Genomic DNA, 56,070 nt, shown 5'->3' on the forward strand with positions numbered 1-56,070 from the left:
GGCAACCGGGGGATGCGGCTCGGGGTCAGCCCGTGAGTGGTGCTGGGCTCGCGCCGGTGGGGTGGACGGCGGGGCAGTAGCGCCGCCACGGGTCGAGGAACTTGCTGCGGGTGTAGCCCTTGCGCTGCGTTCCGTCGGCGATCCGGACGTTGCCCGAGGCCACCCCGTACTCCCGCAGCAGCGACCCCAGGTCGCGGGCGGTCAGACCGGCCCTCCCCCACTCGCCCCAGGGTGCTTCGGGGTCGGAGCGGAGCTCGGCAAGCAGGTCGGTCGTGGTGAGGCTGTCCGGTTCCCGGCGGGCGAAGAAGATCCGGCGCACGTCGGCGAGGATTCGCGCACCACCTGGGCTGTCCTCCTCCGCCTGGAGCTCGGCGGCGACCATGAACTGGCACGCTTCGCGGGCCAGGACGGGCCAGGGACCGTCGGCTAGGTCCGCGACGATGACCAGGGGCTCCCAGGTGTCGGCTGCACGGTCTTCCACCGGAAGGTCGGGCTCCAGGTCGGCCGCCGCGTCCACCAGCGGGCCGGTCCAGGCGGCGATGCGGTCGCGCAAGGCGTGCAGGGCCGGGGTGTCGCGCTTGGAGCGGAAGGGGTGGACGCGCTCGCCCTCGGCGCGGCGGCGCATGCGAATCACCACCGACCGGTCCATGATCGTGTCGGGCAGGTCGCCGATCCCCGCCAGCGCGGCCATGGCGAAGGTGGCGAAGCGGCGCGGTGTGTGGTCGTTGCCGACCACGCGGGTGACGTAGCGGTTGCGCTGGTGACCGGCGTTGAGCAGGCCGCGCAGTTCCTCGTTCTTCTCCGCCACCTTCGGGCTGCCGAAGATGGTGTCCGCCTCGTCGACCAGCAGCGTGGGGGGCTGGTCAGTGATGGACCGGAAGACCGCCGCCGGGGTCGTGTTGACCGTCAGCATCGGCTCGTGGACGGTCTCGGTGAGCACGTCCAGCAGTCGTGACTTCCCGCACCGCTTGGCCGGACCGACTACGGCCAGGCGTGGGGCGTGCTGCCATGCGGGCTGCAGGTGGGTGGCAGCCACCCACAGCGTGGCGGCGTTCAGCGCGTGCTCGGAGGGCAGAATCACGAACCGGGCGATCTGCCCCCGCAGCTCCCCCAGCAGCCGGGAGCCGTCGCCGGTGCCCCAGTTCAGAGGCCGGGCAGGGCGGGCGGGGGACGGTGTGACCGCAGCGCTGTCGCTGTCCCCGCTCGTGGCTGCGGTGCGGGGCGTGTGGGCGCCTGGCTGGCCCGGTATGGCGACCGGTGGCCAGGCCGCCTTCGGGGGTGCGCCATCGGGCGTTGGGGGCGTAACATTCACGATGAACTCCTCCCGGTGAGGCCCTGGGCTGGCAGGCCCGCCTTCACCGTTGTGAATCGATAGGTCGGTTGGTGGGGTGTTCACGAGGCCCTCGGTGTTGGTAGCACCGGGGGTCGTTTCGTTCCTTGCGGCTTCGCGCATCAGGCCCCCAGGGTCCAGTCGTCGCGGCTCGGGCCCTGCTCGGCGAGCTTCTGCTCGAACCGGGCGATTTCGGTCTCGCTGTACAGCACGCGGCGGCCAACCTTCACCCCCTTGGGCCCGTATCCGACGTGCCGCCAGTACCGCACGGTGCTCTCCGCCGTGCGGTAGCGCTCGGCCACCTCGCGGGTGGTCAGGTAGCGATCCATCTCTCCCCTTTGACTAGGTCATTTCTCGTTCCGGAAAATGGTCTCACGGAAAGCGTGATTACGCAAACCGGGAAGTCCATGTTTCAATTGGGAGAGAGCTGGGGGAGTTGGAGGAAGGACGGAGATGGCCGAACGAGCAACCGGCAGCGAGGTGCCGCTGCTGTACAGCGAGGGCAACGCGGCAGCCCGAGTCGCCCTCGAACGCGAGGTCAGAGGGTGGAGCACGACCGAACTGGCCGCCCGGATGACCAAGTCCGGCGTCCCGATGAACCAGACCGCGGTCTGGCGCATCGAGAACGGCAAGCCCCGCCGCAAGATCACCCTGGACGAGGCGCTCGGGTTCTCCCGCGTCTTCGAACTGCCTCTCGAAGAGCTCATGTCGCCGCCGTTGGAAGGCATCGATCTGGAGGGCAGACGCATCGTCCAGGAAGCCGTTGAAGCCTTCTATGAGGCCCGCGACGCCCAGGACCGCCTGCATGAAGCAGTCCTCGCCATCACCGTCTATCTGCAGGCCCACCCGGACGGATTCCACGGGATCCACGAACAGTGCCTCCGCCTCATGGGCGAAGAACGCGACGCCCGCGCCCTCACCGAGTACATCGAAGCGGGCGGCTACTACCACTAACCACAGGAGGAACACCCAGTTGGCGAACATCCAGAAGCGCCCCAACGGCAAATGGCGCGCCCGCTACCGGGACCAAGACGGCAAGGAGCACGCCCGCCACTTCGATCGCAAGGTCGACGCCCAGCGCTGGATCGACGAGGTCACCACCAGCGTCATCACCGGCCAGTACGTCGATCCCCGGTCGGCCAAGAAGCCGTTCAAGGAGTACGCGGAGGAGTGGCGGGCCAGCCAGCCCCACCGCCCCTCCACCGCGAAAGCCGTCGAACAGCACCTGCGCTGCTACGTCTATCCCGTCTGGGAGAAGCGGGCGTTGGGGGCGATCAAGCCCGGTGACGTACAGAGCTGGGTGACGAGCCTGGCGACCACGCACAAACTCGCAGCCAGCACCTCACGGACCGTCTTCAACACCGTGAACGCGATCTTCCGCGCGGCGGTCCGCGACCGCCTGATCCCCGACAACCCATGCAGCGGCACGAAGCTGCCGTCCGTCCCCCGCAAGCGCGTCGTGCCACTGGCGGTCGAGCAGATACGCGACCTCGCCGAGGAGATACCCGCCCGCTACAAGGGTCTGGTGCTGCTGGGCGCCGCCACCGGGCTCCGGCCCGGCGAACTTTTCGGACTCCAGCTCCGGCACATCGATTTGCTCCACGCGACCGTCGCGGTCGAGCAGCAGATCCAGCAGACGGCTAAGCACGGCGTGTACGTCTGCCCGCCCAAGACTGCCCGCTCGCACCGCACCGTCCCGCTGCCGAAGATGGCAGTCGACGCACTGAAGGCACACCTGCGGGACTTCCCCATCGATGGCGCCGAGGGCTGGGTCTTCACCGCACCGCAGGGAGGACCCATCGTCTACACCCACTTCATGGATCACGCCTGGCGGCCCGCCTGCGCCAAGGCCGGCATCCCGAAGGGCACCGGCCCCCACGCCCTGCGTCACCACTACGCCAGCCTGCTCATCAAGCACGGCGAGTCCGTGAAGACCGTCTCCGAGCGCCTCGGCCACACCAACGCGGCCATGACGCTGAACATCTACACCCACCTGTGGCCCGACTCCGAGGAGCGGACCCGGGCCGCCGTCGACAAGGCGTACACGGACAGCCCCGACGAGGGCGACACAACGACGGAGAAGGCGGCGTAGCCACTCCCCCGCGCTGACGACGCGTCAGTGCGCTTGCGGACTCGGTGCGGACCGCTGAGCCCGCCCAACAGCTCCGCCGCAGGTCAGACGGCCTCCCACCCGATCAACTACACGTTGAAGCGGAACTCCACCACGTCCCCGTCCTGCATCACGTAGTCCTTGCCCTCCATGCGGGCCTTGCCCTTGGCGCGGGCTTCGGGGACGGAGCCGGTGGTGACGAGGTCGTCGAAGGAGATGACCTCGGCCTTGATGAAGCCCTTCTGGAAGTCGGTGTGGATGACACCGGCCGCCTCGGGGGCGGTGGCGCCGCGCTTGATGGTCCAGGCGCGGGTTTCCTTGGGGCCGGCGGTGAGGTAGGTCTGCAGGCCCAGGGTTTCGAAGCCGACGCGGGCGAGGGTGGCGAGGCCGGGTTCCTGCTGGCCGACCGACTGGAGGAGTTCAAGGGCTTCGTCGTCGTCCAGCTCGGCGAGGTCCGCTTCGAGTTTGGCGTTGAGGAAGATCGCCTCGGCCGGCGCGACCAGGGCGCGCTGCTCGTTCTTGAAGTCCTCGTCGGTCAGCTCGTCCTCGTCCACGTTGAAGACGTAGAGGAAGGGCTTGGTGGTGAGGAGGTGCAGCTCGTGGAGGAGAACGCCCTGCTCGGTGCCCTTGGTGATGCCGTGGGAGAAGAGGGTGTCGCCGGCCGCGAGGATGGTCTGCGCGGCCTCGGCCGCGGCGAGCACCGCGGCCTTCTCCTTCTGGAGGCGGGCTTCCTTGGTGAGGCGCGGGAGGGCCTTCTCCACCGACTGGAGGTCGGCGAGGATCAGCTCGGTGTTGATGGTCTCGATGTCGTCCTTGGGCGACACCTTGCCGTCGACGTGGACCACGTTCTCGTCCTTGAAGGCCCGGATGACCTGGCAGATCGCGTCGGACTCGCGGATGTTCGCCAGGAACTTGTTGCCCAGGCCCTCGCCCTCCGAGGCCCCCCGGACGATGCCGGCGATGTCCACGAAGTCCACGGTCGCGGGCAGCAGCCGGGCCGAGCCGAAGATGCCGGCCAGCACGGCGAGCCGGGGGTCGGGGACGCCCACCACACCGACGTTGGGCTCGATGGTGGCGAACGGGTAGTTGGCCGCCAGCACGTCGTTCTTGGTCAGGGCGTTGAAGAGCGTCGACTTGCCGACGTTCGGCAGGCCGACGATTCCGATGGTGAGCGACACGTGGCGACTTCCCGTAAACGTGATCAGAAAAAAGGGGGTACGCGGACGGCCCCAGTCTACGGGGCCCCACCTGGCCGACCGACCCCCTCGAACTCAGGACCAAAGGGATGGAAAGGGTGTGTCCTGCCCGCGCGCACCCGGCCTGCCGCGCCTACGTTGGGTAGGTGGACCAACACAGTGCGCGTTCGAGCTCCGGGTCCGGCGGCTTGCCCGCACCGGGCCCCGCCGGGCAGGCGTCCGCCGGGGTCTACCGCGCCCCGCACCCGATGGCCCCGCCCGCCCGCCGGGACGCGGCCGCTGTCGTACGCCGGCTGCGTAGCGCCCGGCGTCCCCGGCCGCGGCTGACCGGGCTCGGCACCGGGCTGCTCACCACCGTGGTGACCGTGCTCGGCGGGGCCGTCGACGCGCTGTTGTTCGACGGCCCCGGGACGTTCTTCGGGGTGGTGTTCGTGGCCGTGAGCATCGCGGGCGCGGTGTCCGTACGCCCGTACGATCTGGTGGCCGCGCCGGTGGCCGCGCCGATCGCGTTCGCCGTGGCGATCACGCTGACCGCGGACAGCGGCAGCGGCGGGCTGGCCGGGCACCTGCTCGGCGTCCTCACCGGGCTGGCGCTGATGACCGGGTGGCTCTACACGGGTACGGTGCTGGCCGCGGCGATCGTGGCGGTCAGAGCGTTGCCGCTCGCATTGCGGCGCCGACGATCCCGGCGTTGTTCTGCAGCTCCGCGGGGACGATCTCCGCGCTGATCCCGTGGATCAGCGGCAGGAACTTCTCCGGCTTGCGGCTGATCCCCCCGCCTATCACGAACAGCTCGGGCGAGAAGAGCATCTCCACGTGCGCCAGATATTTCTGCGGCCGGTGCGCCCAGTGCTCCCAGCTCAGGTCCTCGTCCTCACGCGCCTTGACCGAGGCGCGCTTCTCCGCGTCGTGGCCGCGCAGCTCCAGGTGGCCGAGCTCGGTGTTGGGTATGAGGTGGCCGTCGGTGAACAGCGCGCTGCCGATGCCGGTGCCGAGGGTCAGCACGATGGTCGTACCGCCTCTGCCCCGCCCGGCCCCGAAGGCCATCTCGGCGATCCCGGCGGCGTCCGCGTCGTTGAGGACGACCACCGGCATACCCAGGCGTTCACTGATCAGCTTGCGCGCGTCGAGTCCGATCCAGCCCTTGTCGACGTTGGCGGCGGTGCGGGTGACACCGTCCACCACGACGCCGGGGAAGGTCACTCCGAGCGGGCCGTCCCAGCCGAAGTGCGAGACGACCTCGTGGACGCCGTCGATCACCGCCTGCGGCGTGGCCGGGTGCGGCGTCAGGACCTTGAACCGCTCCTGGGTCAGGGCGCCGCGGTCGAGGTCGACCGGAGCGCCTTTGATGCCCGTACCACCAATATCCACACCGAACACGTTCATGGCCTCCACCGTAGAGGGGTGCGCCGGAGCCCACCCGCCAAAGCCCGCCTCACAGACCCACCGAAGCCGGCCTCACACAGTGAGTCTGCCCCGATCCCGCCGGACACAGCCCATCCGATCATCCGCCCGGAACCCGCCTGACCGAGCTCACCGGGCGACGCTCACCCTCCTGCGGCTTCCGCGGCGGCGAGCTCCGCACGCAGGTCCCTGCGCAGCTCCTTCGGCAGCGAGAACTGGATGGACTCCTGCGCCGACGTCACGACCTCGACGTCCGCGAAGCCGCGCGCGGCCAGCCACTCGAGAACACCCTCGACCAGGATCTCCGGGACGGAGGCGCCGGAGGTGACACCGACCGTACGCACGCCCTCCAGCCAGGCGTCCTGGCACTCCTCGGCGAAGTCGACCAGGTAGGAGGCGCCGGCCCCGGACTGGAGGGCGACCTCCACCAGCCGGATGGAGTTGGAGGAGTTGCGGGAGCCGACGACGATCAGCAGGTCGGCCTCGGCGGCGATCTGCTTGACGGCGACCTGGCGGTTCTGCGTCGCGTAGCAGATGTCGTCGCTGGGCGGGCTGAGGAGCTGCGGGAAACGCTGCTTGAGCGCGTCCACCGTCTCCATCGTCTCGTCGACCGAGAGTGTGGTCTGGGAGAGCCAGACGACCTTGGACTCGTCGCGGACCTGGATGCGGGCGGCGTCCTCCGGGCCGTCGACCAGGTGCATCCGCTCGGGGGCCTCGCCCATCGTGCCGACCACCTCCTCGTGGCCCTCGTGGCCGATGAGCAGGATGTCGTAGTCGTCGTCGGCGAACCGGACGGCTTCCTTGTGCACCTTGGTGACCAGCGGGCACGTCGCGTCGATCGACGCGAGACCGCGCTGGGCGGCCTCCTCGTGGACGACGGGGGCCACGCCGTGGGCGGAGAAGATCACGATGGCGTTCTCGGGCACCTCCTCCGTCTCGTCGACGAAGATCGCGCCCTTCCTCTCCAGGGTCTGGACGACGTACTTGTTGTGGACGATCTCCTTGCGCACGTAGACCGGCGCGCCGTACTGCTCCAGCGCCTTCTCGACGGTGATCACGGCACGGTCCACGCCCGCGCAGTACCCGCGGGGGGCGGCGAGGAGGACGCGACGGGTGGCTTCGGTGGTCATGGCGTCCATCGTACGGGGGCGGTCGGACACCCGGACCTTGACGGTGGGGCGCACTAAGGTGCGGGTATGGCTCTCAACACCTCGGCGGACGCGCCGATCCCGGTCGGCGAGGTGTCGCGCCTGATCGGAGGGTGGATCGACCGGCTCGGGGCGGTGTGGGTGGAGGGACAGATCACCCAGATCTCGCGGCGGCCGGGCGCCGGGGTGGTGTTCCTGACGCTGCGCGACCCCTCGCGCGACGTCTCGCTCACGGTGACCTGTTTCCGCGGCGTGTTCGAGCAGGTGGCGGAGGTGGTCGGCGAGGGCGCGCGGGTCGTGGTGCACGCGAAGCCGGAGTGGTACGCGGCCCGGGGCCAGTTGTCGCTGCGGGCGGCCGAGATCCGGCCGGTGGGGGTGGGCGAACTGCTCGCCCGCCTGGAGCAGTTGAAGAAGACGCTGGCCGCCGAGGGCCTGTTCGCGCTGGACCGCAAGCGCCCGCTGCCGTTCCTGCCGCAGCTCATCGGCCTGGTGACGGGCCGCGCCTCGGCGGCCGAGCGGGACGTACGGGAGAACGCGCGGCTGCGCTGGCCGGCCGTGCGGTTCGAGGTCCGCAACGTCCCCGTGCAGGGCGCCGCCGCCGTCCCCCGGGTGATCGACGCGGTACGGGACCTGGACGGCCACCGCGACGTGGACGTGATCATCGTGGCGCGCGGCGGCGGCAGCGTGGAGGACCTGCTGCCGTTCTCCGACGAGCGGCTGATCCGCGCGGTCGCCGCCTGCACCACTCCGCTGGTCTCGGCGATCGGCCACGAACCGGACTCCCCGCTGCTCGACCTCGTCGCGGACCTGCGCGCCTCCACTCCGACGGACGCCGCGAAACGCGTGGTCCCCGACGTCCGCGAGGAGCTGGCCCGCGTCCAGCTCGTACGGGACCGGGCGCTGCGGGTGATCCGCGGGCTGCTGGACCGGGAGGAGCACGGGCTCCGGGCGGCGCTCAGCCGGCCGTCGATGGCGGCCCCGTACCGCATGATCGACGAACGCGCGGCGGAGATCGAGGACCGGGTGGACCGGGCGCGGCGCTGCCTGAAGCACGCGCTGGACCGGGCGGACGCCGACCTCGCCCACACGCTGGCCCGGGTGGTGGCCCTCTCCCCCGCGGCGACCCTGCGCCGCGGCTACGCGGTCCTCCAGCGGGAGGACGGCTCGGTGGTCCGTGAGCCGGCGCGGGTGCGGGCGGCGGAGCGGCTGCGGGCGCGGGTGGCGGAGGGGGAGTTCGCGGTACGGGTGGAAAGGGGCGGCGCGGACAGGGGCGCGGCGGACGGGGCTGTCCCACCTCCCGCCTAGGCTTGGCCGCATGGCAGCAGCAGACCAGAACACCACGGTGGGTGCCGAGTCGGGCTCCGAGACCCTGGGCGGTTCCGAGGCCCTGGGCTACGAGCAGGCCCGCGACGAACTGATCGACGTCGTCCGCCGCCTGGAGGCCGGGGGCGCGACGCTCGAGGAGTCCCTTGCCCTGTGGGAGCGGGGCGAGGAGCTGGCCAGGGTCTGCCGCCGCTGGCTGGAGGGCGCGCGGGCCCGGCTGGACGCGGCGCTGGCCGCGGAGGACGAACCGCAGGCGACACCGGGGGACGACGAGGAGGGCTGAGCGGCTTTCTACGGGAGTTCGGGGCAGCGGGTCCACCGGCGGGTCCCGGGGTGATCGGTCACGGACGGGGTGATGGCCGGCCGAGGGTGTAGCGACCGGCCGGGGGCCGCCGTCCCGCCTGCGGTCTGCGGTCTGCGGTCTGCGGTGGGCTGCTACCGGCTCGGGGTCGCCGCCAGGCCGCCCGTGGTGACCGCCAGGCCGCCCGTGGTGACCGCCACCTGCCCGGGGTCGCCGCCACGCCGCCTATGGTCCGCAGCCTGCGGCCTGCGGTCTGCGGTGGGCTGCTACCGTCCCGTGGTGGCCGCCGTCCCGCCCGGGGTAGCCGCCGTCCCGCCCGGCGCGGCCGCCACCGGCTCGCATGGGGCGCCACCCCGCCTGCGGTCCGCGGTCCGCGGTGGCCGCTACCGGCCCGTCCCGCCGCGCTCCCGCAGCGCCGCGGCCATGCGCCGGAGCTGCTCGTCCGGGGCGGTGCCGAGGACCACCGTCGTGACGCCCTGCTCCTTGCGGACCAGCGCGGTGTACCGGCCGCCCGCGTACCGCTCCCACACCCGGCCGCCTGCCTCGACCTCGACGTCGCCGTCCCGGTGCGAGTCGAGGGTGACCCGGGTGATGAACGGCTCGGCGGGGCCGTTGCTCTGCTCGACCGCCACGTACTCCTGCTGGGGGTCGACGAAGCCCACGTGCCAGGTGACGTTCTGGGGGTCGGCCGAGCTGTACGCGACAGAGGTGGACCGCCAGTCCGCGCCGAGCCCCTCGGGCCCGGCCACCGGGTACGGCGCGTCGCGCCGCGCCTGGCCCAGCTCCACGGAGTAGGGCACCACCTTCACCGGGTCGGCGTGCGAGTCGTGCGGGATGAACAGATAGATCACGAAGACGACGAAGCCGAGGACCGTCAGCGACAGCGCCAGGTCCCGCACCGTCTTGTTGCCACGTTTGTCTGCTGCCACGCCGTCCATGGTCCCCCATCCCCCGAACCGCCCCGACCCCCGGGGGGCGAAGCGGCGCCGCGCGGGATCGCATGTTCCTTCGTACGGTGAAGTCGTACGGGCACCCGTATGTCCGCCATGTCCGCCGCGGACGCCCCCGCGTGCGCTCATGTGACATGCACCCTGCTCATATTCGCGGGGACCGGATAGGGTCGCATTACCCGCAGCACCCCCTATGTCCCGCCGTCCTCGTACAGAAAGGTGCGCTGCGATGACCGAACAGCACTTGCCTCCCGACCTCGAAGTGAGTCCGGAGGCCCCCGACCGCAACCTCGCCCTGGAGCTGGTCCGGGTCACCGAGGCCGCCGCGATGGCCGCCGGGCGGTGGGTCGGCCGTGGCGACAAGAACGGCGCCGACGGTGCCGCTGTCAAGGCGATGCGAACCCTGGTGCACACCGTTTCCATGAACGGCATCGTCGTCATCGGCGAAGGCGAGAAGGACGAGGCGCCGATGCTCTTCAACGGGGAGCGGGTCGGCGACGGTACGGGGGCGGAGTGCGACGTCGCCGTGGACCCGGTGGACGGTACGACGCTGACCGCGAAGGGCATGCCGAACGCCGTCTCGGTCCTGGCGGTCGCCGACCGCGGCACGATGTACGACCCGTCGGCCGTCTTCTACATGGACAAGCTGGTGGTGGGCCCGGAGGCGGCGGAGTACGTGGACATCACCGCGCCGCCCTCGGTCAACATCCGCCGGGTGGCGAAGGCGAAGGGCAGCGCGCCCGAGGACGTCACGGTGGTCCTCCTCGACCGGCCGCGCCACGACGAACTGGCGCGCGAGATCCGCGAGTGCGGCGCCCGTATCAAGTTCATATCCGACGGCGACGTGGCCGGCGCGATCATGGCGGCCCGGGAGGGAACCGGCGTCGACCTGCTCATGGGCATCGGCGGCACCCCGGAGGGGATCATCGCGGCCTGCGCGATGACCTGCCTGGGCGGCACGATCCAGGGGCGGCTGTGGCCCAAGGACGACGAGGAACGCCGGCGTGCGCTGGACGCGGGGCACGACCTGGACCGCGTCCTCCACACGAACGACCTCGTCAGCGGCGAGAACGTGTTCTTCGTCGCCACGGGTATCACGGACGGCGAACTCCTCCGCGGCGTCCGCTACCGCGCCGAGACGGCCACCACCTCCTCCCTCGTCATGCGCTCCAAATCCGGCACCATCCGCCAGATCGACTCCGTCCACCGCCTGTCGAAACTCCGCGCCTACAGTTCGATCGACTTCGACCGGGCCCGCTGAGCGCTGCGGGCCCACCGCGGGCAGCAGCGTTGCCCGGCTCACCGCGGGCGGGTCGCGGCTCAGGCCGCGGTCGGACCCCGACGCCGAACCCGGATGCGGCTCAACGCACGGTCAGGCGGGGACGCCCCGAGGGGCGAAAGCCGCGGGGACGCTGGGCGGCGCCGCTCAGGGCGCAGGGGGAACACCCGCCCGCGGACCACGGCCTGGGGCCCCGTAATCCCCAGGGTGCGGTCGGCGGGCGGGTAGCAGGCCGTACGTGCGGTCAGCCCGCGGCGGCTATCTGTGCGGCGGGCCGCTGGAGTTCGACCTCGCGGCGGCGCCTGCGGGCCAGCACGACCCGGCGTTCGGCCGCGGTCATACCGCCCCACACTCCGTAGGGCTCCGGCTGGAGCAGAGCGTGCTCGCGGCATTCGAGCATGACCGGGCAACGGGCGCAGACACGTTTGGCCGCTTCCTCCCGGGACAGGCGTGCCGCAGTGGGCTCCTTGGAAGGTGCGAAGAACAGCCCTGCTTCATCGCTGCGGCAGGCGGCCTCCGAGTGCCATGGGCCGCCCAGATCCCGCGGATGGCCGGGCGGGAGGGCGGGGTCCGTGACGGGCTCGATCGGTTGAAGCACGGGAAACTCCTGACGACGGCTCGGCGATTGCCACAATTGCCACGATTTACCCGCCGCCGACCGGCCCCGGGCATGGAGATGCCTGAGCGCCGTGCGGCGGCGTGCTCGAACCCCTACCCGCTGTGCGCGACTTCATGCGCACCGTGTTCACCGCCGGACAGTCCCGCATACCCGCTCCGACCTGCGGATGGCGTGAACACGCAACAACAGTGGCGCACACACGCACCATGTGATCTTCACTGGCCCGCGTTCAGCGGTCCGACGCCGGGCCGCTGACGGGCGTTCAGCGGACGGCGGTTTCCCCGTCACCCGGCGGCCTGGCGGCGCGTCGCCCGGCGGCCCCGGTCGGCCTGGCGGCCGGCCGACACCCGCCGACGCCCACCGCTCCGGCTCCCGTTCACGGCCCGGTACGCACGCTCACCCGTCGAGCGGCTTCTTCGTCCAGTCCTTGACCTTCTTACCGCGCTTGGCCTTCGCCTCCACGCCGCCCCAGAACGCGAATCCCTCGATCCGGACCACCGGCGCGCCGGGCTCCGGCGCCTCGAACGCCTTGATGTCCGAGCCGCCCATGATGCCGACCACCCCGCCACCGCGCAGCGTGACGTTCTCCGGCAGCCGGATGCTCACGCCGCCCATGATCGCGGTGCAGTGGATGACCAGCTCCGGTGCGGTGAAGGTCGCTTCGGACAGGTCGATCTCGACGCCGCCCATGATCGCGACCGCGGTGATCCGGCTGCCCACCCGCCAGCGGCCCTTGCGTTCGGCGCCGCCGAGGATGCCGATCAGGTTGGGGTTCTCGCCGGTGGGGTCGACGGCGTAGCCGCGTGCGGCGGCGGGTCCGGGCGCCGGGCCGGCCGTACGGCCCGCCGGCAGGTCCCGGACCAGTGGCTCCAGTTCGCCGAGCGTCTTGGCGGCGTAGACCTTGTCGATCCGCTCGGAGTGCTCGTCCGTGTCCAGCCGGCCCTCGGCGAGCGCGTCGCGCAGGATGTCGGCGATCCGGTCCCGGTCCGCGTCCGAGGCGCGCAGCTCCGCGTCCGGCACGACGGGCGCCGCCGGGCTCGCCGGAGCGGGCGGGCTCACCGGGGCGGGCTGCTGTGCCGGCTGCTGCGCGCGCTTCTGGAGCTGCGATTCGTCCACGCCGCCCACCGTACACAAACGCGATAGATCGCGACTACCCCGAGAGGCTCCGAAAGCCCCCTAGGGGGGCGCGCGGGCAGCGCCGATGCCGCGCCCCGGAAGCCGATGTTGCCCGTCGAGCTGTCCGGCGTGTTGGAGCTGCGCGCACCGACGCGGTACCGGTTGCAGTACGACTCGTGGCACATGTGTGAACCGCCGCGCACCACCCGGGCCGCACCGGGCGGCCCGGCCGGGACCTGCCGCGGCCCGTCGCGGTGGAAGCCCGCGCTGAACCAGTCCGCGCACCACTCCCACACGTTCCCGACAGTGTTGAACAGGCCGAAGCCATTCGGGGCGTACGACGTGACCGGCGCCGTGCCGCGGTACCGGCCGGTGTTCACGGAAGACCCCCTGCCAGATGTTGAGCATCTCCCGCCCGCCCGGCGCGAGTTCGTCACCCCACGGGTAGCGCCGCTGTTCCAGGCCGCCCCGGGCGGCGTACTCCCACTCCGCCTCGGTCGGCAGCCGGGTACCGGACCAGGCGCAGTAGGCCTGCGCGTCGTTCCAGGAGACGTGCACCACCGGGTGGTTCAGGAAGTGCCCGCCGGGCAGGTCGACCAGGTCCCGGACGGACCGCCGCCCGGCCGCCGAGACCGGCGGCCGGGCGAGGACCGGCGGGCCGAGTTCGAAGGGTTCACGACCGGGAGTGCGGCAGGAGGGCATGGGGTGTCCTGGGGGTTCGGGCGGGGCGCGGCGGCTGCGGGCGCGGCGGCTGCCAGGCCCGCGACGGCCGGGACGGCGGCCGACGCCGCGACCGCAGCGGCGCCGGCGAGAAAGCCCCGCCGTCCGACGTGTGGCTGATCGTTCTCACTCACTGAATTCCCTTTCATGGCCGGATGGGCACGGATGCGGCGCAGCACGAAAAAGCGCAGGCCGATTTCCGGGCCGGGGAGTGGGAAAAACCCGTGAATATGCCGGCGCGCACACCACGGCGTCGACGCCGAGCACAAGGGCCGACGACCGGGCGCACGGGCTTCGGCCGCCGCACACGAGAGCGCCTGCGGCCGGGCCGGCGCGCGGCCGGCTCAGGCGGGAAACGGCGCCCGGCGGACCGCTGCCTTACGGCAGTCGCCTGGTCACGGGCCCGTTGATGAAGTGGCGGACACCCTCGGACCACCGTTCCCGGAGCCGGAAACGGTGGGGGCGGTCACGCCTGTTCGGCCCTGCAGAGCGCGCTCTGCAGTCGCCCGAAGTCGACATGCAGGCGCGCAGCGAGTATCTCTCCTGCCGCCATGACAGCGAAGACATGGGCCACGGACGAGCAGACGCAATGCCGCCGGGGGTATTCGGCGCAGGTATTTCACATCGCCGTCGCAATTCACCGCTCGGCGGCCGAGGTCCCCTCCGTGAAAACGTACGGCCGGGGGGGCGGTCACTCGCCGGGCACCGCCGCGCCGGCAGCGCCCCGAGCGCGGAACCTGGGGCCCGCGGGCCGCAGGTTCCACCCCCAGGTGAGCCCTACCTCACACGTCCCGGGCGGGACGGGACGCTCTACGCTGGATGAGCTTCAGCGTCGACGCTGCCGAGTGAGGATTGCCTGCCATGCCCGACTTTGCCTATACGGATCTGCTGCCTCTCGGTGAGGACCCGACCCCCTACCGTCTGGTCACGTCGGAAGGGGTGAGCACGTTCGAGGCCGACGGGCGCACCTTCCTGACGGTGGAGCCGGAGGCGCTGCGGCGGCTCGCGGCGGAGGCGATGCACGACATCTCGCACTACCTGCGGCCCGCCCATCTGGCACAGTTGCGGCGCATCCTGGACGACCCGCAGGCCAGCCCCAACGACCGGTTCGTCGCGCTGGACCTGCTGAAGAACGCCAACATCGCCGCGGCCGGCGTACTGCCGATGTGCCAGGACACCGGCACGGCCATCGTCATGGGCAAGCGCGGCCAGCACGTGCTGACCCGGGGCGGTGACGAGGAGGCGCTGTCGCGCGGCATCTACGACGCGTACACCCAACTCAACCTCCGCTACTCCCAGATGGCCCCGCTGACCATGTGGGAGGAGAGGAACACCGGCTCCAACCTGCCCGCGCAGGTGGAGCTGTACGCGACGGACGGGGGCGCGTACAAGTTCCTGTTCATGGCCAAGGGCGGCGGCAGCGCCAACAAGTCCTTCCTCTACCAGGAGACCAAGGCCGTACTGAACGAAGCGTCCATGATGCGGTTCCTGGAGGAGAAGATCCGCTCGCTCGGTACGGCCGCCTGCCCGCCGTACCACCTCGCGATCGTCGTCGGCGGCACCAGCGCGGAGTTCGCGCTCAAGACCGCGAAGTACGCCTCGGCGCACTACCTGGACGCGCTGCCGGGCGAGGGATCGCCCACCGGGCACGGGTTCCGGGACAGGGATCTGGAGCAGAAGGTCTTCGAGCTGACCCAGCGGATCGGCATCGGCGCGCAGTTCGGCGGCAAGTACTTCTGCCACGACGTGCGCGTGGTGCGGCTCCCCCGGCACGGCGCGTCCTGCCCGGTCGCGATCGCGGTGTCCTGCTCGGCCGACCGCCAGGCGCTTGCGAAGATCACCGCCGAGGGCGTGTTCCTGGAGCAGTTGGAGACCGACCCGGCGCGGTTCCTGCCGGAGACCACCGACGCCGTACTCAACGGCGGCTCCGCCGCGGGCCTCGACGACGACGTGGTACGGATCGACCTCAACCAGCCGATGGAACGGATCCGCGCGGAGCTGACCAAGTACCCCGTGAAGACCCGGCTCTCGCTGTCCGGCCCGCTGGTCGTGGCCCGCGACATCGCGCACGCCAAGATCAAGGAGCGGCTGGACGCGGGCGAGGAGATGCCGCGCTACCTACGGGACCACGCCGTCTACTACGCGGGCCCGGCGAAGACCCCCGAGGGCTACGCCTCCGGCTCCTTCGGCCCCACCACGGCCGGCCGCATGGACGCCTACGTCGAGCAGTTCCAGGCGGCGGGCGGCTCCTTCGTCATGCTCGCCAAGGGCAACCGCAGCAAGCAGGTCACCGACGCGTGCGCCGCCCACGGCGGCTTCTACCTCGGCTCCATCGGCGGCCCCGCCGCCCGCCTCGCCCAGGACTGCATCAAGAAGGTCGACGTCCTGGAGTACGCGGAGCTGGGCATGGAAGCGGTGTGGAAGATCGAGGTCGAGGACTTCCCGGCGTTCGTCGTCGTCGACGACAAGGGCAACGACTTCTTCACCGACCCCGCGCCCTCCCCCACCTTCACCACCATCCCGGTCCGCCCGGGAGCCTGACCGCACCGGCCCGCGGGGAGCCCCGGGCGAGTCGCCAGGGGCTTCCGGCGGGCTGCCACCGAGCTCGGAGCGCGAGTCCGGTCTTCGGGGTCCGCTCTCCAGTGAAGGCCCAGGTCAGGGACGTGATCCCCAACCTGGGCCCGATGCGCTGTCCAGGCGGCCCCACACGCCCGGCGCCGGATCCGGGCCGGAGCACCGCCGCGCCGCTTCCCGGTGGTCTGCCGACGTGGCGGCACCCGGGCGTCGACGCGGCGGCGGCATCCGTGCCCGGTCCGCGGTCAGGCGGCCGTGCAGCCGCTGGTCGGCAGGCTGGTCAGGCTCGGAGGCTGCAGACCGTCGTAGATCGCCAGCAAATAGCTCTGCGGGCACCTGGCGAGGCCGTCACTGGTCCTGATCTCGATGTGCAGGTGCGGGGCACCGGAGTTGCCGGTGTCGCCCGTCGTGCCCAGCCGGGTGCCGGCCGGCACCTGGGCACCGTTGGCCGTCGAACGGGCCGACAGGTGGCAGTAGACGAACCGTGAGCCGTCCGGTTGGAGCAGCCGGACGCCGGTGCCGCACGACGTGCTGCTGTAGTGCTGTGCCACGCCGCTCTTGACGGCGTACGCGGGGAGGTAGCTCACGATGAGATCGACGGCCGGGGTGGAGTTCCAGTGGGGGGCCGCGTAGGCGGAGCGAGGCACGGCGGAGCGGTCGAGCGGCAGCGCGTGGCCGGACGGGCTGCCGCCCCCGCTGCTACCGAGCAGGCTCTGCCACGTCTGCGGGCCGACCAAGCCGTCGACCGCGAGGCCGTGCGAGCTCTGGAAGGAGCGCACGGCGCTGTTGGTCACCGAGCCGAAGTTGCCGTCCACCCCCAAGCCGAAGCCGTACTTGTTGAGTTGTGTCTGAGCCGCTCTGACCGCCTCCCCACTCGACCCTTGCTGTACCGGGACGATCAGGTACGGCCAGGTCTGCGGGCCGACCACACCGTCGGCGACCAGCCCCCGGCTGCTCTGGAAGCTGACCACGGCCGAGGTGGTGACGGGCCCGAACTGGCCGTCCGCCGGGATGCCGTGCCCGTGCTGGCGCAACAAGTACTGCACGGTGGTGGTATCCGCGCCGCCGGCCCCCTGGCTGATCGACGGCCAGGCCGGGAGGGCGTGTGCCGGGGCCTGGGTGGTGAGGACGCACAACAGCATGGTGATGATCAAGGTCACGCTGGCGGCACCGAACGAGCTGAGCCGACCGAGGCGCATGGAAGCTCCTTCCTTTTGGCATGCACGCGACTATTCAAGGTCCAGGTTAGAGACCGCTCCCGGAACAATCCACAGGGCGTGGGAGCCGGTGTGCCGACCGACTCCCGCGCCAGTGAAACCGCACGCACACGGGGCGTCGTCGCGTCGTCACCGTCCGGGCAGCGGTTGGCCCCCGCGGAACGCCGCCTCCCGGCGGTTTTCCGCGGGGGAACAATCGGCACGGGGCGGGCACTGTCATAGGTATGGGCGAGACCACGAACGACGGGGCGTACCGCATCGAGCACGACTCCATGGGCGAGGTGCGGGTGCCCGCGCACGCCAAGTGGCGGGCGCAGACGCAGCGTGCCGTGGAGAACTTCCCCGTCTCCGGGCAGCGGCTGGAGCGGGCGCACATCGAGGCGCTGGCGCGGATCAAGGCGGCGGCGGCCAAAGTGAACGCGGAGCTCGGGGTGCTCGGCAACGACGTGGCCGAGGCCGTTCAGGAGGCCGCGGCGGAGGTGGCGGCCGGGCAGTGGGACGACCACTTCCCGGTGGACGTGTTCCAGACCGGCTCCGGCACCTCGTCGAACATGAACATGAACGAGGTGATCGCGACCCTGGCCGCCGAACGGCTCGGCCGCGACGTGCACCCCAACGACCACGTCAACGCCTCGCAGTCGTCCAATGACGTCTTCCCGTCCTCGCTCCACATCGCGGCCACCGCCGCGGTGACCCGCGACCTGATCCCGGCGCTCACCCGTCTGGCCGAATCCCTGGAGGCGAAGGCGGCGGAGTTCGCCTCGGTGGTGAAGTCGGGCCGCACGCATCTGATGGACGCCACACCGGTGACGCTCGGACAGGAGTTCGGTGGGTACGCGGCGCAGGTACGGTACGGCGTCGAGCGGCTGCGCGCGTCGCTGCCCCGGCTGGCGGAACTGCCGCTGGGCGGGACCGCGGTCGGCACCGGCATCAACACGCCGCCGGGGTTCCCGGCCGCGGTGATCGCCGAGGTCGCCAGGGCCACCGGGCTGCCGCTGACCGAGGCCCGCAACCACTTCGAGGCCCAGGGCGCCCGGGACGGCGTCGTGGAGCTCTCCGGCCAGCTCCGTACGATCGCGGTCGGCCTCACCAAGATCGCCAACGACCTGCGGTGGATGGCCTCGGGCCCCCGTACCGGTCTCGCCGAGATCCGCCTCCCCGACCTCCAGCCCGGCTCGTCGATCATGCCCGGCAAGGTCAACCCGGTGGTCCCCGAAGCCGTCCTGATGGTCGCCGCCCAGGTCATGGGAAACGACACCACCGTCGCCGTGGCGGGCGCGTCGGGCAATTTCGAGCTCAACGTGATGCTGCCGGTGATCGCCCGCAACGTCCTGGAGTCCGTACGCCTGCTCGCCAACGTCACCCGCCTGCTCGCCGACCGCACGATCGACGGCGTCACGGCCGACGCCGACCGCGCCCGTGAGTACGCCGAGTCCTCCCCCTCCGTCGTCACCCCCCTCAACCGCTATCTCGGCTACGAGGAGGCCGCCAAGGTGGCCAAGAAGTCCCTCGCCGAACGGAAGACCATCCGACAGACCGTCATGGAGGGCGGCTACGTCGAGCGCGGCCTGCTGACGGAAAAGCAACTCGACGACGCACTCGACGTGTTGCGGATGACCCGCCCGTAACACACGATCCTTAAGCTCTGTTCATGACAGCCGACGTCGACACCTCGATTCCGGGCGGGCGGAACAACGGGCATTTCCCGCAGCACAGGCAGGGCGAGCCGGAGCAGGGGTTCTGGGCGCCCGGGGACCAGGTGCTGTGGCGGTATCGCGGGAACGGGACGGACCAGGTGCACATCTGCCGGCCGGTGACCGTGGTGCGGGACGACGCGGAGCTGCTGGCGGTGTGGATGGCCCCGGGGACGCCGTGTGTGCGGCCGGTGCTGGCGGACGGTACGCCGGTCCACCGCGAGCCGCTGGCCAGCAGGTACGTGAAGCCCCGGGTGCGGAGTGTGGAGGAGTGGTGGGGTACCGGGGTGCTGAAGCTGGCGCGGCCGGGCGAGCCGTGGTCGGTGTGGCTGTTCTGGGATCAGGGGTGGCGGTTCCGTAGCTGGTACGTGAACCTGGAGGAGCCGCTGAGCCGCTGGTCGGGCGGGGTGGACTCGGAGGACCACTTCCTGGACATCTCGGTGCACCCGGACCGCAGCTGGTACTGGCGGGACGAGGACGAGTTCGCGCAGGCGCAGACCGACGGCCTGATGCCGGCGGCGCTCGCGGCCCGGGTCAGGCAGGCGGGGCAACGGGCGGTGGAGGTGATCCAGTCCTGGGGACCGCCGTTCCGCGACCACTGGCAGGACTGGCGGCCCGATCCGTCCTGGCCGGTACCGGCGCTCCCGGCCGACTGGGACCGGCCGGCCGGCTGACCGAGTACGGCCGGCCGGCTGAGCAGCGGTGACCGGCGCGGGCATCCGATCGGACCGCGCCCGCCCGACCGTACGAGCAGCCCGCGGCCGTAGAAGCAGCCTGCGGCCGTACGAGCAGACCACGGCCTTCCGAGCAGACCACGACCGGCCGCGCCAGCCGACCGCCAGCCGACCCGCCGCCCCCTCGTACCGCCTGATACGACCGAGCCCCTTGTTGCGTCCCGGACCCCCAACCGTAGGATCGTCCCCCGGAACACTGCGCGATTGCCCAACGCAGCCTAGAGTTTGACGCCACGTCATGGCCTGTACGACCGGCGCGGTCCGACGTGTGCTCCAGCGGCGGGACCGGTGGCAACCCGGCCGGCCGCTCCGGCTCGGACCAGTGCGAAGAGCCGGCACGGATCAGTCGGGGCGCACCGGACAGGGCCGGGGCGGTCCGGAGCATGACAGCCCGCCACGTTACAGGCGACGCCCTCCGACGGCGTCCCGATCCGAAGCACTCAGGGAGGCCGTGAACAGTGGGAACCGGCGGTGACGAGCGCGTAGGAGCTCCCCGTACCAAGGGGTGGCGAGGGGACCGTACCGGGCAGGCGGAGGCGTTCGACGCCATCGGCGACCGGTACGACGAGGCGTTCCCGCACAAGGAGGGCCAGCTCGCGGCCGGCACCTGGCTGACGGCTTCGCTGGCCCCGGGTTCGCGGGTGCTGGACCTCGGCTGCGGTACGGGAACGCCGACCGCCCGTCAGCTCACCGACGCGGGGTTGCGGGTGACCGGCGTGGACCTGTCCTCGGGGATGCTGGCCAGGGCGCGGGAGAACGTGCCGGAGGCGGAGTTCCTGCGGGCGGACATCGCGGACCTGGCCGACGGCGGGCCACTGGCGGCGGGCGGCTTCGACGCGGCCGCGGCCTTCTTCTCGCTGCTGATGCTGCCGAAGGCGGAGATCCCGTTCGCGCTGGGGTCCATCCGGGACCTGCTGCGGCCCGGCGGGCTGCTGGCGCTGTCGATGGTCGAGGCGGATCTTGACGACACGCCGATTCCGTTCCTCGGTAACACGATCCGGGTATCCGGTTATCTACGGGACGAACTGCGCCATGTGGTGACGGACGCCGGCTTCGAGGTGACCGAGGAGGAGTCGTACGCCTACGCGCCGGCGAGCACCGCTGTGCCGCCGGAGGAACAGATCTTCCTCTACTGCCGACGCGCCTGACCTGACCAGGCCCGAGCCGTGCCGTGCCGCTGGCCGCGGCGGAGCACAGACGGATGGAACGACTCGCGTGACCACGGACCCGCCCCGACCGCCCGCGCCGCCGGACCCGCGCGGCGGCTTCACCCTGGCCACCAACCCCCCGGACGCGCGTCCGGGGCGGCTGGCGTGCCCGGCCCGCCCGCACACCGGCGACGGGCCCGCGGGCGCGCCCTGTTCCCACGGGCACGTCGAGGAGCCGGACCCCGCGGTGCCGGCCGCACCCGGTGATCCGCGGACGGGGGCGCCCGGCGGGCCGCGCCCGCACGACGAGTTCGGCGACGACCCCACGGCCGGCGGACCCGTGGCCATGGCCGAGTCAGGTGACCCGGACGGCGGCACCACCGTGCCCCGGGGCACACCGTATGGTGACCCCATGGCCGGGCAGGGAGCAGGGAATCCGTCGGACCCCGCCCGGCCTTGTCCCGGGCCGGAGGCAGAACCGCCGCCCGCGCCGTCCGGAGAGTCGTACAGTGGTGCGCCGGCAGACACGGGGCCGTTGCCGCCGACTCCGGCGCAGGGGAGTGGGTTGGTGCCCCGATTGGGGGACGGGAGTGAGGCGTTGGGGGCGTTTGTGAGTACGCCGCCGCGCGGGACACCGCGGGCGGCGGCCGGGTATCCGGCGGACGAGGATTCAGTGGGAATGCGGATTCCGATGCCCGTGCAGACCGGGCCGGAGGCCGACCGGCTGCGGTATGTGGGAGCCGCGACCCGGCGGATCGCCCGCGGGCTCGATCTCGACGAGATCCTGCTGGGCCTGTGCCGCTCCGCCGTGCCCGCGTTCGCCGACGCGATCCTGGTGTATCTGCGCGATCCGCTGCCGGTGGGCGACGAGCGGCCGTCCGGGCCGCTGCGGCTGCGGCTGCGCCGGGCGGACGGCGAACTGGACGGCCCGGCCGACCAGCCCCACGACGCGCCGGTGGGCGCCGCCGCCCCGCTGCTGCCCGCGCTGGACGCGCCGTACGGCTCGGAGACCATCTCGGTGCTGCTGGACGGGCCGCTGGCGGAGGTGCTGCGCGGGGTACGGCCGGTCTTCGCCGAGTCGCCGCGGGCCGCCGACGCGCTGGCGGAACTGCTGGGTTACCCGGAGAGCCCGCTGCCGACCGGCCGCCGCGCGCTGCTGGCGCCGCTTCGGGGCCGGCGGCGGGTGATCGGCGCCGCGGTGCTGCTGCGCCGCACGGAGCGGTCGCCGTTCGAGGCCGACGACCTGCTGGTGGCCGCACAGCTCGCCACGCACACCGCGCTCGGCGTGGACAAGGCCGTGCTGTACGGGCGCGAGGCGTACATCGCCGACGCGCTCCAGCGCGAGATGCTGCCCGACTCCCTGCCGCAGCCGACCGGTGTACAGCTCGCCAGCCGTTATCTGCCGGCCGCCGAGTCCGCCCGGGTCGGCGGCGACTGGTACGACGCGATCCCGCTGCCCGGCAGCCGGGTGGCGCTGGTGGTCGGGGACGTGATGGGCCACTCCATGACGTCCGCGGCGATCATGGGCCAGCTCCGTACCACCGTGCAGACCCTCGCCGGACTCGACCTGGCGCCGCAGGAGGTGCTGTACCACCTGGACGAGCAGGCCCAGCGGCTCGGCCAGGACCGGATGGCGACCTGCGTCTACGCGGTCTACGACCCGATCGCGCACCGCCTGGTGGTGGCCAACGCCGGCCATCCGCCGCCAGTACTGCTGCACGCGGACGGACTGGCCGAGGTGCTGCGGGTGCCGCCGGGCGCGCCGATCGGCGTGGGCGGGGTGCCGTTCGAGGCGGTGGAGCTGCCCGCCCCGGCCGGGGCGACGCTGCTGCTCTACACCGACGGCCTGGTGGAGTCCCGCAGCCGAGACGTGTGGGGCGGCATCGAGCTGCTGCGCGAGCGTCTGCACGACGCGGCGGCGGTGGTCTCCCCGCCGCCGCTGGAGCCGCTCTGCGACGAGGTGCTGGAGATCCTGGGCCCCGGCGACCGGGACGACGACATCGCGCTGCTGGCCGCCCGGTTCGACGGGATCGCGCCGAGCGACGTCGCGTACTGGTTCCTGGAGCCGCAGGCGCAGACCGCGGGCCGGGCCCGCCGCCTGGTCCGCCAGGCGCTGCGCCGCTGGGACCTGGAGGAGCAGCTGGACGCGGCCGAGCTGCTGGTCAGCGAGATCGTCACCAACGCGGTGCGGTACGCGGAACGGCCGATCACCCTGCGGCTGCTCCGTACCGACGTGCTGCGCTGCGAGGTCGGCGACGACGCGCCGCTGCTCCCCCGTATGCGGCACGCCGCCCCCGAGGAGGAGGGCGGCCGGGGGCTCTACCTGGTCAACCGGATGGCGCAGCGATGGGGCGCGACCCGGCTGGGCGCGGGCAAGGTGGTCTGGTTCGAGCTGCCCATCGGCTGATTTTCTGCCGCCCTCGCGCCTCCGGGCACTTGAATCCGGTGTCGACAGCCGACCGTGCTCGCTCGCTCGTGCCTCGCTCACTGCGCGCGCTCCTTCTCGACACCGGCGCGCGCTCCTTCGACACCGGCGCGCTCCGCGGCCGGAGGCCGCTGCAGGACACCACGGCTCGATGGCCGCACGGCGAACCCGGCGGCGGATCGGCGGGCGAGCGGCGAACCCCGCCCGGAGGCAAAAGAGTGACAGAGGGGGCAGTCCGGGTGCCGACTCGTGGGTTCGGTGGGAACGTGGGTAACAGCTACTGCGACGTGACGCGACACCCGATACCCGGCGCCCTCCGGCCGCCGGACGGGAGGACACCAGATGAGCACGCCGAACCTCCAGCACACGACCACCAGCGCGGACATCCCGGTGGAGAGCGACGGGCACTCGCTGACCGTGGGCCCGGCCGGCGCGATCCTGCCGCAGGACCACTGCCTGACCGAGAGGATGGCCCGGTTCAACCGGGAGCGGGTGCCTGAGCGGGTGGCGCACGCCAAGGCGAGCGGGGCGTACGGGCGGTTCGAGGTGGCCAACGACGTCAGCCGGTTCACCGAGGCCGGCCTCTTCCAGCCCGGCCGCAGCACGCGGATACCGGTCCGCTTCTCGACCGTGGCCGGCGAACAGGGCAGCCCGGGCAGCGGGCGCGGCCCGCGCGGCTTGGCCGCGCCGAACTCCTACGGCGGTCCGGCGGCCTTCCCGCAGGCGTACGGGGACATCCCCGGCCGGCAGGCGGCGGGCGAGACGGTGCGCGGGGCGTACACCCCGCAGCGCGAGGACGACGGCTTCGGGCCGCCCGGCACGATGGTCCGCGAGGTCCTGGACGACGCGGCCCGCGGCCGGCCGGTCTCCAACGTCGCCGGCCATCGCAAGGACGGGTGAGCGCCCCGGCGCTGGAGCGCGCCTTCGACTGCTGGCGGCGGATCGACGCGCAGCCCGGTGAACGGATCGCCGAGGCGGTCACGGCGGGCTGAGCCGAAGGACGCAGTCCCGGGACACGTGAGATTTCCGTGCCCCGGGGCTGCATGTCGCCCCTGCGAAGAGCCTTCTGAGGGGGCGCGGGGAACTGCACAGCCACGGCGTGTGGCGGCCCCGGCGGCGCGCCGGAGCCCGCCGGGCTCGGTTCCGGTCGTTCCCGGGATGCGGGACGGTGGGGGCCGGTCGCGCCGTTCCCCGCGCCCCGGGCGGGGGGCGGGGCACTACGCGGGGGCCGGGTCGGAGACCGCAGCGGGATCCTGGGCCGCTACCGGGGCCGGGTCCGAGCCGGACGCGAGGGAGCCCGGCACATTCTCGTAGATCGCGGATTCGCGGGCGTAGGACCGGAGATAGCTGACAACCGTGTTGCTGACCGCGACGAGGGGTACGGCGACGACCGCGCCGCCGATGCCGGCCACCATCGAGCCGGCCGCCACCGAGAGGACGACGGCGAGCGGGTGGACCTGCACCGCGCGGCCGAGGATGAACGGCTGGAGGATGTGGCCCTCGATCTGCTGCACCGCGAGCACCACGGCCAGCACCATCAGCGCCGTGAACGGCCCCTCGGTGACCAGACCGACCACCACCGCGATGACGCCGGAGGCGACCGCGCCGACCAGGGGCACGAACGAGCTGAGGAAGATGACGACGGCCAGCGGCACCGCCATCGGCACCCCGAGGAAGTAGATGCCGACGCCGATGAAGATGGCGTCGATGAGGGCGACGATCACCGTGCCCCGCACGTAGAGGGTGAGGGTGCGCCAGGCGCGCGGGCCGGCTCCGGCGAGCGCGCCCCTCGCGCCCTCGGGGAAGAGCCGCAGCGCCCAGTTCCATATGTTCGCCCCGTCGTAGAGCAGGAACAGCGTGCTGAACATCGCCAGCAGCAGTCCGGTCAGCAACTCCACGATGTAGGTGACGCCTTGCAGCCCGGCGTCCGTCAACGCCTTGGTGTTGGAGCCGAGCGCGTCGCTGAGGTTGTTGGCGACCTGGTTGATCTGGTTGTCGGTGACATGGAAGGGGCTGTCGAGCAGCCACTGCTTGCCCTCGGTGATGCCGTCCTGGAGGCTGTTGGACAGGTTGTCGACGTTGTCCATCACCTGCCACACCACGAACCAGCCGACCAGGCCGATGACGACGAAGCCGCCGCCGCAGACCAGCACGGTGGCCAGCCCCCTCGGCACCCCGAGCCGCTTGAGGCGGGCCACGAACGGTTGCAGCAGCGCGGTGATGAGCAGTGCGGCGACGAACGCCAGCACCACCAGCCGGACCGCCCCGATCACCCGCATCAGTACCCACACCGTGCCGGCCAGGACCAGCAGCCGCCACCCGATCTCCGCGGCGACCCGCATGCTCCACGGCACGGCGGCGACCGGTTCGATGACGGGGACGCGCTGAGCCGGTACGGAGCGGCGGGGTGCGGCCGGTCCGCGAGCCTCGGGTGCGGAGACACGAGCGTCGGCCGCCGGATCCGCGGCTGCGGGTTCGGCGGCCGACGGTCGCTCCGCAGACGGTCGCCCGGCCTGCGATCGCTCCGCAGACGGCTGCACGGCGTCGCGGGCGGTGACCTTGGCGTGCCGCTCGTCGATCTGCCCGGCCAGTCCGGCCAGGCGGTCGGCGAGGGCAGCGCTCCAGTGGCGCTTCTCCGGCATTGCTGCTTCCCCTGACCCCTTCGGCCCTCTGTGGCACCGCCGTCTGTGGCACCGCTGTGTGAGACGACGTTACCCGGGATCGGGGTTGTCCAAGAGGCGCTGGCGAGTGTCGGCCCGCCGGTCGCCGGGGCCGGCCTGGTGCCGCGTCGGTCAGAAGTTTGCCCGTCAGGGAGCGGCGTCCGGTGCGGTGCGTCGCAGGGCGCCGGACCGGCCCCGTCGCGGGCCTGCCCGGTCGGTGCGGCAACGCCGCGAGGTGCCGTGCCGGGGGTCGCGACGGGGCACACCCCGACAATGTGGCCGACGCGGCCGACGCGCCGACGCGGCACCAAGGCCTGTCTGACAAAGAGCCCCGTCCGCCCGCAGCGCGGGGCTCGCGGTGTCCGGTGCGTGCGACCGCACGGCGGAGGGCCGTCCTCGTCGTAGGGTAACGGGCCTACTGGGCAGACCTACTGGGCCCGACTGGGCTTACTGGGACGGTCCCGACAACGCGGCGAGCGTGCGTGCCAGGCGCCGCGGCGCAGGCGGGATGTGTCAGACAGGCCCTAGTACCAGTGGTTGACCTGCCAGAACTGCCAGGCGCCGCACGGGCTGCCATAGCGGCTGTTCATGTAGTTCAGGCCCCACTTTATCTGCGTGGCCGGATTGGTCTGCCAGTCGGCGCCGGCCGAGGCCATCTTGGAGCCGGGCAGCGCCTGGACCAGACCGTAGGCACCGGAGGAGGCATTGGTGGCGGTGTACCGCCAACCGCTCTCGTGCTCCACGATGTTGGAGAAGCAGAAGTACTGGCCGCTGCCCACGATCTGCTTGGCCATCGCCTGGACCTCGGCGATCGAGTACGAGGCCTGGACCGGGAAACTGGCGCGCGCGTCGCCGCGGCTGGCGGCCTCTTCCCTCGCCTTGGCCGCGGCTTCGTCCGCTGCCTTCTTCTTGGCGGCTGCGTCCTTGGCGGCCTGCACACGGGCGGCCTGCTCGGCGGACTGCCGCGCCGTCGTGTCAGCGGCGTCGGACTGAGCGAGTACCTGCTCGGTCAGCGATGCCTGCTGAACCTGCTGCCCCTCGGGGATGTCCGCGAGGAGGGTCGTCGTGCCGGCGGGTTCGACGGCCTCGGTGCTGCCGCCCTGTTCCGCTCCCGACGCGACGCCGACGACGGCGCCCACAGTGGTGACGGCGGTGGCGGATGCCACCGCGAGTCCCCGGACCGAGATCCGGCTCACACGGTTTCCTTCCGGAAGCGTCCGTCCGGGGACCGGACGGACGCAATCGCGCCCCTGGCGCTGTCCCCCTGACCGGTCCGCTGTTCGGGCCGGTCGGTCACGGGGGCACTGGCCCGGCGCGAAGTCCCTTGCGGGGTCCGCGTGATGCTCGGGCGGCTTATGGCGGCCGTTGTGGATTTGTGGGGGTGGTGCTGTTCCCTTGCCCTGGGGCGCGGGAGTGCCATAAGCGGGGCCTGACAGCCTCACACCCTGCCGTACCGGGACGCCGCGCGGCAATTTCCGGTTGAGTGGCAAAGTTCACACGCCGCGGACGGCGGTAAATTTCAGCGGCCGGGCCCGGGAAACGCTAAGCTGCTGCGCCCCTCCTGCGGGGCGCAGCAGCCTCAACTCATGCTATTCGTATTCAAATCGGGACATCACGCGGAAGTCCCGGCTTCAGGTCAGGCCACCCCGTCCTCCAGCATCTCCGTCACGAGGGCTGCGATGGGGGACCGTTCGGAACGGTTCAGCGTCACGTGGGCGAAGAGCGGATGGCCTTTCAGCTTCTCCACCACCGCCACCACGCCGTCGTACCGCCCCACCCGGAGGTTGTCGCGCTGGGCGACGTCGTGGGTGAGCACCACCCGCGATCCGGCGCCGACCCGCGACAGCACGGTCAGCAGCACGTTGCGCTCCAGCGACTGGGCCTCGTCCACGATCACGAAGGCGTCGTGCAGCGAGCGGCCCCTGATGTGGGTGAGCGGCAGCACCTCCAGCATGCCGCGGGCCACCACCTCCTCGATGACCTCCTTGGACGTCACCGCGGAGAGCGTGTCGAAGACCGCCTGAGCCCACGGGCTCATCTTCTCGGCCTCGCTGCCCGGCAGGTAGCCGAGTTCCTGGCCGCCGACCGCGTACAGCGGCCGGAAGACCATCACCTTGCGGTGCTGACGGCGCTCCAGGACCGCCTCAAGGCCGGCGCACAGCGCCAGCGCCGACTTTCCGGTGCCGGCGCGCCCGCCCATCGACACGATGCCGACCTCCGGGTCCAGCAGGAGGTCCAGGGCGATGCGCTGTTCGGCGCTGCGGCCGTGGATGCCGAACGCCTCGCGGTCCCCGCGCACCAGCTTGACCCGGCCGTCCGCGGTGACCCGGCCGAGCGCCTTGCCGCGCTCGGACTGGAGCACCAGGCCGGTGTGCACCGGCAGGTCCGCGGCCTCGGGCAGTTCGATCGTGTCCTGCGCGAAGAGCGCGTCGACGTCCTCCGCACCGACCAGCAGTTCCTCCATTCCCGTCCAGCCGGAGGTGATCGCGAGCTCGGCCCGGTACTCCTCGGCCAGCAGGCCGACCGAGGACGCCTTCACCCGCAGCGGCAGGTCCTTGGAGACGACTGTGACGTCGTACCCCTCGGCCTGGAGATTGCGGGCGACCGCCAGGATGCGCGAGTCGTTGTCACCGAGCCGGAAACCCGCGGGCAGTACCCCGGGGTCGGAGTGGTTGAGTTCGACGCGGAGCGTGCCGCCGATCTCGCCGATCGGGATCGGCGAGTCGAGCCTGCCGTAGCGGATCCGGAACTCGTCGAGCTGCCGCAACGCCTGGCGGGCGAAGTAGCCGAGTTCCGGATGGTGGCGCTTGGCCTCCAACTCCGTCACCACGACGACCGGAAGCACTACCTCGTGCTCGTCGAACCTGGCGAAAGCGTTGGGGTCGGCGAGCAGCACGCTGGTGTCGAGTACGTACGTGCGCCGGTCGTGATCACGGCGATTCTTGCTGGTCACCACGTGTGGACGAACCCCCTCGGGAGAGGTGAGTCTGCAAAGCCGGCAACCGTGGGCCGGATGCCGGTCTGCCAGTGATATGCCCGGCTAAGCCTATGCCCATGCGAATGCATATGACAGTCGTCCGATGGTCATGGAACGATCACCCAGCGCTCACCCCCCGTTCGGCGGCGGACGGGCGTCACGGAGAAGCCGCTGGCGGCGGCCGGGGATCCCCCCGCCGAAGGCAAGGGGAGGGCATCACGCGCCGTAGCGGCGGTGCCGGGCGGCGTAGTCCCGCAGCGCACGCAGGAAGTCCACCTTGCGGAACGCGGGCCAGAAGACCTCGCAGAAGTAATACTCCGAATGGGCGCTCTGCCACAGCATGAATCCGGACAACCGCTGTTCGCCCGAGGTGCGGATCACCAGGTCCGGATCGGGCTGGCCGCGGGTGTAGAGGTGCTCGGCGATGTGCTCCACGTCCAGGATCTCGGCCAGGTCCTCGATGGACGTGCCGCGCCCGGCGTGCTCGTGCAGCAGCGACCGTACGGCGTCGGCGATCTCCTGCCGGCCGCCGTAGCCGACCGCCACGTTCACCAGGATGCCGGTGACGCCGTGGGTGGCCTGCTCGGCCTCCTTCAGCACGGACTGGGTGTGCGCGGGCAGCAGGTCCATGGTGCCCACGTGGTTCACCTGCCAGCGGCCGGTCGCGGCGAGCTCGGTCACCGCGTCCTCGATGATGCCCAGCAGCGGGACCAGTTCCTCGGCGGGCCGGTCCAGGTTGTCGGTGGACAGCAGCCACAGCGTGACCACCTCGACACCGGTCTCCTCGCACCAGCCCAGCATCTCGGCGATCTTGTCCGCGCCGGCCCGGTGGCCCTGCTCGGTGGTGCCGCCGGCCGCCTTGGCCCAGCGCCGGTTGCCGTCCAGGATCACGCCGATGTGCTTGGGGGCCTGGGACACGTCGAGGCGGCGTTCCACCCTGCGGGAGTACAGCCCGTACACCAGGTCGCGCAGATTCATCGCGTACCAGCCCCTCCTGCGCTCGACGCCCGGCGGCCACACTACTGCGGAGACGGCCGCATACACGAACCGGGTACGGGGGGGCGGACGCACGGCGGGTACGGGGGCGGGGCGGGCGCGGGCGGGGCGGGTGCGCTCCGGCTGCCGGGCGCGCACGGCGGCAGCTCGCCGCAACCGGTTCGGGCACACGTGATAAGCAGGGCCGGTGAACATAAGAAACCTCTACCGCGCCGCCGACGAGCGCTACGACTCCATGGAGTACCGCCGCACCGGCCGCAGCGGCCTCAAGCTCCCGGCCGTCTCGCTCGGCCTGTGGCACAACTTCGGTGACGACCGCACCCTCGACTCCCAGCGGGCGATCCTGCGCCGCGCCTTCGACCTCGGCGTCACCCACTTCGACCTGGCCAACAACTACGGCCCGCCGTACGGCGCCGCCGAGGCCAACTTCGGCACCATCTTCGCCCAGGACTTCCGCCCGTACCGCGACGAACTCGTCATCTCCACCAAGGCCGGCTACGACATGTGGCCGGGACCGTACGGCGAGTGGGGCTCCCGCAAGTACCTGCTGGCCTCGCTCGACCAGTCGCTCACCCGAATGGGTCTTGACTACGTCGACATCTTCTACTCCCACCGGTTCGACCCGGAGACCCCCCTCGAGGAGACGATGGGCGCGCTGGCCTCCGCGGTCCGGCAGGGCAAGGCGCTCTACGTCGGCATCTCCTCCTACGGCCCCGACCGTACGAGGGAGGCGGCGCGGATCCTGCGGGAGCTGGGGGTGCCGGCGCTGATCCACCAGCCCTCGTACTCCATGATCAACCGCTGGATCGAGACGGAAGGGCTGCTCGACGTCCTGGCGGAGGAGGGCATGGGCTGCATCGGCTTCGTGCCTCTCGCGCAGGGCCTGCTCACCGACCGCTACCTCGGCGGCATCCCGCAGGACTCCCGCGCCGCCCAGGGCAAGTCCCTCAACCCCGCGCTGGTCAACCCCGAGACGATCACCCGGCTGCGCGCGCTCAACGACATCGCCGCGGCCCGCGGCCAGTCCCTCGCGCAGCTCGCCCTCAGCTGGGCGCTGCGGGACCCTCGCGTCACGTCGGCCCTCATCGGGGCCTCCTCCGTGGCCCAACTGGAGGCGAACGTCGCCGCCGTCGGGGCGGCGCCCCTCACTGCGGAAGAACTGGCCGAGATCGACCGGTACGCGGTGGAGCCGGAGGGCGTCAATCTCTGGGCGATCAGCAGCGAGCAGTAGGTCGACCCAAAAGTCCCCGCCTGCCTCGCGGCGCCCGCCCGCCCTCAACCACCGTGCGGCCTCGCTTCCGCCTCGGGGCACGCCCCCTGCCCTCGGTCACCGTGCCGGCGTGCTCCTGACTCGGGCACGCCCGCTCGCCTGCCCTGGGACACCGGGCGGCCTGGGTCCGGCGCGACCCGTGCCCGGGGGTGCGAACGTGACCGCCCGGTCAGCCGATGAGCAGCGCGCCGAGGGCACCGATCAGCATGAAGGGCCCGAAGGGGATGGCCGTCTTGCGGGTCGCCCTGCGGCCGGCGATGAGGAGGAGGCCCGCCAGGGCGCCGAGGGCGAGCCCGGCGAACGTGCCGGTGACGACGGACGGCCAGCCGTACCAGCCGAGGGACAGGCCGAGGGTGGGGGCGAGTTTGACGTCGCCGAAGCCCATGCCCGCCGGGTTGACGAGGAACATCACGAGATAGATCGCGCCGACCGCGACCGCGGCGAGCAGGGCGCGGGTCCAGGAGCCGTCGTGGGCGGGGAGGAGGGCCGCGAGGCCGAGCAGCGCGGCGGTGACGGGCAGCGCGGGGAGGGTGAGGACGTCGGGGAGGCGGAAGACGAGGAGGTCCACCCGGGCCAGGACCAGGCCGACGGGGACGAGCAGCAGCCAGACGACGAGTTCGGGGTGCGCCCCCAGGGTGAGCGCGAGCGCCCCGCAGGCGAGGGCGCCGGCCGCCGCGGCACCGTAACCGAGGCCGTACGGGGGCGTGGCGCACGCGGGGCAGCGGGCCGGGCCGAGCCAGCCGCGGATCGCGTGCCCGGCAGGGCAGACCGCGGCCCAGGGCTCGCCCGCGGGGACGGCCAGCCGGTAGGCGGCGCGCGGCACCAGCAGCCCGCCGGCCAATCCCCAGACGGCGGCGCCCGCGATCAGATAGACATGCACCGGGCCGACCGTACACGCCAACCCGGCCCCGGGGAGGGGCCATGCGCCGACAACGCCTGCGAGACGGCGACGGGACCCTGCGCACACCCGGGACCGCGGTACCCCTGCGGATCGCCGCCTCCTACCGCGCCCGCACCCGCGGTCTGCTCGGCCACGACGGCATCGAGGGCGCCCTGCTGCTCACCCCGGCCTCCAGCGTCCACACCCTGCGCATGCGGTTCACCATCGACGTCGCGTACCTCGACCGCCACCTGCGCGTCCTCGCCACCCGCACCATGCCCCCGGGCCGCCTCGGCCGCCCCCGCTTCCGCGCCCGCCACGTCCTGGAGGCGGAGGCGGGCGCGCTGGCGGAGTGGGGGGTGGTGAGGGGGGCGCGGGTGGAGGTGACCGCGGGGGGTTCGTAAGGCTCCCCGGGCGCGTGTACGGGCTCTACGGGGGGGGCCGGTCGGCTGCCGCGCAGGGCGGCGGCAGAGCCGCAGGGACGGGAACCGGACCACGGTACGGCGGCGCGGTTGCCGGTGGACACGTGCTGACGGGCCAGCGGCGTGCCCGGGAGCGCCCCCGCACACGCCGGCCGCCTCATGGCGTTCCACTGGGTCCCGCGAGATGCGACGTACCGGCGTCGGCACCCCGCCCGGGACAGAAAACGGGCCGGTTCGCAGGGGGGGGAGAGCGAACCGGCCCGAGGGGGGGAGTTACACCGTACCGCGTTTGAGCGGTCGGCCAGGCCCTTATGCGGCAGGTGGCGTAAAGGTGATTTCGACTCGACGGTTCTGGCGGCGGCCGCTTTCCGTGGAATTGTCCGCAATTGGGTAGTCCTCGCCGTACCCGCGGACTTGGAAGGTGTGGGATGCGTCACCCAGCGCGCCCAGCGCCGTTGCCAGGACTGTGTAGACCGCGTCGGCCCGCGCCTTGGACAGCACATCCCCATGGTCGCTGCTGCCCAGGTTGTCGGTGAAGCCGAATACACGAATGGGTGACGTGACGTGTCGCGCCTTGATGTCGCCCGCGATCGCCCGGATCCGCGAGGCCGCGGCCGGCGAGAGCCTCGCGCTGTCGATGGCGAACAGCACCTCCGACTGGAGCGCGTACGTGACCTGCGAGTTGGACTGCTCCTGCCGCTGCTCCGGCTGGCTGGCCGCCACGGTGCTCTGGTCCGTGACGGACACGATGTCCAGCACCTTGGGCGGTGCCAGCTTCGCCCCCTCCGGCAGCCGGAGGTTCGGCGAGGCCGGATCGACCTTCACCGGGGCGCCGGGGATGGCGTCGCCGGCGTTCGGCGGCGGATTGTCATCGGCGATGGCCGCACCGCCGCCCACCGCGGTACCGGTGACCAGCACGGCGATCAGGATGGCTGCGGTGGTGGCCGCGGAAGCCTTCGGTTTCACCTGCGCCTCACCCCTCCGAGATGGTGATCTTGGCGGGCGGCATGGTCGGCAGCGAGAAATCCACCTGCGTGGTGGCGGCGGGCGGGGCGGGGAACTGGGCGAAGAAGGGGCGGGTTTCCTGGGGTTGGATGCTCAGCAGCTTCATCGTGCACAGGCACTTGCCATCGGTGTCCCGCAGCACGTAGTACCGCTTCTTGCCCGCCTCGTCGACGAGGACGGCGCCCGCGACGGAGGCGCCGGAGGGCGCGAGCTCGGTCTCGTTGCCGACCCAGTCGTCGGCGTTGAAGATCCTGGTCCCGTTGTTGGTGAGCATGCCTTGAACCGTGACGAAACCGCCGGAATCCCGTACGGCCGAGTTGATGGTGACCTCGATGTCCTTCTCGCCCTTGATCTGGGCCAGGATCTGGGTCGGCGTGGCGGACGGTGCGGCGCTGCTGCCCGCACCGCTCGTGGTGGCGGGCGCACCGGCCGCCGCCGACGGCTTGCTGTCCGCCTTCTCGTCGCCCCCGCCACCACCGCAGCCCGCCACCGTGATCGCCGCCACGGCTCCGAGTGCCACCGCGGTCGTCGCCCTGCGCCGGTATCCCATCGTTCCCCGTTCCCTCGTTTTTCGGCCGGTCGTCACTTGCTCAGATGGACGGAGTAGAAGGCGGACAGATCGAGCGTGAAGCCGTCCGCTGTCGGATCGATCGTCAGGTCGCCGTCGCGGCAGGCGAACCGGATCGTGTGGCCGTCCTTGTCGCCGAACGTGCACCGCGGTTCCACCACAGCGGTGGCGGTGGCCTCAGCGTGCTTGTCCTCGGTGCCGTCGATCACCGAACTGCCCACCGTGCCCAGGGTCCTGACCGTAACGGTGTAACCGGGTGGGCCGGATACCGGGTCGCACCCACGAAGTTCGGCCTGGTTGTCATCGGCATACGTACCGGCCGCAGCGCAGGCGGACCCGTCGTCGGTACCGGCGTTCGCCAGCAGACGTGCCAGCGCGTCGAGATCGTCGCCGGTCAGGGCGCGCAGGAAGTCGACCTTCACCTCGTCGCGAAGCTCCCGGGCAGCCGCGAGCGCCGCCGCGTCCGCGGCCGTCTGCGCGCTGTTCCGCGTGACCGCGGCCTGGCCGACCGCGAAGTACGCGAAGGCCAGGAAGAAGAGCGCGCTCATGGCGACGATGTAGATGCCGATCGTCTGACCGCGGTCATCGCCGAGCCGGCTTACTTGCCGCTTCCACTGGTGATCTTGTTGATCATGCTGGTGATCGAGTCCTTGATCTTCGTGCCGATGTCCGTCGTTCCCGCCAGCACCCCGATGATCACCGCGATCACCACCGCGATCCCCAGGTACTCGAAGGACGTCTGGCCCCGGTCCGCGGCCCGCGTGGCCACTCGGTCCGCCAGGCGTTCCGTCCGCGCGCGGAGCCATAGCTCGGCGGTGGTGTAGCGCTGAAGTACCCATCTGTTCATGGTTGTTCGTCCCATTCTTTGTCACCTGGCTAGTGCGTGCGGCGGCCGCGTGCGGCCTGTCAGGGAAGGTGTCCACGGCGCACCGCCTCTCGCTGGTTCGGTCGGATTCGCAGCGGGTCGAGCTGGATTGCAGGTGCAAATATGGTTGCGAATGCAAAGGTACACCCGAGTCCCGGGCATCCGCAGCCAGTTGAGCCGGTGCCGGCCGACGCACGACCGGCGCCGTCGCCCGTCACGCCAGCATGCAACGTGATGACGCTCCGTCGCAGTAGGTTCACGGGATTTGCCGGGTTCCCCGGATGTGCCGGAGACATCACGTTCACCCGCCCTCACCCGCCCCCGAAGACGTCGCCGAACTGAATCCGCGACCCGATGATCGTCCCCGTGATCAGCAGAATCATCGTCGCCGGCACCAACAGCGTGGTGATGACGCCGGTCGCGCGGGGGACCATCCGGGCCGCGCGGCGGCGGGCGTTCTGGGCCTCGGTGCGGCGCATGTCGGTGGCGATCTGGAGGAGGGTGCGGGCGATGGGGGCGCCGAGTTCCTCGCCCTGCTGGAGGGCGGTGACGAACTGGCTCACCTGGTCACTGCGGTTGCGCTTGCGGAGCTGGTCGAAGGCGTCGCGGCGGCTGACCCCGATGTCCATCTGGCGCAGGGCGACCCGGATCTCGTCCGACCAGGGGCCCTGGTAGACGGAGTTGACGCGCTCCAGCGCCTGGCGGAAGCCGAGGCCGGCGCTGACGACGACGGCGAGGACGTCGAGGAAGTCGGGCAGGGTGCGTTCGATGTCGTCGCGGCGGCGGCGGACGGCCAGCCAGATGCCGAGGTCGGCCCAGTACCAGCCGTACGCGATCAGCAGCAGCGCGAGGACCCAGCGGCCCTGGATGAGCAGGACCAGCCCGCCGAAGCCGCCGAGACCGCCGTAGACCGCACGGCGCGCCGCGTACCGTTCGACCGTGAGGCCGTGCGGGTGCCCCGCGTGGTCGATGCGCGCCCGCGTCCGGGCTATCCGGGCGGGTCCCATCATGCGCAGCACGGCCGGCACCCAGCGGATGCCGATCCGGTCGATGGCGTTGCCGGTCCGGGTGGTACGGGTGCGGCCGACCTCGAGGGCGAGCGCGAGGTCGTCGGGGAGTTTGACGTCCGCGCGGATCAGCCCGATCGCGTACACCGCGCCGACCGCGCACGCGGCGAGCGCCAGCCCCAAGGCCAGTCCCAGCAGAGTCATCGCACGCCCCTCACACGTGTCATCGCGCGCCCCTCACACGTCGATCCGGGACATGCGGCGGATCAGCGCGAACCCGACGACGTACAGGCCGAGCGAGATCAGTACCGCGATCCGCCCGGCGTTGGAGCCGGTCATCGCGCTGAGCGAGCCCGGCATGATGCGGTCCATCAGCAGCAGGGAGCCGAGGCCGATGACCGGGACGGCGTAGGCGGTGACGGTGACCTGGGACATCTGGGTACGGATCTCCCGGCGGGTCTCCTTGCGCTCCTCCAGGGTGACGGTGAGGTTGCGCAGGGACTCCACCACGGAGCCGCCGGCCCGGCTGGACAGCACCAGCGTGGAGACCAGGACGATCAACTCCCGGCTGGGCAGGCGCTGTTGCAGCTCGCCTAGGGCGTCCTCGACCGAGTGGCCGAGCGCCATGGCGTCGGCGACCTGCTTCAGTTCCTCCCCCGCGGGCGCCTCCAGTTCCTCCGCGGCCATGGAGACGGCGGTGCGCAGCGCGAGGCCGGCCTGGGTCGCGTTGGCCAGCACCCGGGCCAGTTCGGGCAGTTGGGCGATGAAGCGCTCGTTGCGGACGCGCCGCCGCCACTCCAGGAAGGAGGAGCCCGCCCACGCGGCGAGCAGGGCGGCGATCGGCCCGAAGAAGGGGGCGAGGACCACCGCGGCGGCGATCCATGCCCCGACGACGAAACCGGCGACGGACGCGGTGAACTGGCCGGGCGTCAGGTCGGTGCCGGTGGCCGCGAGCCGGCCGGCCAGCCGCTGGCCCCACGCGTACCGCCGCACCCGCCGGTCGAGTCCGGCGAACGGGGCCTGCCGGTTCGTTGACCCCGTCGCCCCCGCGAGCCGTTCGACCAGCGCGGCCCGGTCCGCCCGGCCGCCCCACCACGCGGTCAGCCCCCACACGCCGAGCACCAGCGCCACCGTGCTGACGCCGAGCACGAGCAGCGGGTACGGCCCGGACGCGAAAGCGGCGGCGAGCGGGACGGAGCGGGGCGGCGCCCCGGAGTCGGTCGCGCCGGCGACCGTGACGACTGCCGTCATTTCGCCTCCCGGCTGTCGAGTTCCAGTTCGGTGGCGCCGATCCCGAACGCGGCCGGTATGTGCTCGCCGGCCAGGTACAGGCGTTCGCCGATCTCGCGGGGCACCGGCCGGTGTTCGTACCAGCCACGGACGATGCGGTCCACGCCGAGCGGTTCGGCGCGGAAGCGGGTGGCGGAGGTGAGCCGGAAGACGTCCCGGCCGCGCGAGGAGAGCACCGCGATCTCGGCGATCCGCCGGGTGCCGTCGATGTGCCGGTGGAGCTGGACGATGACGTCCACCGCCGAGTTGATCTGGTCGCGCAGCGCCTCGAACGGGATCTTGACCTCGCTCATCGAGGCGAGCGTCTGGAGCCGCAGCACCGCGTCCTCCGCGGAGTTGGCGTGCACCGTGGCGAGCGAGCCGTCGTGCCCGGTGGACATCGCCTGGAGCATGTCCAGTGTCTCGCCTCCGCGGACCTCGCCGACGATGATGCGGTCGGGGCGCATCCGCAGCGAGTTGCGGACCAGGTCGCGGATGGTGATCCGGCCCTCGCCCTCGACGTTGGGCGGGCGGGACTCCAGCCGGATCACGTGCTCCTGCTGCAGCTGGAGTTCGGCGGCGTCCTCGACGGTGATGATCCGCTCGCCGTCCGGGATCAGCCCGGACAGTGAGTTGAGCAGGGTGGTCTTGCCCGAGCCGGTGCCGCCGCTGACGATGATGTTGCACTTCGCGCGGACGAACGAGGACAGCAGCAGCAGCATGTGCTCGTCGAGCGTGCCCAGGCCGATGAGTTCCTGGAGGGTGTACGCGCGCGGGAAGCGGCGGATGGTGAGGGTGGGGCCGGTCAGCGAGAGCGGCGGGATGATGACGTTGACGCGTTCGCCGGACGGGAGCCGGGCGTCGACCATCGGATTGGACTCGTCCACCCGGCGGTTGACGGTGGACACGATGCGTTCGATGGTCTGCAGAAGCTGCTCGGCGGAGGAGAACCGGGCGGCGACGGGTTCGACCCGGCCGCCGCGTTCGACGTAGATCCGGTCGGGGCCGTTGACCATGATCTCGGTGATGGACGGGTCTTCCAGGAGCGGTTCGAGGATGCCCAGGCCCAGCGCCTCGTCCACCACACGCCGGATCAGCGCGGCGCGCTCGGTGGTGGACAGCACCGGGCCCTCGCGGCTGATGATGTGCCCGAGGACGCGTTCCAGCCGGGCCCGGCGTTCGGCCGCGGTGAGCGCGGACATCTCGGCGAGGTCGATCTCCTGAAGCAGCTTGGCCCGGTAGACCGCCACGAGGTGGCTTTCCTGGGTCTGCGGGGCGGCCTCGTCCACGGCGAGGCGGGCGCGGAGACTCACGGGGTGCTGTCCTCCCTCGGCATCGTCGCGGACCGGGTGACGGGATCGAAGAAGCTCACTCCGGGCAGTACGGAGGGGATGCGTACGGTGGCGGTGGCGGTCACCTTCCGGTCGTCGCCGGTGCCGGGGAAGGCGATGTCCACGTCCACCCAGCCGCTCACGGCGGCCCTGCCGGCGTCCCCCGCGTTCGGGTGCGGCGCCGGCTCGGCCGCGGTCCGGGCGGCGGTCCGCGCCGCGGTCCCGGCCTGCTGCCCGCAGTACGCCACCAGGCCGAGCTGAATCCCCGCGAGGGCGATCAGCAGCAGGAACGGCAGCATGCCGAGGTATTCGAGGGAGGCGACCCCGCGGTCGCGGCGTCCTGCGGCGGCCCGCGGCCGTGTCCCGCCCGGCGGGTGCGGTACCGGCCGGCTCGAAGCACGCCCCGGCGAAAGCCACAGCGCCCCGCCCCGCAGGACCGGCGATCGGCGGCCCGGCCGCCGGCTGTCCGTCACCGGACACGCACACGCCGACCGCGGAACCCGCCACCCTTCGCCCAGCGACTGCGGCAGCGGCAGCGGCCGACCCACCCGCCCGACACCCGACGCCGGGCGCGTCAGCTCCGCACGCGAGGCGGCCCGGCCGCCTCCCGAACCCGGAAACGCCGACGCCGCACCCCGGGCCGCGTGGCGCGCGGACGCCGCGGTCCGCGGCGCGCCCCTCACGGCGTGCCCTCCTCGTCCACCGTCTTCGCGTGTCCGTGCACGGTGAGCGGGAAGTCGATCGCGCCCGGGAAGAGGACCGGGACGCGGAGGCCGACAGTGACCTCGACCTGGCCGTTGGCGCGGCCGACGTCCGTCGACATGCCGTCGGCCCAGGCGTCCGGCAGGTCGCTGCGGGCCGCGGCGCCCGCGTCGGCGCCGACCGCCGCGGCCCGTGCCGCCTGGTCTGCGGCATTGCCCGCCAGTGTGAAGGTGTAGCCCGCGAGCACCGCCTGCCAGACCAGGATCAGCGTGACCAGGATGACCGGGGTCATCCCCAGCGTCTCCAGGGTCACCTGGCCGCGGTCGCGGTCGCGGCGCGACCGCTTCCCCCGTGGGGCCGGCAGCACCGCCCCCGTCACCAGCCCCAGCTCGCCCGCCAGCCCCCAGATCCCGGCCTTCACGGTGGACCGGGCGTCCAGGTCCTGGAGCCGTCCGGCGTCGATGACCGGCTGGAGTTCGCGGAAGCCGGCCGGGATCACCGAGGCGGCCGTCTTCGTACCGGTGATGCGGGCGATGAGCGAGGGCTGGATCTCGCCGGCGCGGCTGTGGCGGTTGACGACGGTGACCGTGTCCTGGGGTTTACGGATCTGCAGCCGGTCCCACATGCGGACCATCCGCTTGGCCGCCCGGACGGCGATCACGTCCGGCGTGGTGACCAGCACGGCCACCTCCGCGGTCTCCACCGCGACCGCGTTGGCGCTGGTCACCTGGGTTCCGCAGTCCACCACGACCACCTCGTAGCGCTGCCGGAGCGCGGCCAGCACCAGCCGGGCCGAGCGGTCGGTGACGTCCTCGCCGCGTTCGCCGTCGGCGGGGGCGAGCAGCAGGGCGGGTCCCGACTCGTGGACGTACATGGCGTCGTTCAGCACGCGGGAGGAGACGTCCGCGATGTCGGCGAGGTCGGCGACCGACCGCCGGAACTGGACGTCCAGGTAGGAGGCGACGTCCCCGCCCTGGAGGTCGAGGTCGACCAGGGCGGTGGAGCGGCCGGAGGCGTGGGCGGCCAGGGCGAGCTGGACGGCGGTGACGGTGGTGCCGACGCCGCCCTTCGCCCCGGCGACGGCGACCAGCGTGCCGCCGGCCACCGCGGGCAGTGCGGCCCGGTCGGGGCTGAGGTGCCGCCGTACGCCCACCGCCCAGGTGGCCGCGGCCTCGATCCGCGCGCCCAGTTCGTCGTAGGCCAGCGGCAGTCCGATCACGCCGCGTGCCCCGGAGTTCATCGCGGCGGCGAGCATCGCCGGGCCGGGGTCGGCGGTGAGCAGGACGACGCCGACCGCGGGGAACCGCAGCGCCACGTCGCGGACGAGGTCGAGCGCGGGCATCGGGCCGATCGTGTCGTGGACGATCACCACCTCGGGCATTTCGTCCAGCCCGGCTTCGGCGGCCCGGGCGAGGGCGTCGAGCAGCGCGGTGGAATCGCCCACCGCTGGGCCCGGTTCGGCTGCCGGGAGCTGGCCGATCAGCCCGAGCAGCGCCCGCGCCGCGTCCGCGTCCCCGGTGGCGGCCACGATCCGTACGCTCACGGCCGGCCTCCCGTCACCAGGTCCCCTGCCAGCGTGTACGTGCGGTCGCTCGCGGGCGGGGCGGCGGTGTCGCCGGGCGCGACCAGCGCGAGGCGCACGTGCCGGGCGAACGACTCGGCGAACGCGACCCGTTGGGCGTTCTCCGTGTCCAGCGCGAAGGTGATGGGCACGCCCTGGGCGGAGAGCCGCTGCGCGTCCTGGCTCTTGTCGAACGCCTTGATCACGCCGACGTCGATGACCTGCGCGCCCGCCACGATGATCTTCGAGATCTCGGGGTCGGTGTCCTTGCGCGGCGCGAAGGTCGCGAAGATGTTGACCCGCGCGCCGGGGGTGATCTTGCCGGCCACACCGGTCTCCGCGTCGATCATGATGGCGATCTCCATCTGCCCCGGCTTGAGTTCGGGCCGGGCGGCCACCATGTCGGACTGCAGCAGCGAGCCCTTCTTCAGCGGCACCGCGGCGATCTTCCCCTGGAACTGGCCGGGTTCGCGGACCGCGGTGTCGGGCAGCCACCGTTTCGGCACGGATATCCGGCGCAGGTCGTGGGCGTCCAGTTCGGTGTACGCCGGGACGTCCGCGGCCAGTTCGTACGCGGTGACCTTCGATCCGACCTGCGACCGCGCGTCGCTGACGACGGCGAGCACCCCGGCGAAGGCGGCCGCCGCGCACAGGGCGGAGACCACCAGGAGGACGACACCACGGCGCTGACGTGAGTTCATGTGCGGGCGGACCTATCGCTTGTGGGGTTCGAGTTGGGGGCGGCGCGGGGTCTCGATCGCGCGCCCGGTGGGAGCGGCGGCGTGCTTCGCCGGAGCCGTACGATCCCCCAGCCGGGTGGCGCAGAACAAGCACTGGTCGCCGATGGCCTCGAGCCCGCACCAGGTGCAGGTGTCGCGCCGTACCGAGGTGACGAGTTGGTAGAGCATGCCGACGTCGGCGATGTACGCGGTGAACTCGACCAGCCGGGAGGTGCCCCACCAGCGCGCCGAGTCGGTGGGCAGCGGCACCTCGCGCAGGTGCTGGGAGCGCCAGGCGGTGGCCAGCGGGCCGGTGATCCAGGCCGGGTCGACGCCCTTGCCGGCCACCGCGAGCTGCGTCTGGTAGCCGGGCCCGGGCGGCACGTTGGCCGGGTCGGCCTCGCCGAGATACGGCTCCGGGTGCGCGAGCACCGCGAAGTGCCGCCCCGGGACGAGCGACTTGACGTGCACACCGACGCCGACCGGCACCCGGTCGAGCTTGGCGACCGAGCCGAGCAGCGCGCCGGAGTGCAGATAGTACGAGAGCAGGCGCGCGGCACCCGCGAGCACGCCGGGGCCGAGGTCGGTGCCGGTGAGCTGCCGCAGTTGCTCGCCGAGCAGGGCCAGGGCGAGCGGCGGCAGGGCGGTGGGCACGATCGCTATCCGGTCGGCCTCCAGCGCCGAACGCACCGTGTGCATACGGCGGCGGGCCGGATCGGTGGGCTCGGGGGGCGCCAGCGCGACGATGTGGCCGTACGCGTCCAGGGCCGCGGACGTCCGCATGACCTGCTCCTCCAGCGGGAGCGCGAGATCGTCCGTCGTGACCGTGATGACGCTCGGCATACGGAACCTCCCCATTCCCGCCCGGCGGAGCGGCCGGCCTGGCCATTCGCGGTCGTCAGCTTATCGACGTGTAGCGATTCGGGTGCGGAAAGTCGCGGATCGGGACCAATGAACGCCATGTGACCTGCAGAGGTCTTGACAACCCATAGGTCTGGATCAACCGTCCTCGCGGGCTCTCCCGAGGTGCACCCCGGTGCTCCCGACCACCCGCACGTCCCGTCACCCCCCGACTCCTTGCCCCCCGACTCCTTGCCCCCCGGAGGCACTCGTGGAACGTGCACCGCACGCGAATCAAGCGGGCCATGCCGGGCCCGGATCAGCCGGGCGCGGAGCGACCGTGCCGCTCCGGACGGTCGCCGCGGCCGGCTCGGGCGCCGCGCCGGCCACCGTCGGCGCGGCGGGCGCCGCGGTCACCGGCCTGGTGGCCGGCCCCGGCCTCGGGGGGCGCCCACGTCCGCGCGATGCCGTGACGCGAGTCACCGCACCGCGGTGACGGGGCGCGGTCCCTACTTTCGTGACCGCGCCGGGCGGGTGTCGGACAAGTTCTCCCGTGTTCCAGGGCGACCCGGCGGTGGGAGGCCGCCGTACTCACCCCAGTACGGCCAGCGCGTCGATCTCGACCAGCAGCCCCGCGGGCAGCCCCACGTACACCGTGGTGCGCGCCGCGGGCGCCTGCTTCAGGCCGGCGAAGAACTCGTCGTAGATCTCGTTGAACGCGGCGAAGTGGGCCGTGTCGGTGAGGTGGACGCGGACCATCAGCACGTCTTCCCAGGTCGCGCCGCCGGCCGTCAGAACGGTCTGGACGTTGGCGAGGGTCTGCCGGGTCTGCTCCGCCAGGCCGGGCCCCGCGGGGGTGGGCGGCCGGCCCTCCGTGGCGGGCAGAAAGCCGACCTGGCCGGCCACCTGGAGGATGTTCCCCTTGCGTACTCCGTGCGAGAACTTCGCGGGGGGCGGCGTGTGCGTGCGCGGCATGATCGCGATTTTGGGCAGGTGGGGCAGCTGGTCGGGGTTGTGCTCAGGCAGCTCGCTCATGCGGACGCGTCCTCGGGGGTCGGGAGTGCGGGGGGGGTGAGTGGGGGGCGAGTGGGGGGTTCCAGCCGCAGTCTCCCCCACGCCGCGTCGTCGGGGGACGCAAGCGCGTCGGCGTGTGCCCGGGTCGGTGGTACGGCGGGGCCGCCGGACACGGTGAGGCGTGGGCCGGTGCGGGACGGGACGAAGGCGGGCATCGACTCACCCGGGCGGACCGCGTCGGCCCTCGGCGGGGGTGCCGTCACGCCGGCCTGTGTGTGCCAGGGTTTCGTCCTGCGGGGTTCGCCTTCGACGCCGCGTGGGGGATGTCGGACAGCGGGAGCGGTGTGTGCAACGGCTGTCGCGCACACCGCGACACGACTCAGGAGGGTCCATGGACGTCATGGGTGAGCGGTTGGCCGCGCTGGACCAGGAGCGGATCGACCACCGATTCAAAGCGGTGCCGCCGGACGCGGACGGGCTGACCGTCGGTGAACTGGCCGCCCAGCGCCGCAACCTCTTCGACGGCGGCTTCACCACACCGGTCCTCGCCCTCTCCGAGGAGGCCCTCGACCACAACCTCGCCACCCTGGAGCGCTACACCGCCTCCCACGGCCTCGCCTTCGCCCCGCACGGCAAGACCTCCATGGCCCCGCAGCTCTTCGCCCGCCAGCTGGCCCACGGCGCCTGGGGCATCACGGTGGCCGTCCCCTCCCAGGTGCGGGTGTGCCGCGCCTTCGGGGTGCGGCGGGTCTTCCTCGCCAACGAGGTGGTCGACGCGGCGGCCCTGCGCTGGTTCGGCTCCCAGCTCGACGCCGACCCGGAGTTCGAGCTGGTCTGCTACGCCGATTCCGTCCGCGGTGTGCAGCTGATGGACGAGGCGCTGCGGTCGGCCGGCGCCCGGCGCCCCCTGGACGTGGTGGTCGAACTCGGCGCGGGCGACGGCGCGCGCACCGGGGCACGTACGGAAGCGGAGTGCGCCGCCGTCGCGGAGGCCGTCGCCGCCACCCGCACCCTGCGGCTGGTCGGTGTCGCCGGTTACGAGGGCGAGGTCCCGCAGGCGGACCCCGACCGCGTACGGGCCTATCTGCGGCGGCTCGTCGCACTCGCGGCCGGTCTCGACGCGGCGGGACGGTTCGCGGACGCCCCGCGGATCGTGGTCAGCGCGGGCGGCTCGGGCTGGTTCGACGCGGTCGCCGAGGTCTTCGCCGACCTCCCCGCCCTCTCCCGGCCGGTCCTCGGACTCCTGCGCTCCGGCGCGTACGTCACCCACGACGACGACCACTACCGCCGGATCACCCCCTTCAACCGGGTCCCCGCCGAAGGCGCCCTCCAGCCCGCCTTCCGTCTCTGGGCCCAGGTCGTCTCCCGTCCCACCCGCACCCAGGCGTTCCTCAACGCGGGCAAACGCGACGCCCCCTACGACCTCGGCCTGCCCGTCCCCCGCACCGTCCGCTCCGCCCACGACGGCGCCACCCGCGACGCCCCCGCCGCCCTGACCGTCACCGCCCTCTCCGACCAGCACACCTGGCTCACCGTCCCCGCCGCCGACCCCCTCGCCGTCGGCGACTGGGTCGCCCTCGGCCTCTCCCACCCCTGCACCACGTTCGACAGGTGGCAACTCATCCCCCTCGCCCGGGAGGACGGCACGGTCACCTCGTACATCCGCACGTTCTTCTGAGCGGAGGTCGGCGTGGAACCGGTCGTGCGCGCGGCGCGCCCGCGCAGGTACCGCCCGGGTGGTACGACGGCCGGTTCAGGCGGGTTCGGCCGACGCCGCCAGCACGCTGCGGACCAGGCCGGGCAGCCGCGCCACGTCGCCGGCGATGATCGCGTGCAGCGCCGTGGCCTTGCGGATACGGCTCGGGGTGAGCCGTTTGGTGTGGAAGATCACCGGGCCGGTGTAGCGGTCGCCGGCGCGCAGCCGCTCCACGTACTCGAAGCCGCCCTCGGTGACCTCCTCCAGGTCGACCTCGCAGATCAGCAACCTGATCGGATGGAGCGAGCCGACGTGGCCGTCCGCCGCCTCCCGGCTGGGTGCCAGGTACGCCCAGTAGCCCGCGGTCACCAGCGCACGGTTGATCTCCAGGCTGGTCAGCGGGTCGGAGAGCACGACGATGCTGGTCTCGGGCGCGTCGCCGGGCAGGCCGTCCGGCGCGGCCGGGCGGGCACCGGCGGTCCTGAGCGGGGGGTCCTCGTCGGCCACCACCGCCGACGGCACCACATACGTGTTCAGCACGTCACCGAAGGGCTCCCGGTACGAAACCCCGGGCTGCGGCGGAACCGGCACCGCAGGACCCGTGTGCCCGGCCCGTGGCGCCACGCCCGGCCCCGCGTCGACCCCGTCCCGCAGCCGCCGCAGCACCTCCTCGGAGTCCGCCAGGCCCAGCAGTTCGTCCAGCAGCGAGGTGAACGACGCGTCCGTCACCAGCGCGGGGAAGTCGGTGGGGAGTTGCTGTTCCAGCTCGGAGAGTACGGCCAGGCGGTCGCCGCCGAGGTCCGTCGGCGGCACCTGCTCCCGTTCCAGGAACGCCGTCACGTCCCTGCGCGCCTGCTCGGTGAGCGGGGTCTGCGCGCGCAGCAGCACCCGTACCCGGCGGTAGTCGGTGAACTCGCGCACCACGTCGTGGCCGGCCGGTCCGGCCGGCACGGTCATCATGCGGTGGAAGTCCGGATAGAGGTACTGGAGCAGCAGGGTGCGGATGACCGCCTCCGGGCCGATCCGGTCCCAGACGGGGTTGAGCATCGCTTCCAGCAGCAGGCCGTTGACCAGGCGCTTGATACGGCGGGGGTTGCGGGCGGCGCGGTAGGCGAGCAGGTCGGCGAGGCGGGGGTCGATGAGGTGGGCGATACCGGACTCGCGGGCGCAGTGCAGGACATAGCCGCGGACGGCCTCGGGGCTGCCGGCCGGGACGCGGTAGCTGGTCTGGAAGATCTTCTCCATGAAGGCGGCGCCCGCCGGGGAGAGGTCGCGGAGCAGGCCGCCGGGGCCGAGCGCGGCGCGGTCGCAGCCGATGACGAAGGCGAGCCCGGGCACGTCGAGGTAGACCTTGACCGCCTCGCAGACGGCGAGGACGGCGGCCTCCTCGCAGCGGTCGAGGTCGTCGATGAAGACCACCAGCATCCGGCCGGGGTTCTCCGCGGTGGTGCCCGACCAGTCGGCGACGATGGCCCCCAGGGCGTCGCGCATCTCGTTGCGGGCCTTGGCGTCGACGCTCATCGACGCCCACCACTCGTCGATCAGGCCGGACAGTCCCAGCGGCCGGCCGAGCACCACGGCGAGCGCGCGCAGCGCCCGTACCAGCGCGGGCCGCTCGGAGGCGCGCCGCACGGCCCGGCGCAGCACATGGGGGTCGAAGCTGTTGAGGACCGACTTGATCAGCCCTTCGAGGGCGTCGGCGCCGGTCGAGGTCCAGGCGTTGTACCAGACGGTGTGCACCTCGGGCGCCGGGTCGCCGCCGGCCAGGGCGGGCGTCTGCAGTTCCACGTTGACCAGCCGCATCAGCGAGCTCTTGCCCATCCCCCAGCCGGCGTCGACGGCGAGGGTGAAGGGCGTGGACCGGTGCGAGGAGCGCAGCAGCCGGGCGAGCTGGAAGGCGGCCCGGCGGGCGCCGAGCAGGTCGGCGTCTCCCTGTCCGACCGGTTCGTCGTTGAGCAGGGCGTACGGCCGGGGCATGGTGAAGGAGGAGCCGGACGGCGCATGCGAACGGTACGGGGACGGTGGGAGGTGCGTGGACGCCACCGGCCCAGTCTGTCAACCGGGCGGCACCCGCGTGGGCGACGTGGCGAAAAACACCGGGCGGGCGCCGTTACGTGGCCGTAAAGTGACCCGCATGCAGGTGATCCAGTCCACGAAGCTCGCCAACGTCTGCTACGACATCCGGGGCCCGGTCCTCGAAGAGGCCATGCGGCTGCAGGCGGCGGGTCACCGCATCCTGGAGCTGAACACGGGCAATCCCGCGCCGTTCGGGTTCGAGTGCCCGCCGGAGATCCTGGAGGACATGCTCCGGTCGCTGGGCACCGCCCACGGCTATGTGAACTCCAAGGGCATCCTGCCGGCCCGCCGCGCGGTGATGCAGCACTACCAGACCCAGGGCATCGACCTCGGCGTCGAGGACATCTATCTCGGCAACGGTGTGTCCGAGCTGATCCAGATGTCCATGCAGGCGCTGCTCGACGACGGCGACGAGGTGCTGGTCCCGGCGCCCGACTACCCGCTGTGGACGGCCGCGGTCGCCCTGTCCGGCGGCACCGCGGTCCACTACCGCTGCGACGAGCAGGCCGACTGGTACCCCGACCTGGCCGACGTCGAACGGAGGATCACCGACCGCACCAAGGCGATCGTGCTGATCAACCCGAACAACCCGACCGGCGCCGTATACGACGACGAGCTGCTGCGCGGCTTCGCCGAGATCGCCCGCAGGCACCGGCTGATCGTCTGCGCCGACGAGATCTACGACAAGATCCTCTACGACGACGCGACGCACACGCCGTTCGCCGCCATCGCCCCCGACCTGCTCACCCTCACCTTCAACGGCCTGTCCAAGGCGTACCGGGTGGCGGGCTACCGCAGCGGCTGGCTCGCGGTGTGCGGCCCGAAGGCACACGCGACCAGCTACATCGAGGGCCTGACGATCCTGTCCAACATGCGGCTGTGCGCGAACGTGCCCGCCCAGCACGCGATCGCCACCGCGCTCGGCGGCCGGCAGTCGATCAAGGACCTGGTGCTGCCGGGCGGCCGGCTGACCGAGCAGCGCGATGCCGCCTACGCGGCGCTGACCGCGATTCCGGGTGTGACGTGCGTGAAACCCAAGGGCGCGCTGTACGCGTTCCCGCGCCTGGACCCGAAGGTCTACAAGATCAAGGACGACGAGCAGATGGTCCTCGACCTGCTGCGCGCCGAGCGCATCCTCGTCGTCCAGGGCACCGGTTTCAACTGGCCGGACCCCGACCACTTCCGCCTCGTCACCCTCCCCGCCAAGGAGGACCTGACCGACGCGGTGACCCGTATCGGCGGTTTCCTCCAGCGCTACAGCCAGCCGTAGGGACGTGAACGGGGCGCGGGGAACCGCGCGGGCGACCGGGCCCGCCTCCCGGTGGCCCGGTCAGTGGCCCGGCGGCGACAGCAACCGCCCCTCCCTCGGGCCGGTTGCTGTCGCCGCCGGGCCACGGCCTCCCCGTGGCCGGTCACGCGGTGCCCCGCGCCCCCGGCGGTTCAGCCGAGCCGCGCGACCAGCGCCTCGTACTCGTCCCACAACTCCCTCGGCGTGTGCTCCCCGAAGGTCTCCAGGTGCGCGGGGATCAGTGCCGCCTCCTGGCGCCAGACCTCGCGGTCCACGGACAGCAGCAGTTCCAGGTCCGCGGGGGAGATGTCCAGGCCCGCCGTGTCGAGGTCGTCCGGGGCCGGGAGGATGCCGATGGGGGTCTCGACGCCCTTGGCCTCGCCGTTGAGGCGCTGGACGATCCATTTGAGGACGCGGCTGTTCTCGCCGAAGCCGGGCCAGACAAAGCGTCCCCCGGCGTCCTTGCGGAACCAGTTGACGTAGTAGATCTTCGGGAGCTTCCCGGCGTCGTGGGTCCTGCCCAGGCTCAGCCAGTGGCCGAAGTAGTCGCCCATGTTGTAGCCGCAGAACGGCAGCATGGCGAACGGGTCGCGCCGCAACTCGCCGACCTTGCCCTCGGCGGCGGCGGTCTTCTCACTGGCAACGTTCGCGCCGAGGAAGACACCGTGCTGCCAGTCGAAGGACTCGGTGACCAGCGGGACGGCGGAGGCGCGGCGCCCGCCGAAGAGGATCGCGGAGATCGGGACGCCCCTGGGGTCCTCCCACTCGGGTGCGATGATCGGGCACTGGGCTGCGGGGACGGTGAAGCGGGCGTTGGGGTGCGCGGCCGGGGTGCCGCTCGCGGGCGTCCAGTCGTCGCCCTTCCAGTCCGTCAGGTGGGCCGGGGGCTCTTCGGTCATGCCCTCCCACCACACGTCGCCGTCGTCGGTGAGGGCGACGTTGGTGAAGACCGAGTTGGCGTACATCGTCTTCATCGCGTTGGCGTTGGTGTGCTCGCCGGTACCGGGGGCGACGCCGAAGAAGCCGGCCTCGGGGTTGATGGCGTACAGGCGGCCGTCCTCGCCGAACCGCATCCAGGCGATGTCGTCGCCGACGGTCTCCACCGTCCAGCCGGAGACGGTGGGTTCCAGCATCGCCAGGTTGGTCTTGCCGCAGGCCGACGGGAAGGCGGCGGCGATGTACCTGATGGCCTCGGCTTTCCCGCGCGGCGGGGTGAGCTTGAGGATCAGCATGTGCTCGGCGAGCCAGCCCTCGTCACGGGCCATCACGGAGGCGATGCGCAGGGCGTAGCACTTCTTGCCGAGCAGCGCGTTGCCGCCGTAACCGGAGCCGTAGGACCAGATCTCGCGGGTCTCGGGGAAGTGGGAGATGTACTTGGTGGGGTTGCACGGCCACGGTACGTCGGCCTCGCCTTCGGCGAGGGGGGCGCCGAGGGTGTGCACGGCCTTGACGAAGGCGCCGTCGGTGCCGAGTGCGTCCAGTACGGCGCGGCCCATCCGGGTCATGGTGCGCATCGACACGGCGACGTACGCGGAGTCGGTGATCTCCACTCCCATGGCCGACAGCGGTGAGCCGAGCGGGCCCATGCAGAACGGGACCACGTACATCGTCCGGCCGCGCATCGCCCCCCGGAACAGACCGTCCGCCCCGGTGAAGACCTCCCGCATCTCGGCGGGGTCCTTCCAGTGGTTGGTCGGGCCCGCGTCGGCCTCGCGCTCGGAGCAGATGAAGGTCCGGTCCTCGACCCGCGCGACGTCCGAGGGGTCTGAGGCGGCGTGGTACGAGTTGGGGCGCAGGGTCGGGTCGAGTGGGGTGAAGGTGCCCTTGGCGACGAGTTCCCCGGCGAGCCGGTGGTACTCCTCCTCGGAGCCGTCGCACCACACGATCTCGTCGGGCTGGGCCAGTTCGGCGATCTCGCCGACCCAGTCGGTCAGTTCCTGGTGGTTGGTGGGAGCCGTAAAGCCGAACGCCACGATCGCTCCGTCCCGCCGGGTCCGCACAGACCGGCGTCACACTTGAGGGTTGGGTTCCGGCCCCTTGGGGGCTGCGACCCGGACGCGTTCGAGAGTGCTCATCCGGTGTCGACCGCACTCATATGAGTGTGAGCTCCTTCAAATGATTCTGTCCAGGGCACCGAGCGTGACCGCCGCCACTCGAAGTCGGATTTTCTTACGAAGAGGTAACCTACGGGTCCGTAGGTAAGATTGACGGTATGAGCGCTGTGGACAACACTTCGGGGGTGACCCCCGCCGTCGACGAGGTCGACCCGCCGAAGCTCGTGAAACCCAAGCTCAGAGGGTGGTTGCACGCGGGGATGTTCCCCGCCGTGCTGGTTTCCGGAGTGATCCTCACCGCGTTCGCACAGAGCACCCGGGGGCGTGTCGCCTGCGCCGTCTTCACCGTCACAGCGTGTGCGCTGTTCGGTGTGAGCGCGCTGTACCACCGAGGTGACTGGGGGCCGCGCGTCTCAGGAATTTTGCGTCGGCTTGACCATGCGAACATCTTTTTGATCATCGCGGGCACCTACACACCGCTCACCATCCTGCTGCTGCCCGGTACCACCTCCGAATTACTGCTGTGGCTGGTGTGGACGGGCGCTCTGGTCGGCATCGCCTTCCGTGTCTTCTGGGTGGGCGCCCCGCGGTGGCTCTACACCCCGTGTTACATCGCGCTCGGCTGGGTGGCCGTCTTCTTCATCCCGGAGTTCCTGCACAAGGGTGGCGTCGCCGTGCTGGTCTGCGTGATCGTGGGCGGCGTCCTCTACAGCACGGGCGCGGCGATCTACGGCTTCAAGCGGCCGAACCCGTCGCCGCGCTGGTTCGGCTTCCACGAGGTCTTCCACTCGTTCACGCTGGCGGCGTTCATCGCGCACTACGTCGGGATCTCGCTCGTGGCGTACCAGCACGCATAAGCCGGCGACCGGCCCTCGGCACGGACCGCCCCGCACCCCCCTTCCCGGGGGCCCGCGTTCGCGAGCCGCTGTCACAGAACGGCCTGCGGCCCGTGCGGGCGGCAGGCCGCCGACCGTCCCAGGCACAGCGGCATCTCCCGCGCGGACACCACCCGCGACCCGTGCGGACGCCGCCCAAGGACGGCCCACGGGCTCGCGCCGGCCCACGCGCTCACGACCGGCGCGGCCCCGTCCACGGTTCCGCGCGGAGCTGGGAGCGCAGTGCGCCCGGATCGGAGGTGGGCGCGTCGCAGACGAAGTGGCGGCAGACGTACGCGGCGGCGCGGCCCCCGCGGGTGGGGCGGTCCCGGAGCAGCGGGAACTCCGTGGAGCCCTCCTCGCCGACCGCGACGACCGCGCCCGGAGCCGCGCCGAGCAGAGCGGTCCGGTGCAGCTCCGACGTAAGGGGGTCGCCGGTGGCGCCGACGATCGCGACCTCGCGGGGGCCGTCGAGGGCGGCCTCGGCGACGGCGAGGCCCCAGCCGATGAACCGCGGGGCGCGCGGCGCCAGCGCGCCCACCACGCCGAGCGCCCGCTCCGCCGCCGTGCGGTGCGTTTCGGAACCGGTGTGGGCGGCGTACGACAGCAGCGCCCCTGCCGCGGCCGTCCACCCCGAGGGCGTCGCGTTGTCCGTGGGGTCCTGCGGGCGGCGGATCAGCTCCTCCGCGTCGTCCGCGGTGTCGTACAGCGTGCCGTCGTCCGCGGTGAAGTGGCGCAGGACGGAGTCGAGCAGCAGCCCGGTGAAGTCCAGCCAGACGCCGTCGCCGGTCACCGAGGCGAGCGCGAGGAAGCCTTCGGCGACGTCGCCGTAGTCCTCCAGGACCCCCGCGTTGCCGCCCGCCATGCCGTCCCGGGAGGTACGGAGGAGGCGCCCGCGGGCGTCCATGTGCACGCGCACCAGCAGGTCGGCGGCGTCCACGGCGGCCTGGACGAGGTCGGGCCGGTCGAAGTACGCGCCGGTCTCGGCGAGTGCGGCGATGGCCAGCCCGTTCCAGGCGGCGACCACCTTGTCGTCCCGCCCCGGCCGTGGCCGGCGGGCCCGCGCGGCGAGCAGGCGCTCCCGTACCGAGGCGACCCGGTCGGCGTCCACCACCCCGTTGCCCTGCGGCAGCTGGAGTACGGAGGCGCCCTCCTCGAAGGTGCCCTCCCGGGTCACCCTGAAGTACGCGGCGGCGAACTCACCGTCCGCCGTGCCGAGTTCCCGGTCCAACTGCTCGGGCGTCCATACGTAGTACGTGCCCTCGGCGTGCCGGCCGGTGCCGTCGTCACTGTCGGCGTCCAGTGCGGAGGCGAAACCGCCTTCCTCCGTGGACAGTTCGCCGACCAGGAAGTCGGCGGTCTCCAGCGCGACCCGGCGGGCCAGGTCGGACCCGGTGGCCCGCCACAGGTGCGCGTACACCCGGATGAGCAGCGCGTTGTCGTAGAGCATCTTTTCGAAGTGCGGCACCGTCCAGGTGCGGTCCACGCTGTACCGGGCGAAGCCGCCCGCCAGTTGGTCGTAGATCCCGCCGCGCGCCATCGCCTCGCACGTGTCGCGGGCCATCTGGAGCGCGCCCTCCGCGCCGGTACGGGCGTGGTGCCGCAGCAGGAACTCCAGCACCATCGACGGCGGGAACTTCGGCGCGCCGCCGAACCCGCCGCGCCGGGCGTCGTACTCCCTGGTCAACCCGAGCAGCGCCCCCGACAGTTCGCTGTCGCCCGGCGTCACCGACGCGCCGTACGCGCCCGCCCGCTCCGTCAGCTCCCGTACGATCCGCCCGGCGACCTCGGCGACCTCCTCCCGCCGGTCCCGCCAGGCCGCGACGACGCCCTCCAGGACATCCAGGAAGCCGGGCATGCCCTGCCGGGCCGTGGGCGGGAAGTACGTACCGAAGTAGAACGGCTCCCCGCCCGCCGTCAGGAACACCGTCATCGGCCAGCCGCCCTGCCCGGTCGCCGCCTGCACCGCCTCCATGTAGACGGCGTCCACGTCGGGCCGCTCCTCGCGGTCCACCTTGATCGCCACGAAATGCTCGTTGAGGTACGCGGCGACCTTCTCGTCCTCGAACGACTCGTGTGCCATCACATGGCACCAGTGGCAACTGCTGTACCCCACGCTGAGCAGCACCGGCACACCCCGCTTGCGCGCCTCCCCGAACGCGTCCTCCCCCCACGGCCACCAATCCACCGGGTTGTCGGCGTGCTGCAACAGATAGGGCGAGGTCGCGTCACCGAGTCGGTTCACACCGCCAGCCTCTCACGCTCCCGCGACGCCTCGCTCACCCCGGCGGCCGGGGTGTCGTGGTCCGGCGGGTGCGCCCTACCGGCACCCGCGTACAAGTACGTCCTCGACGCCGCGAACGGCCACTGCCGCGAGGGCGACCTGTTCACCGGCGTCATCAAGGCCACCGTCCCCTCCCCCGCGGAGACCGGCCTCACCCCGGTCTGATCGGTGGCGGGAGCGCGGAAAAAAATCTCGCGGCCGTGTCGATTCCGGCTCGTGCCGTTCGACGCGTAGGAGAAGGCGGAGAACAAGCCGCCGACCGCGACAGACGCGGGAACGCGAGAACGTGAGAGGAACCGCGCCATGCGTTACATGATGCTGCTGAAGCTGGACCCGAGCGCCGCGCCGAAGGAGCCGAGTCCGGAGCTGATGGAGGAGATGGGCAAGCTGATCGACGAGATGACCCGGGCAGGCGTGCTGCTCGACACCGGGGGGCTGCGGCCGGCCGAGGAGGGCACCGTGATCCGGCTGTCCGGCGGCAAGCAGACCGTGGTGGACGGGCCGTACGCGGAGGCCAAGGAGGTCATCGGCGGGTACTGCATCGTGCAGACGAAGTCGCACGAGCAGGCCGTGGAGTGGACCCAGCGGTTCCTGGCGCTGCACGGCGACGAGTGGGAGATCTCCGCCGAGATCCGGCAGGTGGAGGAGCCCGCGGCGTAGGTCCGACCGCCGGCCCGGTGGCGGGGCACCCCCGTTTTGCGCGGGCGCCCCGCCACTGCTGTGATGGGTGACCGTGAGGGCAGACGAACCCGCCCGGCGCGCCGTGGACCGCACCGTCGACGCGGTGTGGCGCATCGAGTCGCCACGGCTGATCGCCGGGCTGACCCGTGTCACGCGCGACCTGGGCCTCGCGGAGGAGCTGGCGCAGGACGCGCTGGTCGCGGCGCTCGAGCAGTGGCCGGTGGACGGCGTGCCGCGCAATCCGGGCGCGTGGCTGATGACCACCGCCAGGCGGCGGGCGATCGACCAGATCCGGCGGAACGACGTGTTCGCCCGCAAGCTGAGCCTGCTCGGGCACGAGCTGGAGATCGCGCAGGACTCGGCGGTCTTCGAGGAGCCCGCGGCCGACCCCGAGGACATGGGCGACGACCTGCTGCGGCTGGTGTTCGTCGCCTGCCACCCCGTACTGACCCGCGAGGCCCGCCTCGCCCTCACCCTGCGCCTGCTCGGCGGCCTCACCACGGACGAGGTCGCCCGCGCCTTCCTCGTCCCCGAATCCACCGTGGCCCAGCGCATCGTGCGCGCGAAGCGCACCCTCGCGAAGGCGAAGGTGCCGTTCGAGGTGCCGTACGGTCCCGCGCTCACGGAACGCCTCGCGTCCGTCCTCGAAGTGGTCTACCTGATCTTCAACGAGGGCTACTCCGCGACCGCGGGCGACGACTGGATGCGGCCGGCGCTGTGCGAGGACGCGGTACGGCTGGCCCGCGTCCTGGCCGGCCTCCTCCCCGGCGAACCCGAGGTGCACGGCCTGGTCGCCCTTCTCGAACTCCAGTCCTCCCGCGCCCCCGTCCGTTCCGGCCCCACTCCGGTGCTCCTGCTCGACCAGGACCGCACGCGCTGGGACCACCTCCTCATCCGCCGCGGCTTCACCGCGCTGGCCCGCGCCGACGCGACCGCCCGCGCCCGCGGCCTCGCCCCGGGCCCCTATGCCCTCCAGGCCGCGATCGCCGCGTGCCACGCCCGCGCCCTCACACCCGAGGAGACGGACTGGCTCGCGATCGCCGCACTGTACGAGGCGCTGGCCCGCCGTACGCCCTCGCCGGTGGTCGAACTCAACCGCGCGGTCGCTCTCGGCATGGCCCACAGCCCGGAGGCCGGGCTCGCCCTCGCCGACGCCCTCGCCGAGAGCGGCGCGCTGGAGGGGTACCACCTCCTGCCCGCCGTGCGCGGCGACCTCCTCGCCCGCCTCGGCCGCCACGCCGCCGCCCGCGCGGAATTCCGGCGGGCCGCGGCCCTCACCCGCAACGGCGCGGAGCGCTCCCTTCTCCTGCGGCGAGCCGCAGAGGCCTGAGTCACCCTGCGCGGCTTCGCCGTCCCCGACCGCGGACGGGCCCGGCCGCCGGACGGGCCCGGTTGCCCCGCGGCGCCCGGGCAGGCGGTGCGCCCGGGCAGGGTGGACCCTAGGCGCGGTCGGCGGCGCGGTCCGGGGCCTGGCCGGTGGTGCCCCGCGGCTCGTCCGCCGGGTGCTCCTCGAAGTTGATCTTCTTCATCTGCTTGCCCATGTTCCTCATGAGCAGCCACAGCCCGACGGCTATGGCGGCGAAGATCACGAACCCGAGGAGCCCGGGCGTCACCTTGTCCTGGTTCAGCTCGGCGGCGAGCGGGAGGCGGAGCGTCACCAGTGTGTCGTGGGCGTGGGAAGGAGTCACGCCGACATTGTCCCCCAGCGCCGCGTCGGCCGGGGTTCACCCCGGGCGAACCCC

49 protein-coding genes and 2 pseudogenes are annotated in these 56,070 nt (G+C 72.1%); 20 read left to right on the forward strand and 31 right to left on the reverse strand.

The window, feature by feature from the left end; genetic code table 11:
* Positions 1–25: 25 nt before the first annotated feature.
* Together VIW71_RS06315 and VIW71_RS06320 are read right to left on the reverse strand one after the other, a co-directional pair.
* Positions 26–1,147, reverse strand: a complete 1,122-nt coding sequence (locus VIW71_RS06315; protein WP_414720678.1) for a DUF3631 domain-containing protein — start codon at positions 1,145–1,147, stop codon at positions 26–28.
* A gap of 305 nt (positions 1,148–1,452) precedes the next feature.
* The gene (locus VIW71_RS06320) at positions 1,453–1,659 is read right to left on the reverse strand and encodes a helix-turn-helix transcriptional regulator (protein WP_331620989.1); all 207 of its coding nucleotides are present in this window, start codon (positions 1,657–1,659) and stop codon (positions 1,453–1,455) included.
* 124 nt (positions 1,660–1,783) lie between these two features.
* Between VIW71_RS06320 and VIW71_RS06325 the strand changes: the two genes are divergently transcribed.
* Together VIW71_RS06325 and VIW71_RS06330 are read left to right on the forward strand one after the other, a co-directional pair.
* On the forward strand, positions 1,784–2,284 hold the full coding sequence (locus VIW71_RS06325) for a helix-turn-helix domain-containing protein (protein ID WP_331620990.1): 501 nt from the start codon (positions 1,784–1,786) through the stop codon (positions 2,282–2,284).
* Between the two features lie 19 nt (positions 2,285–2,303).
* Positions 2,304–3,422, forward strand: a complete 1,119-nt coding sequence (locus VIW71_RS06330) for a tyrosine-type recombinase/integrase (RefSeq protein ID WP_331620991.1) — start codon at positions 2,304–2,306, stop codon at positions 3,420–3,422.
* Between the two features lie 107 nt (positions 3,423–3,529).
* On the opposite strand, the gene ychF is transcribed toward VIW71_RS06330, so the two are convergent.
* The gene (gene ychF / locus VIW71_RS06335) at positions 3,530–4,618 is read right to left on the reverse strand and encodes a redox-regulated ATPase YchF (protein WP_331620992.1); all 1,089 of its coding nucleotides are present in this window, start codon (positions 4,616–4,618) and stop codon (positions 3,530–3,532) included.
* Between the two features lie 164 nt (positions 4,619–4,782).
* Here ychF and VIW71_RS06340 point away from each other — a divergent pair, with 164 nt between their 5' ends.
* On the forward strand, positions 4,783–5,364 hold the full coding sequence (locus VIW71_RS06340) for a DUF6542 domain-containing protein (protein WP_331620993.1): 582 nt from the start codon (positions 4,783–4,785) through the stop codon (positions 5,362–5,364).
* Here VIW71_RS06340 and ppgK read toward each other — a convergent pair.
* On the reverse strand, positions 5,285–6,022 hold the full coding sequence (gene ppgK / locus VIW71_RS06345; RefSeq protein ID WP_331620995.1) for a polyphosphate--glucose phosphotransferase: 738 nt from the start codon (positions 6,020–6,022) through the stop codon (positions 5,285–5,287). The two genes, VIW71_RS06340 and ppgK, sit on opposite strands and share 80 nt — an antisense overlap.
* Positions 6,023–6,183: 161 nt before the next feature.
* Complete coding sequence (locus VIW71_RS06350) at positions 6,184–7,179, reverse strand: 4-hydroxy-3-methylbut-2-enyl diphosphate reductase (protein ID WP_331621034.1); 996 nt, start codon at positions 7,177–7,179, stop codon at positions 6,184–6,186.
* 57 nt (positions 7,180–7,236) lie between these two features.
* Between VIW71_RS06350 and xseA the strand changes: the two genes are divergently transcribed.
* Positions 7,237–8,493 carry an exodeoxyribonuclease VII large subunit gene (gene xseA / locus VIW71_RS06355; RefSeq protein ID WP_331620996.1) on the forward strand — a complete coding sequence of 419 codons (1,257 nt, stop codon included), beginning with the start codon at positions 7,237–7,239 and terminating at the stop codon, positions 8,491–8,493.
* Positions 8,494–8,503: 10 nt separating this feature from the next.
* Complete coding sequence (locus tag VIW71_RS06360) at positions 8,504–8,794, forward strand: exodeoxyribonuclease VII small subunit (RefSeq protein WP_331620997.1); 291 nt, start codon at positions 8,504–8,506, stop codon at positions 8,792–8,794.
* Positions 8,795–9,195: 401 nt separating this feature from the next.
* Here the strand turns inward: VIW71_RS06360 and VIW71_RS06365 are convergent, their stop codons facing one another.
* Positions 9,196–9,750 (reverse strand): DUF4245 domain-containing protein, encoded by a 555-nt coding sequence (locus VIW71_RS06365; RefSeq protein WP_331620998.1) that lies wholly within the window; start codon positions 9,748–9,750, stop codon positions 9,196–9,198.
* A 241-nt stretch (positions 9,751–9,991) separates the two neighbouring features.
* Between VIW71_RS06365 and glpX the strand changes: the two genes are divergently transcribed.
* Positions 9,992–11,023 (forward strand): class II fructose-bisphosphatase, encoded by a 1,032-nt coding sequence (glpX, locus tag VIW71_RS06370; RefSeq protein ID WP_331620999.1) that lies wholly within the window; start codon positions 9,992–9,994, stop codon positions 11,021–11,023.
* Positions 11,024–11,285: 262 nt separating this feature from the next.
* Here the strand turns inward: glpX and VIW71_RS06375 are convergent, their stop codons facing one another.
* The 3 genes and pseudogenes from VIW71_RS06375 to VIW71_RS06385 all read right to left on the reverse strand — a co-directional run.
* Complete coding sequence (locus tag VIW71_RS06375) at positions 11,286–11,639, reverse strand: WhiB family transcriptional regulator (RefSeq protein WP_414720676.1); 354 nt, start codon at positions 11,637–11,639, stop codon at positions 11,286–11,288.
* Positions 11,640–12,056: 417 nt separating this feature from the next.
* Positions 12,057–12,776: a DUF1707 SHOCT-like domain-containing protein gene (locus VIW71_RS06380; protein ID WP_331621000.1), complete on the reverse strand. Its 720-nt coding sequence runs from the start codon at positions 12,774–12,776 to the stop codon at positions 12,057–12,059.
* An 80-nt stretch (positions 12,777–12,856) separates the two neighbouring features.
* Positions 12,857–13,346 (reverse strand): annotated as a pseudogene (locus VIW71_RS06385) (formylglycine-generating enzyme family protein); the annotation flags it as partial.
* 1,011 nt (positions 13,347–14,357) lie between these two features.
* Here VIW71_RS06385 and VIW71_RS06390 point away from each other — a divergent pair.
* Entirely contained in the window at positions 14,358–16,037 is a 1,680-nt protein-coding gene (locus VIW71_RS06390) for a fumarate hydratase (protein ID WP_331621001.1), read from the forward strand.
* Positions 16,038–16,315: 278 nt separating this feature from the next.
* Here the strand turns inward: VIW71_RS06390 and VIW71_RS06395 are convergent, their stop codons facing one another.
* Positions 16,316–17,269, reverse strand: a complete 954-nt coding sequence (locus tag VIW71_RS06395) for a peptidoglycan-binding protein (protein WP_331621002.1) — start codon at positions 17,267–17,269, stop codon at positions 16,316–16,318.
* A gap of 242 nt (positions 17,270–17,511) precedes the next feature.
* Between VIW71_RS06395 and VIW71_RS06400 the strand changes: the two genes are divergently transcribed.
* The 5 genes and pseudogenes from VIW71_RS06400 to VIW71_RS26520 all read left to right on the forward strand — a co-directional run.
* Positions 17,512–18,915, forward strand: a complete 1,404-nt coding sequence (locus VIW71_RS06400) for a class II fumarate hydratase (protein WP_331621003.1) — start codon at positions 17,512–17,514, stop codon at positions 18,913–18,915.
* Between the two features lie 23 nt (positions 18,916–18,938).
* The gene (gene fomD, locus VIW71_RS06405; protein ID WP_331621004.1) at positions 18,939–19,655 is read left to right on the forward strand and encodes a cytidylyl-2-hydroxypropylphosphonate hydrolase; all 717 of its coding nucleotides are present in this window, start codon (positions 18,939–18,941) and stop codon (positions 19,653–19,655) included.
* Positions 19,656–20,173: 518 nt separating this feature from the next.
* Complete coding sequence (locus tag VIW71_RS06410; protein ID WP_331621005.1) at positions 20,174–20,863, forward strand: class I SAM-dependent DNA methyltransferase; 690 nt, start codon at positions 20,174–20,176, stop codon at positions 20,861–20,863.
* A 691-nt stretch (positions 20,864–21,554) separates the two neighbouring features.
* Entirely contained in the window at positions 21,555–23,270 is a 1,716-nt protein-coding gene (locus tag VIW71_RS06415; protein ID WP_331621006.1) for an ATP-binding SpoIIE family protein phosphatase, read from the forward strand.
* Between the two features lie 360 nt (positions 23,271–23,630).
* Positions 23,631–23,972: pseudogene (locus VIW71_RS26520) on the forward strand (catalase); the annotation flags it as partial.
* 533 nt (positions 23,973–24,505) lie between these two features.
* Here the strand turns inward: VIW71_RS26520 and VIW71_RS06425 are convergent.
* From VIW71_RS06425 to VIW71_RS06440, 4 genes are all read right to left on the reverse strand, one after another.
* Positions 24,506–25,930: an AI-2E family transporter gene (locus VIW71_RS06425; protein ID WP_331621007.1), complete on the reverse strand. Its 1,425-nt coding sequence runs from the start codon at positions 25,928–25,930 to the stop codon at positions 24,506–24,508.
* A 542-nt stretch (positions 25,931–26,472) separates the two neighbouring features.
* Complete coding sequence (locus VIW71_RS06430; protein WP_331621008.1) at positions 26,473–27,144, reverse strand: transglycosylase SLT domain-containing protein; 672 nt, start codon at positions 27,142–27,144, stop codon at positions 26,473–26,475.
* 440 nt (positions 27,145–27,584) lie between these two features.
* Entirely contained in the window at positions 27,585–28,904 is a 1,320-nt protein-coding gene (locus tag VIW71_RS06435) for a PhoH family protein (protein WP_331621009.1), read from the reverse strand.
* A gap of 237 nt (positions 28,905–29,141) precedes the next feature.
* Entirely contained in the window at positions 29,142–29,903 is a 762-nt protein-coding gene (locus VIW71_RS06440) for an isoprenyl transferase (protein WP_331621010.1), read from the reverse strand.
* 205 nt (positions 29,904–30,108) lie between these two features.
* On the opposite strand from VIW71_RS06440, the gene mgrA reads away from it, so the two are divergent.
* Positions 30,109–31,152 (forward strand): L-glyceraldehyde 3-phosphate reductase, encoded by a 1,044-nt coding sequence (gene mgrA, locus VIW71_RS06445; protein WP_331621011.1) that lies wholly within the window; start codon positions 30,109–30,111, stop codon positions 31,150–31,152.
* A gap of 208 nt (positions 31,153–31,360) precedes the next feature.
* Here the strand turns inward: mgrA and VIW71_RS06450 are convergent, their stop codons facing one another.
* Complete coding sequence (locus VIW71_RS06450) at positions 31,361–32,071, reverse strand: A24 family peptidase (protein ID WP_331621012.1); 711 nt, start codon at positions 32,069–32,071, stop codon at positions 31,361–31,363.
* 41 nt (positions 32,072–32,112) lie between these two features.
* On the opposite strand from VIW71_RS06450, the gene VIW71_RS06455 reads away from it, so the two are divergent.
* Positions 32,113–32,475 (forward strand): DUF192 domain-containing protein, encoded by a 363-nt coding sequence (locus tag VIW71_RS06455; protein WP_331621013.1) that lies wholly within the window; start codon positions 32,113–32,115, stop codon positions 32,473–32,475.
* Positions 32,476–32,802: 327 nt separating this feature from the next.
* Here the strand turns inward: VIW71_RS06455 and VIW71_RS06460 are convergent, their stop codons facing one another.
* The 12 genes from VIW71_RS06460 to VIW71_RS06515 form a co-directional block, all read right to left on the reverse strand.
* The gene (locus VIW71_RS06460) at positions 32,803–33,459 is read right to left on the reverse strand and encodes an OmpA family protein (protein ID WP_331621014.1); all 657 of its coding nucleotides are present in this window, start codon (positions 33,457–33,459) and stop codon (positions 32,803–32,805) included.
* Between the two features lie 7 nt (positions 33,460–33,466).
* Positions 33,467–34,048, reverse strand: a complete 582-nt coding sequence (locus tag VIW71_RS06465) for a hypothetical protein (protein ID WP_331621015.1) — start codon at positions 34,046–34,048, stop codon at positions 33,467–33,469.
* Positions 34,049–34,080: 32 nt separating this feature from the next.
* On the reverse strand, positions 34,081–34,635 hold the full coding sequence (locus VIW71_RS06470) for a pilus assembly protein TadG-related protein (RefSeq protein ID WP_331621036.1): 555 nt from the start codon (positions 34,633–34,635) through the stop codon (positions 34,081–34,083).
* Between the two features lie 29 nt (positions 34,636–34,664).
* Complete coding sequence (locus VIW71_RS06475) at positions 34,665–34,913, reverse strand: hypothetical protein (RefSeq protein ID WP_331621037.1); 249 nt, start codon at positions 34,911–34,913, stop codon at positions 34,665–34,667.
* A gap of 329 nt (positions 34,914–35,242) precedes the next feature.
* On the reverse strand, positions 35,243–36,142 hold the full coding sequence (locus VIW71_RS06480) for a DUF5936 domain-containing protein (protein WP_331621016.1): 900 nt from the start codon (positions 36,140–36,142) through the stop codon (positions 35,243–35,245).
* 33 nt (positions 36,143–36,175) lie between these two features.
* Positions 36,176–37,189, reverse strand: a complete 1,014-nt coding sequence (locus VIW71_RS06485; RefSeq protein WP_331621017.1) for a type II secretion system F family protein — start codon at positions 37,187–37,189, stop codon at positions 36,176–36,178.
* Positions 37,186–38,520: a CpaF family protein gene (locus tag VIW71_RS06490; protein WP_331621019.1), complete on the reverse strand. Its 1,335-nt coding sequence runs from the start codon at positions 38,518–38,520 to the stop codon at positions 37,186–37,188. The genes VIW71_RS06485 and VIW71_RS06490 overlap by 4 nt, the downstream gene beginning before the upstream one ends.
* Positions 38,517–38,837, reverse strand: coding sequence for a TadE/TadG family type IV pilus assembly protein (locus tag VIW71_RS06495; RefSeq protein WP_414720677.1), 321 nt, complete (start codon positions 38,835–38,837; stop codon positions 38,517–38,519). The genes VIW71_RS06490 and VIW71_RS06495 overlap by 4 nt, the downstream gene beginning before the upstream one ends.
* Before the next feature lie 380 nt (positions 38,838–39,217).
* Complete coding sequence (locus VIW71_RS06500; RefSeq protein ID WP_331621021.1) at positions 39,218–40,783, reverse strand: AAA family ATPase; 1,566 nt, start codon at positions 40,781–40,783, stop codon at positions 39,218–39,220.
* Positions 40,780–41,502: a Flp pilus assembly protein CpaB gene (gene cpaB / locus VIW71_RS06505; protein ID WP_331621022.1), complete on the reverse strand. Its 723-nt coding sequence runs from the start codon at positions 41,500–41,502 to the stop codon at positions 40,780–40,782. Before cpaB ends, VIW71_RS06500 begins: the two co-directional genes overlap by 4 nt.
* A gap of 12 nt (positions 41,503–41,514) precedes the next feature.
* A complete protein-coding gene (locus tag VIW71_RS06510; RefSeq protein ID WP_331621023.1) occupies positions 41,515–42,363 on the reverse strand; it encodes a hypothetical protein in 849 nt (282 codons plus the stop codon).
* A gap of 588 nt (positions 42,364–42,951) precedes the next feature.
* Entirely contained in the window at positions 42,952–43,395 is a 444-nt protein-coding gene (locus VIW71_RS06515) for a RidA family protein (RefSeq protein ID WP_331621024.1), read from the reverse strand.
* 379 nt (positions 43,396–43,774) lie between these two features.
* Between VIW71_RS06515 and VIW71_RS06520 the strand changes: the two genes are divergently transcribed.
* Entirely contained in the window at positions 43,775–45,052 is a 1,278-nt protein-coding gene (locus VIW71_RS06520) for an alanine racemase (protein WP_331621039.1), read from the forward strand.
* A gap of 75 nt (positions 45,053–45,127) precedes the next feature.
* On the opposite strand, the gene VIW71_RS06525 is transcribed toward VIW71_RS06520, so the two are convergent.
* The gene (locus VIW71_RS06525) at positions 45,128–47,113 is read right to left on the reverse strand and encodes a KAP family P-loop NTPase fold protein (protein WP_331621025.1); all 1,986 of its coding nucleotides are present in this window, start codon (positions 47,111–47,113) and stop codon (positions 45,128–45,130) included.
* Positions 47,114–47,204: 91 nt separating this feature from the next.
* On the opposite strand from VIW71_RS06525, the gene VIW71_RS06530 reads away from it, so the two are divergent.
* A complete protein-coding gene (locus VIW71_RS06530; RefSeq protein WP_331621026.1) occupies positions 47,205–48,416 on the forward strand; it encodes a pyridoxal phosphate-dependent aminotransferase in 1,212 nt (403 codons plus the stop codon).
* A 170-nt stretch (positions 48,417–48,586) separates the two neighbouring features.
* Here VIW71_RS06530 and VIW71_RS06535 read toward each other — a convergent pair whose 3' ends face one another.
* Positions 48,587–50,407, reverse strand: a complete 1,821-nt coding sequence (locus tag VIW71_RS06535; protein WP_331621027.1) for a phosphoenolpyruvate carboxykinase (GTP) — start codon at positions 50,405–50,407, stop codon at positions 48,587–48,589.
* A 239-nt stretch (positions 50,408–50,646) separates the two neighbouring features.
* Here VIW71_RS06535 and trhA point away from each other — a divergent pair, with 239 nt between their 5' ends.
* Positions 50,647–51,345, forward strand: coding sequence for a PAQR family membrane homeostasis protein TrhA (gene trhA, locus VIW71_RS06540; protein WP_331621028.1), 699 nt, complete (start codon positions 50,647–50,649; stop codon positions 51,343–51,345).
* A gap of 211 nt (positions 51,346–51,556) precedes the next feature.
* Here the strand turns inward: trhA and VIW71_RS06545 are convergent, their stop codons facing one another.
* Positions 51,557–53,608 (reverse strand): thioredoxin domain-containing protein, encoded by a 2,052-nt coding sequence (locus VIW71_RS06545; protein WP_331621029.1) that lies wholly within the window; start codon positions 53,606–53,608, stop codon positions 51,557–51,559.
* 51 nt (positions 53,609–53,659) lie between these two features.
* Here VIW71_RS06545 and VIW71_RS06550 point away from each other — a divergent pair, with 51 nt between their 5' ends.
* From VIW71_RS06550 to VIW71_RS06560, 3 genes are all read left to right on the forward strand, one after another.
* A complete protein-coding gene (locus VIW71_RS06550) occupies positions 53,660–53,812 on the forward strand; it encodes a hypothetical protein (RefSeq protein ID WP_331621030.1) in 153 nt (50 codons plus the stop codon).
* 138 nt (positions 53,813–53,950) lie between these two features.
* Complete coding sequence (locus VIW71_RS06555) at positions 53,951–54,307, forward strand: YciI family protein (RefSeq protein ID WP_331621031.1); 357 nt, start codon at positions 53,951–53,953, stop codon at positions 54,305–54,307.
* A gap of 73 nt (positions 54,308–54,380) precedes the next feature.
* Positions 54,381–55,658: an RNA polymerase sigma factor gene (locus VIW71_RS06560; RefSeq protein ID WP_331621032.1), complete on the forward strand. Its 1,278-nt coding sequence runs from the start codon at positions 54,381–54,383 to the stop codon at positions 55,656–55,658.
* 109 nt (positions 55,659–55,767) lie between these two features.
* Here the strand turns inward: VIW71_RS06560 and VIW71_RS06565 are convergent, their stop codons facing one another.
* A complete protein-coding gene (locus VIW71_RS06565; RefSeq protein ID WP_331621033.1) occupies positions 55,768–56,016 on the reverse strand; it encodes a hypothetical protein in 249 nt (82 codons plus the stop codon).
* Positions 56,017–56,070 lie beyond the last annotated feature (54 nt).

Source organism: Streptomyces sp., assembly GCF_036524955.1.
Classification (GTDB): Bacteria; Actinomycetota; Actinomycetes; order Streptomycetales; family Streptomycetaceae; genus Actinacidiphila.

What these genes read in the sequence shown, in the direction of transcription:
- VIW71_RS06320 (WP_331620989.1), bottom strand. Translation starts at nt 1,659, where the DNA reads ATGGATCGCTACCTGACCACCCGCGAGGTGGCCGAGCGCTACCGCACG.
- VIW71_RS06325 (WP_331620990.1), top strand. Translation starts at nt 1,784, where the DNA reads ATGGCCGAACGAGCAACCGGCAGCGAGGTGCCGCTGCTGTACAGCGAG.
- ppgK (WP_331620995.1), bottom strand. Translation starts at nt 6,022, where the DNA reads ATGAACGTGTTCGGTGTGGATATTGGTGGTACGGGCATCAAAGGCGCT.
- VIW71_RS06350 (WP_331621034.1), bottom strand. Translation starts at nt 7,179, where the DNA reads ATGGACGCCATGACCACCGAAGCCACCCGTCGCGTCCTCCTCGCCGCC.
- xseA (WP_331620996.1), top strand. Translation starts at nt 7,237, where the DNA reads ATGGCTCTCAACACCTCGGCGGACGCGCCGATCCCGGTCGGCGAGGTG.
- VIW71_RS06360 (WP_331620997.1), top strand. Translation starts at nt 8,504, where the DNA reads ATGGCAGCAGCAGACCAGAACACCACGGTGGGTGCCGAGTCGGGCTCC.
- VIW71_RS06365 (WP_331620998.1), bottom strand. Translation starts at nt 9,750, where the DNA reads ATGGACGGCGTGGCAGCAGACAAACGTGGCAACAAGACGGTGCGGGAC.
- glpX (WP_331620999.1), top strand. Translation starts at nt 9,992, where the DNA reads ATGACCGAACAGCACTTGCCTCCCGACCTCGAAGTGAGTCCGGAGGCC.
- VIW71_RS06390 (WP_331621001.1), top strand. Translation starts at nt 14,358, where the DNA reads ATGCCCGACTTTGCCTATACGGATCTGCTGCCTCTCGGTGAGGACCCG.
- VIW71_RS06395 (WP_331621002.1), bottom strand. Translation starts at nt 17,269, where the DNA reads ATGCGCCTCGGTCGGCTCAGCTCGTTCGGTGCCGCCAGCGTGACCTTG.
- VIW71_RS06400 (WP_331621003.1), top strand. Translation starts at nt 17,512, where the DNA reads ATGGGCGAGACCACGAACGACGGGGCGTACCGCATCGAGCACGACTCC.
- fomD (WP_331621004.1), top strand. Translation starts at nt 18,939, where the DNA reads ATGACAGCCGACGTCGACACCTCGATTCCGGGCGGGCGGAACAACGGG.
- VIW71_RS06415 (WP_331621006.1), top strand. Translation starts at nt 21,555, where the DNA reads ATGCCCGTGCAGACCGGGCCGGAGGCCGACCGGCTGCGGTATGTGGGA.
- VIW71_RS06425 (WP_331621007.1), bottom strand. Translation starts at nt 25,930, where the DNA reads ATGCCGGAGAAGCGCCACTGGAGCGCTGCCCTCGCCGACCGCCTGGCC.
- VIW71_RS06440 (WP_331621010.1), bottom strand. Translation starts at nt 29,903, where the DNA reads ATGAATCTGCGCGACCTGGTGTACGGGCTGTACTCCCGCAGGGTGGAA.
- VIW71_RS06455 (WP_331621013.1), top strand. Translation starts at nt 32,113, where the DNA reads ATGCGCCGACAACGCCTGCGAGACGGCGACGGGACCCTGCGCACACCC.
- VIW71_RS06465 (WP_331621015.1), bottom strand. Translation starts at nt 34,048, where the DNA reads ATGGGATACCGGCGCAGGGCGACGACCGCGGTGGCACTCGGAGCCGTG.
- VIW71_RS06475 (WP_331621037.1), bottom strand. Translation starts at nt 34,913, where the DNA reads ATGAACAGATGGGTACTTCAGCGCTACACCACCGCCGAGCTATGGCTC.
- VIW71_RS06480 (WP_331621016.1), bottom strand. Translation starts at nt 36,142, where the DNA reads ATGACTCTGCTGGGACTGGCCTTGGGGCTGGCGCTCGCCGCGTGCGCG.
- VIW71_RS06485 (WP_331621017.1), bottom strand. Translation starts at nt 37,189, where the DNA reads ATGACGGCAGTCGTCACGGTCGCCGGCGCGACCGACTCCGGGGCGCCG.
- VIW71_RS06495 (WP_414720677.1), bottom strand. Translation starts at nt 38,837, where the DNA reads ATGCTGCCGTTCCTGCTGCTGATCGCCCTCGCGGGGATTCAGCTCGGC.
- cpaB (WP_331621022.1), bottom strand. Translation starts at nt 41,502, where the DNA reads ATGAACTCACGTCAGCGCCGTGGTGTCGTCCTCCTGGTGGTCTCCGCC.
- VIW71_RS06510 (WP_331621023.1), bottom strand. Translation starts at nt 42,363, where the DNA reads ATGCCGAGCGTCATCACGGTCACGACGGACGATCTCGCGCTCCCGCTG.
- VIW71_RS06515 (WP_331621024.1), bottom strand. Translation starts at nt 43,395, where the DNA reads ATGAGCGAGCTGCCTGAGCACAACCCCGACCAGCTGCCCCACCTGCCC.
- VIW71_RS06520 (WP_331621039.1), top strand. Translation starts at nt 43,775, where the DNA reads ATGGGTGAGCGGTTGGCCGCGCTGGACCAGGAGCGGATCGACCACCGA.
- VIW71_RS06530 (WP_331621026.1), top strand. Translation starts at nt 47,205, where the DNA reads ATGCAGGTGATCCAGTCCACGAAGCTCGCCAACGTCTGCTACGACATC.
- trhA (WP_331621028.1), top strand. Translation starts at nt 50,647, where the DNA reads ATGAGCGCTGTGGACAACACTTCGGGGGTGACCCCCGCCGTCGACGAG.
- VIW71_RS06555 (WP_331621031.1), top strand. Translation starts at nt 53,951, where the DNA reads ATGCGTTACATGATGCTGCTGAAGCTGGACCCGAGCGCCGCGCCGAAG.